This is a genomic window from Plantactinospora sp. BB1, assembly GCF_003030385.1.
GTDB lineage: Bacteria > Actinomycetota > Actinomycetes > Mycobacteriales > Micromonosporaceae > Plantactinospora.
In genome coordinates this window covers 3,439,521-3,496,797 of sequence record NZ_CP028159.1, presented here as the reverse complement: position 1 = coordinate 3,496,797, position 57,277 = coordinate 3,439,521, and the positions used below count along the sequence as shown (strand labels likewise).

51 protein-coding genes and 2 pseudogenes (2 of these 53 only partly in view) are annotated in these 57,277 nt (G+C 73.0%); 27 read left to right on the top strand and 26 right to left on the bottom strand.

The annotated features are described in order from the left end of the window. The 5 genes from C6W10_RS15285 to C6W10_RS15265 all read left to right on the top strand — a co-directional run. On the top strand, positions 1 to 1,002 hold the 3' portion of the coding sequence (locus C6W10_RS15285; RefSeq protein WP_107258658.1) for an acetyl-CoA C-acyltransferase. The gene continues 198 nt to the left of window position 1, outside the view; the window shows 1,002 of its 1,200 coding nt (coding positions 199–1,200); its start codon lies off the left edge, out of view; the stop codon is at positions 1,000 to 1,002. Positions 1,003 to 1,057: 55 nt separating this feature from the next. Continuing rightward, positions 1,058 to 3,157 (top strand): 3-hydroxyacyl-CoA dehydrogenase NAD-binding domain-containing protein, encoded by a 2,100-nt coding sequence (locus C6W10_RS15280; protein WP_107258657.1) that lies wholly within the window; start codon positions 1,058 to 1,060, stop codon positions 3,155 to 3,157. Between the two features lie 328 nt (positions 3,158 to 3,485). After that, a complete protein-coding gene (locus C6W10_RS15275) occupies positions 3,486 to 5,009 on the top strand; it encodes a radical SAM protein (protein WP_107258656.1) in 1,524 nt (507 codons plus the stop codon). Next, positions 4,999 to 5,754, top strand: a complete 756-nt coding sequence (locus tag C6W10_RS15270; protein WP_107258655.1) for a bifunctional 2-polyprenyl-6-hydroxyphenol methylase/3-demethylubiquinol 3-O-methyltransferase UbiG — start codon at positions 4,999 to 5,001, stop codon at positions 5,752 to 5,754. Before C6W10_RS15275 ends, C6W10_RS15270 begins: the two co-directional genes overlap by 11 nt. A gap of 51 nt (positions 5,755 to 5,805) precedes the next feature. Continuing rightward, complete coding sequence (locus tag C6W10_RS15265) at positions 5,806 to 6,498, top strand: hypothetical protein (protein ID WP_107258654.1); 693 nt, start codon at positions 5,806 to 5,808, stop codon at positions 6,496 to 6,498. 68 nt (positions 6,499 to 6,566) lie between these two features. Here the strand turns inward: C6W10_RS15265 and C6W10_RS37290 are convergent, their stop codons facing one another. Beyond that, positions 6,567 to 6,950 carry a VOC family protein gene (locus tag C6W10_RS37290; protein WP_159104593.1) on the bottom strand — a complete coding sequence of 128 codons (384 nt, stop codon included), beginning with the start codon at positions 6,948 to 6,950 and terminating at the stop codon, positions 6,567 to 6,569. A gap of 312 nt (positions 6,951 to 7,262) precedes the next feature. Here C6W10_RS37290 and C6W10_RS38535 point away from each other — a divergent pair, with 312 nt between their 5' ends. After that, positions 7,263 to 8,336, top strand: coding sequence for a DUF2637 domain-containing protein (locus C6W10_RS38535; RefSeq protein ID WP_369938456.1), 1,074 nt, complete (start codon positions 7,263 to 7,265; stop codon positions 8,334 to 8,336). 221 nt (positions 8,337 to 8,557) lie between these two features. Here C6W10_RS38535 and C6W10_RS15250 read toward each other — a convergent pair. From C6W10_RS15250 to C6W10_RS15240, 3 genes and pseudogenes are all read right to left on the bottom strand, one after another. Next, positions 8,558 to 9,766, bottom strand: a pseudogene (locus tag C6W10_RS15250) (sensor histidine kinase); the annotation flags it as partial. Positions 9,767 to 9,774: 8 nt separating this feature from the next. Next, a complete protein-coding gene (locus tag C6W10_RS15245) occupies positions 9,775 to 10,461 on the bottom strand; it encodes a response regulator transcription factor (RefSeq protein WP_107263962.1) in 687 nt (228 codons plus the stop codon). 78 nt (positions 10,462 to 10,539) lie between these two features. Then, positions 10,540 to 11,886 (bottom strand): PQQ-binding-like beta-propeller repeat protein, encoded by a 1,347-nt coding sequence (locus tag C6W10_RS15240; protein ID WP_107258652.1) that lies wholly within the window; start codon positions 11,884 to 11,886, stop codon positions 10,540 to 10,542. Positions 11,887 to 12,053: 167 nt separating this feature from the next. Between C6W10_RS15240 and C6W10_RS15235 the strand changes: the two genes are divergently transcribed. Then, positions 12,054 to 14,036, top strand: coding sequence for a hypothetical protein (locus C6W10_RS15235; protein WP_234361907.1), 1,983 nt, complete (start codon positions 12,054 to 12,056; stop codon positions 14,034 to 14,036). A gap of 163 nt (positions 14,037 to 14,199) precedes the next feature. Here the strand turns inward: C6W10_RS15235 and C6W10_RS15230 are convergent, their stop codons facing one another. Then, entirely contained in the window at positions 14,200 to 16,110 is a 1,911-nt protein-coding gene (locus C6W10_RS15230) for a hypothetical protein (RefSeq protein ID WP_107258650.1), read from the bottom strand. Next, positions 16,107 to 18,101, bottom strand: coding sequence for a hypothetical protein (locus C6W10_RS15225; protein ID WP_234361758.1), 1,995 nt, complete (start codon positions 18,099 to 18,101; stop codon positions 16,107 to 16,109). Before C6W10_RS15225 ends, C6W10_RS15230 begins: the two co-directional genes overlap by 4 nt. Before the next feature lie 190 nt (positions 18,102 to 18,291). Here C6W10_RS15225 and C6W10_RS15220 point away from each other — a divergent pair, with 190 nt between their 5' ends. After that, the gene (locus tag C6W10_RS15220) at positions 18,292 to 19,482 is read left to right on the top strand and encodes a hypothetical protein (RefSeq protein ID WP_107258649.1); all 1,191 of its coding nucleotides are present in this window, start codon (positions 18,292 to 18,294) and stop codon (positions 19,480 to 19,482) included. Between the two features lie 104 nt (positions 19,483 to 19,586). On the opposite strand, the gene dxs is transcribed toward C6W10_RS15220, so the two are convergent. Beyond that, entirely contained in the window at positions 19,587 to 21,587 is a 2,001-nt protein-coding gene (gene dxs / locus C6W10_RS15215; RefSeq protein WP_107258648.1) for a 1-deoxy-D-xylulose-5-phosphate synthase, read from the bottom strand. A gap of 421 nt (positions 21,588 to 22,008) precedes the next feature. Here dxs and C6W10_RS37285 point away from each other — a divergent pair, with 421 nt between their 5' ends. Both C6W10_RS37285 and C6W10_RS15210 read left to right on the top strand, forming a co-directional pair. Further along, positions 22,009 to 22,260: a hypothetical protein gene (locus tag C6W10_RS37285; RefSeq protein ID WP_159079333.1), complete on the top strand. Its 252-nt coding sequence runs from the start codon at positions 22,009 to 22,011 to the stop codon at positions 22,258 to 22,260. 178 nt (positions 22,261 to 22,438) lie between these two features. Next, on the top strand, positions 22,439 to 23,221 hold the full coding sequence (locus C6W10_RS15210) for an RNA ligase family protein (protein ID WP_107258647.1): 783 nt from the start codon (positions 22,439 to 22,441) through the stop codon (positions 23,219 to 23,221). Between the two features lie 54 nt (positions 23,222 to 23,275). Here C6W10_RS15210 and C6W10_RS15205 read toward each other — a convergent pair whose 3' ends face one another. Continuing rightward, complete coding sequence (locus C6W10_RS15205; RefSeq protein ID WP_107258646.1) at positions 23,276 to 24,679, bottom strand: class I SAM-dependent RNA methyltransferase; 1,404 nt, start codon at positions 24,677 to 24,679, stop codon at positions 23,276 to 23,278. Further along, positions 24,676 to 26,799, bottom strand: a complete 2,124-nt coding sequence (locus C6W10_RS15200; RefSeq protein WP_107258645.1) for an APC family permease — start codon at positions 26,797 to 26,799, stop codon at positions 24,676 to 24,678. The genes C6W10_RS15205 and C6W10_RS15200 overlap by 4 nt, the downstream gene beginning before the upstream one ends. 378 nt (positions 26,800 to 27,177) lie before the next feature. Between C6W10_RS15200 and C6W10_RS15195 the strand changes: the two genes are divergently transcribed. Next, complete coding sequence (locus tag C6W10_RS15195) at positions 27,178 to 27,843, top strand: TrkA family potassium uptake protein (RefSeq protein ID WP_107258644.1); 666 nt, start codon at positions 27,178 to 27,180, stop codon at positions 27,841 to 27,843. A 1-nt stretch (position 27,844) separates the two neighbouring features. Next, the gene (locus tag C6W10_RS15190) at positions 27,845 to 28,534 is read left to right on the top strand and encodes a TrkA family potassium uptake protein (protein WP_107258643.1); all 690 of its coding nucleotides are present in this window, start codon (positions 27,845 to 27,847) and stop codon (positions 28,532 to 28,534) included. Between the two features lie 37 nt (positions 28,535 to 28,571). Here C6W10_RS15190 and C6W10_RS15185 read toward each other — a convergent pair whose 3' ends face one another. The 4 genes from C6W10_RS15185 to dut all read right to left on the bottom strand — a co-directional run bounded on the left by C6W10_RS15185 (position 28,572) and on the right by dut (position 31,394). Continuing rightward, positions 28,572 to 29,270 (bottom strand): DUF3159 domain-containing protein, encoded by a 699-nt coding sequence (locus C6W10_RS15185; RefSeq protein ID WP_107258642.1) that lies wholly within the window; start codon positions 29,268 to 29,270, stop codon positions 28,572 to 28,574. A 43-nt stretch (positions 29,271 to 29,313) separates the two neighbouring features. Then, the gene (locus tag C6W10_RS15180; protein ID WP_107258641.1) at positions 29,314 to 29,694 is read right to left on the bottom strand and encodes an OB-fold nucleic acid binding domain-containing protein; all 381 of its coding nucleotides are present in this window, start codon (positions 29,692 to 29,694) and stop codon (positions 29,314 to 29,316) included. Positions 29,695 to 29,985: 291 nt separating this feature from the next. Further along, a complete protein-coding gene (locus C6W10_RS15175) occupies positions 29,986 to 30,732 on the bottom strand; it encodes a DUF3710 domain-containing protein (protein WP_107258640.1) in 747 nt (248 codons plus the stop codon). Positions 30,733 to 30,842: 110 nt separating this feature from the next. After that, complete coding sequence (dut, locus tag C6W10_RS15170; protein ID WP_107258639.1) at positions 30,843 to 31,394, bottom strand: dUTP diphosphatase; 552 nt, start codon at positions 31,392 to 31,394, stop codon at positions 30,843 to 30,845. A gap of 42 nt (positions 31,395 to 31,436) precedes the next feature. Between dut and C6W10_RS15165 the strand changes: the two genes are divergently transcribed. After that, a complete protein-coding gene (locus C6W10_RS15165) occupies positions 31,437 to 31,928 on the top strand; it encodes a DUF3093 domain-containing protein (RefSeq protein ID WP_107258638.1) in 492 nt (163 codons plus the stop codon). Between the two features lie 51 nt (positions 31,929 to 31,979). Here C6W10_RS15165 and C6W10_RS15160 read toward each other — a convergent pair whose 3' ends face one another. Together C6W10_RS15160 and C6W10_RS15155 are read right to left on the bottom strand one after the other, a co-directional pair. After that, the gene (locus tag C6W10_RS15160; protein ID WP_107263961.1) at positions 31,980 to 32,744 is read right to left on the bottom strand and encodes a hypothetical protein; all 765 of its coding nucleotides are present in this window, start codon (positions 32,742 to 32,744) and stop codon (positions 31,980 to 31,982) included. Positions 32,745 to 33,161: 417 nt separating this feature from the next. Continuing rightward, complete coding sequence (locus C6W10_RS15155; protein WP_101370510.1) at positions 33,162 to 33,458, bottom strand: DUF4193 domain-containing protein; 297 nt, start codon at positions 33,456 to 33,458, stop codon at positions 33,162 to 33,164. Between the two features lie 412 nt (positions 33,459 to 33,870). Between C6W10_RS15155 and C6W10_RS15150 the strand changes: the two genes are divergently transcribed. Beyond that, complete coding sequence (locus C6W10_RS15150; RefSeq protein ID WP_107258637.1) at positions 33,871 to 34,416, top strand: LytR C-terminal domain-containing protein; 546 nt, start codon at positions 33,871 to 33,873, stop codon at positions 34,414 to 34,416. A gap of 26 nt (positions 34,417 to 34,442) precedes the next feature. Here the strand turns inward: C6W10_RS15150 and C6W10_RS15145 are convergent, their stop codons facing one another. Further along, positions 34,443 to 35,267 carry an inositol monophosphatase family protein gene (locus C6W10_RS15145; RefSeq protein ID WP_107258636.1) on the bottom strand — a complete coding sequence of 275 codons (825 nt, stop codon included), beginning with the start codon at positions 35,265 to 35,267 and terminating at the stop codon, positions 34,443 to 34,445. A 288-nt stretch (positions 35,268 to 35,555) separates the two neighbouring features. Here C6W10_RS15145 and C6W10_RS15140 point away from each other — a divergent pair, with 288 nt between their 5' ends. Next, on the top strand, positions 35,556 to 37,199 hold the full coding sequence (locus C6W10_RS15140) for an RNA polymerase sigma factor (RefSeq protein ID WP_107258635.1): 1,644 nt from the start codon (positions 35,556 to 35,558) through the stop codon (positions 37,197 to 37,199). Between the two features lie 245 nt (positions 37,200 to 37,444). After that, positions 37,445 to 37,678, top strand: a complete 234-nt coding sequence (locus C6W10_RS15135) for a hypothetical protein (protein WP_101371992.1) — start codon at positions 37,445 to 37,447, stop codon at positions 37,676 to 37,678. 160 nt (positions 37,679 to 37,838) lie between these two features. Here C6W10_RS15135 and C6W10_RS15130 read toward each other — a convergent pair whose 3' ends face one another. The 3 genes from C6W10_RS15130 to C6W10_RS15120 all read right to left on the bottom strand — a co-directional run bounded on the left by C6W10_RS15130 (position 37,839) and on the right by C6W10_RS15120 (position 40,726). Beyond that, on the bottom strand, positions 37,839 to 39,560 hold the full coding sequence (locus tag C6W10_RS15130; RefSeq protein ID WP_234361757.1) for a DEAD/DEAH box helicase: 1,722 nt from the start codon (positions 39,558 to 39,560) through the stop codon (positions 37,839 to 37,841). 194 nt (positions 39,561 to 39,754) lie between these two features. Then, positions 39,755 to 40,468: a trimeric intracellular cation channel family protein gene (locus C6W10_RS15125; RefSeq protein ID WP_107258633.1), complete on the bottom strand. Its 714-nt coding sequence runs from the start codon at positions 40,466 to 40,468 to the stop codon at positions 39,755 to 39,757. A gap of 39 nt (positions 40,469 to 40,507) precedes the next feature. Then, entirely contained in the window at positions 40,508 to 40,726 is a 219-nt protein-coding gene (locus C6W10_RS15120; protein ID WP_101370506.1) for a DUF3039 domain-containing protein, read from the bottom strand. Positions 40,727 to 40,833: 107 nt separating this feature from the next. Between C6W10_RS15120 and C6W10_RS15115 the strand changes: the two genes are divergently transcribed. Beyond that, positions 40,834 to 41,751 carry a pseudouridine-5'-phosphate glycosidase gene (locus C6W10_RS15115; protein WP_107258632.1) on the top strand — a complete coding sequence of 306 codons (918 nt, stop codon included), beginning with the start codon at positions 40,834 to 40,836 and terminating at the stop codon, positions 41,749 to 41,751. Continuing rightward, positions 41,751 to 42,701 (top strand): carbohydrate kinase family protein, encoded by a 951-nt coding sequence (locus C6W10_RS15110; RefSeq protein WP_107258631.1) that lies wholly within the window; start codon positions 41,751 to 41,753, stop codon positions 42,699 to 42,701. The genes C6W10_RS15115 and C6W10_RS15110 overlap by 1 nt, the downstream gene beginning before the upstream one ends. Positions 42,702 to 42,756: 55 nt before the next feature. On the opposite strand, the gene C6W10_RS15105 is transcribed toward C6W10_RS15110, so the two are convergent. Further along, positions 42,757 to 43,113, bottom strand: coding sequence for a DUF3099 domain-containing protein (locus C6W10_RS15105; RefSeq protein ID WP_107263960.1), 357 nt, complete (start codon positions 43,111 to 43,113; stop codon positions 42,757 to 42,759). Positions 43,114 to 43,267: 154 nt separating this feature from the next. Here C6W10_RS15105 and C6W10_RS15100 point away from each other — a divergent pair, with 154 nt between their 5' ends. Beyond that, positions 43,268 to 43,555, top strand: a complete 288-nt coding sequence (locus C6W10_RS15100) for a hypothetical protein (RefSeq protein ID WP_107258630.1) — start codon at positions 43,268 to 43,270, stop codon at positions 43,553 to 43,555. Between the two features lie 115 nt (positions 43,556 to 43,670). Beyond that, positions 43,671 to 43,982, top strand: coding sequence for a hypothetical protein (locus C6W10_RS15095; protein WP_107263959.1), 312 nt, complete (start codon positions 43,671 to 43,673; stop codon positions 43,980 to 43,982). A 43-nt stretch (positions 43,983 to 44,025) separates the two neighbouring features. Here the strand turns inward: C6W10_RS15095 and C6W10_RS15090 are convergent, their stop codons facing one another. Continuing rightward, a complete protein-coding gene (locus C6W10_RS15090) occupies positions 44,026 to 45,243 on the bottom strand; it encodes a low temperature requirement protein A (protein ID WP_107258629.1) in 1,218 nt (405 codons plus the stop codon). 279 nt (positions 45,244 to 45,522) lie between these two features. Then, positions 45,523 to 46,101 carry an HhH-GPD-type base excision DNA repair protein gene (locus C6W10_RS15085; protein ID WP_107258628.1) on the bottom strand — a complete coding sequence of 193 codons (579 nt, stop codon included), beginning with the start codon at positions 46,099 to 46,101 and terminating at the stop codon, positions 45,523 to 45,525. Between the two features lie 228 nt (positions 46,102 to 46,329). On the opposite strand from C6W10_RS15085, the gene C6W10_RS15080 reads away from it, so the two are divergent. Continuing rightward, a complete protein-coding gene (locus C6W10_RS15080; protein ID WP_107258627.1) occupies positions 46,330 to 46,758 on the top strand; it encodes a hypothetical protein in 429 nt (142 codons plus the stop codon). Positions 46,759 to 46,835: 77 nt separating this feature from the next. On the opposite strand, the gene C6W10_RS15075 is transcribed toward C6W10_RS15080, so the two are convergent. The 4 genes from C6W10_RS15075 to C6W10_RS15060 all read right to left on the bottom strand — a co-directional run bounded on the left by C6W10_RS15075 (position 46,836) and on the right by C6W10_RS15060 (position 51,025). Continuing rightward, entirely contained in the window at positions 46,836 to 47,201 is a 366-nt protein-coding gene (locus C6W10_RS15075) for a nuclear transport factor 2 family protein (protein ID WP_107258626.1), read from the bottom strand. Positions 47,202 to 47,362: 161 nt separating this feature from the next. After that, positions 47,363 to 47,752 carry a peptidase inhibitor family I36 protein gene (locus tag C6W10_RS15070; RefSeq protein WP_159104592.1) on the bottom strand — a complete coding sequence of 130 codons (390 nt, stop codon included), beginning with the start codon at positions 47,750 to 47,752 and terminating at the stop codon, positions 47,363 to 47,365. Between the two features lie 498 nt (positions 47,753 to 48,250). Next, positions 48,251 to 49,981, bottom strand: coding sequence for a hypothetical protein (locus C6W10_RS39460; RefSeq protein ID WP_107258624.1), 1,731 nt, complete (start codon positions 49,979 to 49,981; stop codon positions 48,251 to 48,253). A gap of 795 nt (positions 49,982 to 50,776) precedes the next feature. After that, positions 50,777 to 51,025, bottom strand: coding sequence for a hypothetical protein (locus C6W10_RS15060; RefSeq protein ID WP_107258623.1), 249 nt, complete (start codon positions 51,023 to 51,025; stop codon positions 50,777 to 50,779). A 915-nt stretch (positions 51,026 to 51,940) separates the two neighbouring features. Here C6W10_RS15060 and C6W10_RS15050 point away from each other — a divergent pair. The 6 genes and pseudogenes from C6W10_RS15050 to dtd all read left to right on the top strand — a co-directional run. After that, on the top strand, positions 51,941 to 52,528 hold the full coding sequence (locus tag C6W10_RS15050) for a hypothetical protein (protein ID WP_107258621.1): 588 nt from the start codon (positions 51,941 to 51,943) through the stop codon (positions 52,526 to 52,528). 128 nt (positions 52,529 to 52,656) lie between these two features. Further along, the gene (locus C6W10_RS15045) at positions 52,657 to 53,097 is read left to right on the top strand and encodes a cupin domain-containing protein (protein WP_107258620.1); all 441 of its coding nucleotides are present in this window, start codon (positions 52,657 to 52,659) and stop codon (positions 53,095 to 53,097) included. A 315-nt stretch (positions 53,098 to 53,412) separates the two neighbouring features. Beyond that, positions 53,413 to 54,072 (top strand): annotated as a pseudogene (locus C6W10_RS15040) (lytic polysaccharide monooxygenase); the annotation flags it as partial. Positions 54,073 to 54,324: 252 nt separating this feature from the next. Beyond that, positions 54,325 to 55,599 (top strand): CPBP family intramembrane glutamic endopeptidase, encoded by a 1,275-nt coding sequence (locus C6W10_RS15035; protein ID WP_107258619.1) that lies wholly within the window; start codon positions 54,325 to 54,327, stop codon positions 55,597 to 55,599. Between the two features lie 100 nt (positions 55,600 to 55,699). Next, positions 55,700 to 57,184, top strand: a complete 1,485-nt coding sequence (locus tag C6W10_RS15030) for a methyltransferase (protein WP_199853934.1) — start codon at positions 55,700 to 55,702, stop codon at positions 57,182 to 57,184. A 5-nt stretch (positions 57,185 to 57,189) separates the two neighbouring features. After that, positions 57,190 to 57,277, top strand: partial view of a D-aminoacyl-tRNA deacylase gene (gene dtd / locus C6W10_RS15025; RefSeq protein ID WP_107258618.1) — the 5' end (the start) only. The gene runs 335 nt beyond the window's last position; the window shows 88 of its 423 coding nt (coding positions 1–88); the start codon lies at positions 57,190 to 57,192; its stop codon lies beyond the right edge, outside the window.

Below are 57,277 nucleotides of genomic sequence, written 5' to 3'. Positions count from 1 at the left end.
CAGGGCCTCACCATCGGCCGTACCGCCGCGCTGCTCGCCGGGCTGCCCAAGACGGTGCCCGGCTACGCCATCGACCGGATGTGCGCCGGGGCGATGACCGCGGTCACCACCGTGGCCGGCGGGATCGCGATGGGCGCCTACGACGTGGCCATCGCCGGTGGCGTCGAGCACATGGGCCGGCACCCGATGGGCGAGGGCGTGGACCCCAACCCGCGGATCCTGGCCGAGAAGCTGGTCGACCCCTCCGCGCTGGTGATGGGCTCCACCGCCGAGAACCTGCACGACCGGCTCCCACACATCAGCAAGGAGCGCGCCGACGCGTACGCGCTCGCCTCCCAGGTCAAGACCGCCAAGGCGTACGCCAACGGCAAGCTCCAGCCCGACCTGGTGCCGGTGGCGACCCGCGACCCGGAGAGCGGCTGGGGACTCGCCACCGCCGACGAGGCGCCCCGGGAGACCTCGCTGGAGAAGCTCGGCACCCTGAAGACGCCGTTCCGCCCGCACGGCAAGGTCACCGCCGGCAACGCGGCCGGACTCAACGACGGGGCCACCGCGAGCCTGCTCGCCGCCGAGGACGTCGCCCGGGAACTCGGGCTGCCGGTGTCGATGCGCCTGGTGTCGTACGGCTTCGTCGGGGTCGAGCCGGAGGTGATGGGCTACGGCCCGATCCCGTCGACCGAGAAGGCGCTCCGGATCGCCGGGCTCTCCATCGACGACATCGGCCTCTTCGAGCTGAACGAGGCGTTCGCGGTGCAGGTGCTCGCCTTCCTCGACCACTTCGGCATCGCCGACGACGACCCCCGGGTCAACCCGTGGGGCGGGGCGATCGCCATCGGGCACCCGCTCGCCTCCTCCGGGGTACGGCTGATGACCCAGCTCGCCCGGCAGTTCGCCGAGCACCCCGAGGTCCGGTACGGCATCACCGCGATGTGCATCGGCATCGGCATGGGCGGCACGGTCATCTGGGAGAACCCGAACTGGGAAGGCGGCGACGACAAGTGAGCGCGAGGAGTGAGCCGGGTTTGCGAGCCCCGCAGTCCGATCGGAAGGTGGCGCAGTGACGGTTCCGCGTAACCCGAACGAGGTGGTCACCCGTTCGCTGCTCCGGCTGGTGAACCTGCCGGGGCTGGACCGGCCCGCCGCGCTGATCACCCTGGACAACGGGTTCGACCACACCAAGCCGAACACCTTCGGCCCGGCCGGACTGTCCAGTCTGGACAACGCGATCACCGAGGCGCTCGCCGCCGAGCCGGCGTTCGTGGCGGTGACCGGCAAGCCGTACATCTTCTGCGTCGGCGCCGACGTCACCGGCATGCCGCTGCTCGCGGACCGCGACCAGGCCCGCGAGATCGGCCGGCTCGGCCACCGGGTCTTCGGCCGGCTGCGCACCAGCGCCGTGCCGACCTTCGCCTTCGTCAACGGCGCCGCGATGGGCGGCGGGCTGGAACTGGCGCTGCACTGCCACTACCGGACGCTCTCCGGCGGCGCCGCCGCGCTGGCCCTGCCCGAGGTCTCCCTCGGCCTGGTCCCCGGCTGGGGCGGCACCCAACTGCTGCCCAACCTGATCGGCATCGCCGGTGCCGCCCAGGTGGTCATCCAGAACCCGCTGATGCAGAACCGGATGCTCAAGCCGAAGCAGGCCGCCGAGCTGGGCATCGCGGACGTCCTCTTCGAGCCGGCCGACTTCCTGGAGCGCTCGCTGGAGTGGGCCGCGCAGGTGGTGCGCGGCGAGGTCCAGGTGACCCGGCCGGAGGTCGACCGGGAGATGTGGGACGGCGTGCTCTACTTCGCCCGGCAGACGCTCGACGAGCGGCTGCACGGCGCGGTCCCGGCCGCGAACCGGGCGCTGGAGCTGCTGGAGCTGGCCCGCGAGGCGCCGGACGCGCCCGCCGAGGGCGACCCGGACGGGCTGCCCAGGGGGATGGCCGCCGAGGTGGAGGCGCTGGCCGAGCTGGTCTTCAGCGAGGAACTGCGCAGCGGGCTCTACTCCTTCGACCTGGTGCAGCGCCGGGCCAAGCGACCGGTCGGGGCGCCGGACAAGGGCCTGGCCCGGCCGGTGACCAAGGTCGGCATCGTCGGCGCCGGCCTGATGGCGTCGCAGCTCGCGCTCCTCTTCGCCCGCCGGCTCCAGGTCCCGGTGGTGCTCACCGACCTCGACCAGTCCAGGGTGGACAAGGGCGTCGGCTACGTGCACGCCGAGATCGACAAGCTGGTCGGCAAGGGCCGGCTTCCCGAGGGTACGGCCGCCAAGCTGCGCGGCCTGGTCAGCGGCTCGGTCGACAAGGGCGTCTTCGCCGACGCCGACTTCGTGATCGAGGCGGTCTTCGAGGACCTGGCGGTGAAGAAGCAGGTCTGGGCGGAGCTGGAGAAGATCGTCTCCCCGGAGGCGGTACTCGCCACCAACACCTCCTCGCTCTCGGTCAGCGCGATGGCCGCCGACCTGGAGCACCCGGAGCGGGTGGTCGGGTTCCACTTCTTCAACCCCGTCGCGGTCCTGCCGCTGCTGGAGATCGTCCGGGGCGAGCGGACCGACGACGCCACCCTGGCCACCGCGTTCGCGGTCGGCAAGGAACTGCGCAAGTCCTGCGTACTGGTCGCCGACGCCCCGGCGTTCGTGGTCAACCGGGTGCTGACCCGGTTCCTCGGCGAGATCTTCGCGGCCGTGGACGCCGGCACCCCGCCCGAGGTCGCGGATGCCGCACTCGACCCGCTCGGCCTGCCGATGCGCCCGCTGGCGCTGCTCCAGCTCGTCGGGCCGGCGGTGGCGTACCACGTCGGCGGAACGCTGCACGCCGCCTTCCCGGACCGGTTCGGGGTCAGCGAGAACCTGCGGCGGATCGCCGAGTCCGGTAAGCCGCTGGTGGTCGACGGCGACGTCAACCCCGAGGTGGCCGGGCTGCTGGAGGTCGGTTCCGCACCGTTGACCGCCGAGCAGGTACGCCAGCGGGCACTCGACGCGCTGGCCGAGGAGATCCGGCTGATGCTGGACGAGGGTGTGGTCGCCGAGCCGCAGGACATCGACCTCTGCATGATCCTCGGCGCCGGCTGGCCGTTCCACCTCGGTGGCGTCACGCCGTACCTGGACCGGACCGGCACCTCCGAGCGGGTCACCGGCCGCCGGTTCCTGCCCCCGGGCGTCGCGAGCCTGCCCGGCTGAGCCGACCCGGCCACGATCGCAGGTGATCAGGGACCTGTCCCGGCGAGTCGCACGGCGCGCTGTGCGACCTGGTCCCAGATCACCGCGATCTGCCCGGACACCGCTGGTGTCCGGCGGTGGCCTGCCCGACCGGGCGGGGGCGCCGGCCGGGCAGGGCTCAAGATTCGCTTACCGGACTGAACTGCCACTGGACGTGGACTGGATTCGTCCCGTCGGGAGGACCCCGGAGGACTCCGGAGGCCCACGGAAGCCCCGACGGAGGCATCCTTCACGGGGTCTCCACGTCGGGAACACAGTCGCCCCGCACCGGTTGCCTAGCGTCGCAGGCATGCGCGTCAAGCTGATCCTGCCGGCCCTGACCGAGGCGACCAGCCCGTTCTTCCGACCGATCAAGTACTCGCTGTTCCCGCCGCTGGGCCTGGCCACCCTCGCCGGCTATCTGCCCGAGGACACCCAGGTGAGCCTGCACGACGAGCACGTCGAGCGGCTGGACCTGACCGACGATCCCGTCCCGGACCTGGTGGTGATCCAGGTCTACATCACCTCGGCCCGCCGCTCGTACGAGATCGCCGACCACTACCGGGCCCTCGGCGCGTACGTCGTCCTCGGCGGCCTGCACGTCACCGCGCTGCCGGACGAGGCGGCGGCCCACGCCGACACGATCTTCCTCGGTCCGGGCGAGGACACCTGGCCGCAGTTCCTCGCCGACCTGCGCCGGCGCGAGCCCAAGCCCCGGTACGTCTCCACCACCCGGACCCTCGCCGGCCTGCCCCCGGTACGCCGGGACCTGATCGCCCGGCACCGCTACCTGGTACCGAACTCGATCGTGGTCTCCCGGGGCTGCCCGCACCACTGCGACTTCTGCTACAAGGACGCCTTCTTCGAGGGCGGGAAGTCGTTCTACACCCAGGCGGTCGACGACGCGCTGGCCGAGATCGAGCGGCTCCCCGGCCGGCACCTCTACTTCCTCGACGACCATCTGTTCGGCAACCGCCGGTTCGCCCGGGCCCTCTTCGACGGGATGGCCGGGATGGGCCGGCTCTGGCAGGCCGCCGGCACCGTCGACGCGGTACTCGCACCGGACCTGCTCGAACGCGCCGTCGACGCCGGGCTGCGCAGCCTCTTCGTCGGCTTCGAGACGGTCAACGACGGCAACCTGGCGGCAACCCGCAAGCGGCAGAACGTCGGCCGGGACTACTCGGCGGTGGTACGGCGGCTGCACGAGCACGGCGTGATGGTCAACGGCAGCTTCGTCTTCGGGCTGGACGACGACGGGCCGGACGTCTTCGACCGTACGGTGGGCTGGGCGGTCGAGCAGGGGGTGGAGACGGCAACCTTCCACATCCTCACCCCGTACCCCGGCACCGCGCTCTACGACCGGATGGTCGCGCAGGACCGGATCCTGCACCGGGACTGGGACCGGTACGACACCCGGCAGGTGGTCTACCGGCCGAAGGGGCTCACCCCGAGCCAGCTCACCGACGGCTACCACCGGGCCTACCGGGACTTCTACCGCTGGCCGGCGATCTGGCGCGGAGCCTCCACGAAGGACAGTCTGCGCGGCCGGCTGCGGCACGTGGCGTACGCGGGCGGCTGGAAGAAGTTCGAGCCGGCCTGGCACACGCTGATCCGGGCCGGTCAGGTGCTGCACGCGCTGCCGCTGCTGGAGGCGGTGCTCGGCGGCTTCGGCGAGCGGGCGGCGGGCCGGGGCACCGGCCGAGGCACCGGCCGGGCGGACACTGACGCCGTCAGTCCGGGCGTGGGTCCGGGCGTCGGTCCGGCCGGCCTGGGCGGGGCGAATCCGGTTGCGCCGCCGCTGGTACCCGTCGAGATTCAAGGGCATGGATCGTGAGACGACGAGCCGGAACCGGGTCGCCTGGGAGACCGCCTCCGGCAAGCACGTCCGGGAATACCAGGACCTGCTCCGGCAGGCCCGCGACGGCTCGTCGCTCTTCCCGGCCGAGGTCGCGCTGCTCGGGCCGCTGCTGCGGTCGGCGCCGAGCGTCGTACACCTACAGAGCGGGCACGGCCTCGACGACGTCGCCCTGGTCCGGGCCGGGGCGCGCGCCGTCTGCGGCGTCGACTTCAGTTCGGTCGCGGCCACCGCCGCCGCCCGCCGGGCCGCCGAACTGGCGCTCCCCTGCCGGTACGTCGTCGGCCGGCTGCCCGGCGCCCCGCTGCGGGACGGCTGCGCCGACCTGGTCTACACCGGCAAGGGCGCACTGATCTGGATGCCCGACCTGACCGCCTGGGCCCGGGACGTCGCCCGGCTGCTCCGCCCCGGCGGCCACCTCTTCGTCTACGAGGGGCATCCGGCGGTACCGCTCTGGAGTTGGGACCCCGACGAGCCCCGGATCCGACCCGACCGCAGCTACTTCGGCCGGTCGCACGTCAACGACACCTTCCCGGCGAACGGCGCCGTGGAATGGCAGTCGACGCTGGGCGAGGTGGTCAACGCGGTACTCGGGGCCGGCCTCGAACTGCGCCACCTCGCCGAGTTCGCCGAACCGTTCTGGCGGCCGGACGGGGTCTCGGCGGCCGCCTGGCAGGGTCGGCTGCCGAACACGTACGCCCTGCTGGCCCGGCTGCCCGGCTAGTGCCCTGACCGGAAACGTCGACGGTGTCGGTCAGGGCACTACGCTCCCCTGATGCGTCCGGAAGCCGTACTCGAACAGACCAACTGGCGGGCACTGGCACACAGCCACGGGCCAGCCTGGCCGGAGACGCCGCGACTCCTGGCGGGGTTACTGACCGGTGACCGTGACGACGCGCGGCGGGCTCTCTCCCACCTGTGGGAGGAGTTGTTCCACCAGGGCACCATCTACGAGGCGACACCCGCGGCGGCCCGGTTCGTCGCCGTGGCGCTGGCCGACCCGCGGGTCCGGGCCCAGCCCGGCCCCAGCCGCGAATATGGCGACGGACCGCTGCGGGCCGCACTGCTGCTCTGGCTGTCCCAGCTCGGATACGCGATGGGTGTCCAGTGGCGGGAATGGTTCGGCGATGACGCCGCCGGCGGCGAGAACATCGGCGGCCCGCTCCGCCCGATGCGGCAGCGACTCTTCGCCGTGGTCACCGCCTGCCTCGACGATCCCGACGAGAACGTGCGCGACGCCGCCCTCATCGCCGCCGTGAACCTGGCCTCCGCGCCCGAACTCACCCCGCACCGCGCCGCCCTGTCCGCCCGCGTCGGAGCCGCTGTCGCCGCCGACCCGCACTGGCGGCACACCGAAACCGCAATGCTCAACCTGCGTTACTGGGGTGGGCACGACCTTCGTCGGACGGAGCCCGCGCTACCGGCCTACGAGCCGCCGCAGGGCGCCTACGATGACGCCCCTTTCTAGTGCTCTGAGCAGGAACGCTGCCGGCGCGGAGCGGCCCGGGCGACCGCTCCGCGCCGGTGCGCCGTGGCTCAGCCGGCGCGCTCGGCGGCGCTCCGCTCGACGCAGAACTCGTTGCCCTCCGGGTCGGCGAGCACCGCCCAACCGGTGCCGTCCGGCCGGCGGTGGTCGGCGACCAGGGTGGCACCGAGCCCGAAGAGCCGGTCGACCTCCTCGTCCCGGGTCCGGTCGGCCGGTTGCAGGCAGATGTGCAGTCGGTTCTTGCCCGACCTGCCCTCCGGTACCCGCTGGAAGAAGACCTGCGGGCTGACACCGTCCGGCGACAGCAGGGTGATCTCGTCGTCGCCCGGCTGGTCCTCCGGTCGCAGGGACCGGTCCAGCACCTGGGCCCAGAAGCTGGCGAGCCGGTACGTGTCGGCGCAGTCGAAGCTGACGTTGTGGATGATGGAACGCACGGATCCTCCATGCGGGAGTGTGCGCCTCGCGGAGGAACGCGGGTCGGTCAGCGGTGGCCGAAGCGAGGCGCGGGACAGGACAGCGCAACCATCTACCGCACCTCCTCCCATGATCCGGGCTGACGGCGGCAAGCCTCGCACGAAAGTTCAAGATCGGCAACCGGGATTTCCACCGTGGGTCGGGCCGGACCCCGCCGACCGGCCGGGCGGGACGGCGCGACGACAACGCCAAGCACACGGACGGCCACCGGGCGGTGAGCGACACGCCGGAAATTCGGCCGGTACACCGGCCAGACCGGTTCGGCCGTAAGGATGAGCGGTCAGGCCGGCTGGTCCGCTGGGCCGAGAGGAAGCACGACGACAGGCAAGGAGCGATCGGTGCCCCTCCCACAGCTTCGCCGGGTCCGCTGGGCCGTGCGCGCCACCCTCGCGCTCGGGGTCGCCGCCTCGGTGGTCGCCAACATCCTGCACGCCAGGGACAACCCGATCAGCCAGGCCATCGCCGCCTGGCCGCCGCTGGCGCTGCTGCTCACCGTCGAGTTGATCTCACGGGTACCGGTGCACCGCCGCTCCCTCGCGTTCGCCCGGATGGCGGCCACCGCCACCATCGCCGGGATCGCCGCCTGGGTGTCGTACTGGCACATGGTCGGGGTGGCCGCCCGGTACGGCGAGACCGGCGCGTCGCCGTACCTGCTGCCGCTCTCCGTCGACGGTCTGATCGTGGTGGCCAGCATCTGCCTGGTCGAGTTGGGCGGCCGGATCGCCACCGCCCAGGCCGCGACGACCGCCGGAGCCGCCCAGGCCGCCCAGGCCGCCCCGGCACCCGGGGACGGGCCGCTCGGCGCGGTCGAACCGGTCGGCGCCATCCAACGGGTCGACGCGGTCGAACCGGTCGGCGCCGTCGGGCGGGTCGGCACGGTCGAAGCGGCCGGCGCGGTCGAACGCGTCGGCGCGGTCGGCGCGGCCGAGCGGGTCGGCCGGGTGAACGGCGAGATGCTCGCCGTGTCGACCGGTGGGGCTGGGGCGAGGACGGGCAACGGGACGGGAACGGGCACGGCAAACGGGGCGAGCACGGCTCCGCCCGGCCGGGCCGAGGCGGGCGTGACCGGCGGTGCGGGCGCGGGGATGTCGGCCGGCCCCGCCACCAGGCCCCGTAAGGCGGCGACCGGAACGGCCCGGAAGGGAGCCCCGACCGGTCGCGCGGCCAGGTCGGGCGCTGCGGCCCGGCCGCGCCGGCCGATCACCGAGACCGCCGCGCTGGCGGCGGCGATCCAGGCCGAACGCCCCGAGGCCAGTGACGCCGACGTGGCACAGGAACTCGGCATCACCACCGCCCGGCTGCGGGCAATCCGCCGCGAGGTACGCGAACTCGACCTCGTCGCGTAAGCCGGAAGCCGGGAGCCGGGAACCGCCGACGGAGCGGCCGGTCAGCCGGGTGCCGGGTCGGTCTCCGCCAGGTCGCTCGGGGTGCCGGGGGTCGGCTGCGGCGACGTACCCGGAACCGGCGCGTTGGCCGGGACCGCCCGGCTGGACGCCGAGCCCAGCGGAACGGTGCTGGCGGTGCTGGCGACGCTGGCGGTGCTGGTGGCGACGCTCGCGGGTACCGGCCGGGCCGGCACGGGCCCCGGGCCGCCGCCGACCACCGCCGAAGCGGCCACCACCGGAGTGGTCTCGGCGGCCGGCAGCGTCACCGTCACCTCCAGCCCGCCACCGTCCTGGGCGATCGCTCTGATCGTGCCCCCGTGCGCGTCGCAGACCGCCCGGACGATCGACAGCCCCAGCCCGGAGCCCCGGGCGCCGGTCCGCTCCCGACCGCCCCGCCGAAACGCCTCGAAGAGCCCCGGCACGTCCGCCTGCTCCACCTCGAAACCGGTGTTGCCGACCACCAGCCAGGCCTGCTCGGGATCCGAACCGGTCCGCACCCACATCCGTCCGTGCAGGTGGTTGTAACGCACCGCGTTCTCGATCAGGTTGCCGGCCAGCCGCTCCAGCAGGCCGGGATCGCCGACCACCGGTGCCGGCGACAACGCCGTCTCGACCTGGAGCTTGAGCCGGGTGGTCTCGTTCCGGACCGCCGAGAGCGCCGCACTGGCCCCGGTGGCCAGGTCGGTCGGCGCCTTGCGGGCCAGCCGGCGACCGGACTGCGCCTCGCTGCGGGCCAGCACCAGCAGCGCGTCGACCAGGTTGTTGGCCCGCTCGGACGCGTCCCGGACCACCGTGGCCATCCGCCGGTACTCGGCGACGTCCGCCTCGTCGTCGGCCATCGTGACGTCGATCTCGGTACGCATCACCGCCAGCGGCGTACGCAGCTCGTGCGAGGCGTTGGCGACGAAGCGTTTCTGCGCCTCGAAGGCGTCCGCGATCCGGTCCAGCATCGCGTCGAAGGTGCCGGCCAGCTCGGCCACCTCGTCGTCCGCACCCGAGTAGCGGATCCGCTGGTCGAGGGTGGCCTCGCCGAGCCGTCGGGCGGTCGAGGTGACCTGGTGCAGCGGGCGCAGCGCCCGGCCGGCCACCGCGTACGCCCCGAGCACCCCGACGACACTGATCACCAGCAGCGCCAGCAGCCCCTTGACCAGCAGTTCCCGGGTCGCCGCCTGCGCCATCTCCCGCTGCCACTCGATCGCGCCGACCGTCCGGCCGTCGGAGAGTTCGAGCGTCGGATTCGACCGCAGCCGGATGTCCGGGGTCAGCGCGTCCCCCACCAGCAGCCAGGCGAGCACCACCAGGATCGCCCCGGCGCCGATCAGCAGGACGCCGTTGAGCAGGGTCAGCCGCAGGCGCAGGGTGGGCCGCACCCGGGGCCGGCGACGGGTCAGATAGACGGTCACGCGCTCACCTGCCCTGGCACGTACGGGTCGGGTATCCGGTAGCCGGCGCCGACCACCGTCTCGATCAGCGGGGGGTCGCCGAGTTTCTTCCGCAACGTCATCACGGTCACCCGGACGGTGGTGGTGAACGGGTCGGTGTTGGCGTCCCAGACCCGTTCCAGGAGTTCCTCGCTGGAGACCACCGCCCCGCGAGCCTTGAGCAGCTCCTCCAGCACGCCGAACTCCTTACGGGTCAGGTCGACCGCCGCGCCGCCCCGGGTCGCCACCCGCCGGGCCGGATCGACCACCAGGTCGGCCACGGTCAGCACCGGTGGGGTGACCGGGGTCGCCCGGCGGCCGAGGGCCTGCACCCGGGCGACCAGCTCGTCGAAGGCGAACGGCTTCGGCAGGTAGTCGTCGGCGCCGAGCTGGAGCCCCTCGACCCGGTCGGCGACCGTACCGCTGGCGGTCAGCATCAGCACCCGGGTCAGCGCCTCCGAGGTGACCAGGTCGGCACAGATCTGGTCGCCGTGCACGCCCGGCAGGTCCCGATCGAGCACCACCACGTCGTACCGGGTGACGAAGGCCATCTCGTGCCCGGTCGAGCCGTCGTACGCGACGTCGACCGCCATGCCCCGCCGGCGCAGCCCCCGGACGATCGCGTCGGCCAGGTTGCGCTCGTCCTCCACCACCAGTACCCGCACCACGACCTCCCCGGCTGCCTGTAGGGGACAACCTATCCGTGCCCGACAAGTGACAGCCGGCAGGCGCGACCCGGCCGGTCATCCGGGCAGGCGCCACACCCCGATCGAGGCGTCCGGCCGGCGGCAGTGCAGCACCGTGGCGGACAGCCCGCAGTCACCCGACACCCCGGGGAGCACCGCCAGCAGCCGGCTCCGCCAGGTCGCCGGATCGAACTCCACCACCCAGGCCCGCTGGTCCGCGCCGTACCGGAGGCCGACGAACCGCGATCCGCGCGGCGCGAGGAAGGCCCAGGAGCCGAGGTCGGCGAGTACCCGCCCGGTGGCCGGATCGAGGATCGAGAGCGACTCGGTCCCGCCGCCGTCACCGGACCGCGCGCCGAAGAGCGTGTCACCGACGCTCCAGATGCCGGTCCAGCGCTCGTCCGACCAGCGGATCGCGCCGGTCCGCCCGTCCCGGAGGCTGACCCCGTGCTGGGGGCGCAGACTGCACAGGTCGACTCCGCAGCGGACCGGCCCGTACTCGACGACGGGCTGGAACGGGACCGACCAGCGCCGGTCCAGCCGGGGCAGACCGTACGCGGTCACCGTGCTCTCGTCGTACACGAAGAAGAGCCCGGCGGCGACGTCGCCCCGCCAGTTGCTCCGCGACCCGGCACCCGGCGGTGGCAGCCGGACGGCCCGCAGCACGACACCGCTGCCGAGGTCGCGGACCTCGACCCGACCGGACGGCAGGGTGAGGACCAGGGTCGAGGCGCGGACCGGTGCCGTCCAGTCGCCGGCCGACAGGTCGAACGACGGCACGGCGCCGGCCGGCACCGGCAGTGACCACCGCACCGCCCCGGAGGCCGGATCGACCGCCTCCAGCGTGCCGGGCCCGCTCTCCCCGTCCGGCCGCCACTCCTCGCCGGACGCCCGGAGCACCAGGTCGCCGCCGGTGCTGACCGCCATCAGGCTCGCCTCGCGGGTCCAGGCCACGGCACCGGCCGGCACGTCCAGCACCGTCAACCGGGCCTTCCGGCCCGTCGGTCCCGAATAGGTCAGCAGCAGCAGGTGGTCGCCGAGCGACTGGAGGCTGTCGACGTCGTCGGTCGGCAACGCCACCCGCCAGCCCGGCTCCGCCTCCGGCAGCCGGTACGCGGCCAGCTCCGCACCGCCCTCACCGGGCCGCCCGGGTTCGGCGACGAACATCCACTCCCGGTCGGCGAGGACGGTGGCGCCGAGCCGGGCCGGTACGGTCTCCGCCGGCCAGCCGCGCGGGACCGGGCCGCCGGCCGCCACCGTGCCGAGCAGCCCGGCCAGCACCGCCGCGAGCAACCCCGACCGGGGCGTGCGGCGCCGGCCCGTCCGCCGCCGCACGGTCCGGTCCGGCCCGGACAGCTCCGTGCCGGCCCCGGCGGTCAACTCACCAAGCTCGATGGTGGGCATTCCCCTCCCTCCCCGACTCCCCCGGCCCGGCCCGGCCCGGCGGGACGCCGTCCGGATGGTCCGGTATGGGCCGGCACGCTGGTCCGGCACACTCCGGTCACACCGGAGCGGGTAGCGGCAATTCGGACGCGAACCCACCTGTACGATGGCGCCTCGTGGCAATTCCGGTGGTGGACAACTCTTCGGACGCCGAAGCCGGCTCGACCGAGGTCGGTCGATCTCGACAGTGGCGGGTCTTCCGAGCGCCCGCACGGGTCGACGTACTGGCCATCGGAGCGTACGTCCTGCTCGGCGTCTTCGTGTGCGCCAACTACTGGGTCGACGTCAACCACCGGGTCTCCTCACACCTGCCGACCGACCACAGTTGGTTCGAGTGGCTCTTCGCGCACGGCGCGTACTCGGTGCAGCACCTGGAGAACCCGCTCTTCTCCGCCCGGCAGAACGCCCCGGACGGGGTGAACATGATGGCCAACACCTCGCTGTTGGGCGTCACCCTGCCGCTGGCCCCGCTCACCTGGCTCTTCGGCCCGCAGGTCACGTACGCGCTCTATCTCGGCGGTGCGCTCGCGGCGACGGCCGCCACCTCGTACTGGATGCTCTCCCGGTATCTGGTCTCCTCGCGGGGCGCGGCCTTCGTCGGCGGGGCCTTCCTCGGCTTCGCGCCGGGCATCATCCACCACGCCAACGGCCAGCCGAACTTCGTCTCCAACTTCCTGCTCCCGCTGATCGTGGTCCGGGTGTTCCGGCTCGGCGAGCCGGGGCGGTGGCTGCGCAACGGGCTGGTGCTGGGGCTGCTGGTGGCGTACCAGATCTTCATCAACGAGGAGATGCTGCTGCTCACCGCGCTGGCCTGCGCGGTGGCGGTACCGCTCTACGCCGCCTTCCGCTGGTCGGTGCTGCGGCACCGGGTCTGGAACCTGCTGCGCGGCCTCGGCGTCGGCGGCGCGCTGGCGCTGCTGCTGGCCGGCTACCCGATCTGGTACCAGTTCAACGGCCCGCAGTCCTACCGGGGGCTACAGGGCGGCGTCTTCCACAACTGGGGCGAGGACCTGCGGGCCTTCGTCACCTACTCCCGGGACACCATCGCCGGCTCGCCGGAGGTGGAGAAGACCATCGGGGTGACCGAGCAGAACACCTGGCTGGGCTGGCCGCTCGTCGGGCTGGTCGTGCTGGTCGCGGTACTGCTCTGGCGGACCTCCGTGGTCGCCCGGATCGCCGCGCTGCTCGGTGCCGGTTTCGCGCTCGCCTCGCTGGGCCGGCAGATCCGCTACGACGGCCGGCTCACCGAGCACGAGGGTCCGTGGCACCTGCTGCCGGAGGACCTGCCGCTGATCGAGATGATGATGCCGACCCGGCTGAGTCTGGTCACGGTCGCCGCCGTCGGGATCCTGGTCGCGCTCGCCTGGAACGACGTCGCCCGGAGCGGGCGCCGGCCGGCCGCCGCGAACGGCGCCGCCCCGAACGGTGCCGCGTCGTCTGCCGGGGCCGCGTCGTCCGGCGGTGCCGCGTCGTCCGGCGGTGCGGGCGGCGACGGCGTCACGTCGTCGGTCGGCGCCTCGGCCAACGGCGGCCCGGCGTCCGGCGGCGCTTCGCTCGACCTCGCCGGGGCGGTCGAGCCGGCCCGGCCACGGCTGCGGATCTTCGCGTACGCCGCGATCGTGCTCGCGCTGCTGCCGATCGTCCCGCGCCCGCTGCCGGCCATGCACATCGACCCGCCGCCGCACTTCATCAGCTCCGGGGCCTGGCGACCCTACGTGCCGGCCGGCCGGACCCTGGTGCCGGTACCCATCCCGAGCAACGTGCACGGCCTCTCCACGCTGCGCTGGAGCGCGCTGACCGGGCATGAGTTCCCGATCCCGGCCGGCTATTTCATCGGCCCGGACGCGCAGGGCTTCGGGGTCTTCGGCGCACCGTCCCGGCCGACCAGCCTGCTGATCTACGGGACGATGGACCGGGGCGCGGCACCCCTGGTCACCGAGGAGAACCGTCGCCAGGCGATCGAGGACCTGCGGTTCTGGAAGGCCTCGGTGGTGGTGCTCGGCGACCACCCGGCCGCACCCGCCCTGCACGTCCTGCTGGCCGGGCTGCTCGGCCCCGCGCAGCGGGTCGACGACGTCTGGCTCTGGGACGTCCGGTCGCTGGTCGACTGACCCGCTGAGGTCGGCTGACCCGCTCAGGTCGACTGACCCGCTGAGGTCGACTGACCCGCTGAGCGCGGCTGACCCGCTGAGCGCGGCTGACCCGCTGAGCGCGGCTGATCCGCTGAGCGGGGTCGGGACCTCCGGGGCGGGACCTCCGGGGCGGGCGACGGGATCAGTCGACGAGGGCGCGGACGTCCCAGACCCAGGCGCCGGAGATGTCCCGGCCCGGCCCGAGCAGCTGGTCGAGAGTTTCCCTGACCGGCACGCCCCGGTGCAGGCCGCCCTGCACCACGATCGCGGCCCGCCAGTGCCGCAGGTCCTCGATCGCCTGCCGCCGTTCGGCCTCGCCGATCGGCGGCACCTCACCGGTGGCGGCGACCCGGTCCAGCAGCACCGCCGTCGGGCGGTCCGGCGCACCCCAGCGCGCCTGCGGATCGTCCGGCCCGGCGGGTCCGATGAAGTAGCCGCCCGGCGCGGTGAAGGCCAGCCCGGTCCGGGCCGACCAGTACATCCCGGCGGTCGCCTCGGAGCCCCTGGTCGGCGGCACGGCCACGAGGGTACGCCCCGGCGGCACGTACGACCGCCACTCGCCGCTGGCGACGAACTCCGGTACCGGCCAGACCGGCCTGGTCTCCAGCGGCGTCGGCACCAGCGGCAGCAGTACGGCGACCACCGCCCCGGTCCAGAGCAGCCGGACCGGCACCCGCCCGCCGCCCGTTGTCACGCCGCCCGTTGTCCCGTCCTCCGTCGTGCCGCCGCCCGGCGTACGCCGGAAGACCTCGTCGAAGGCCAGCGCCAGCAGGATCGCCAGGGCGGGTACGCAGATCAGCGGAAACCGGGCCGGCACCGCCAGGTCGATCAGCGGCAGCCCGGAGACCAGCCGGTACGGGCCGGGCAGCTCCAGCACCTCCCCGCCCAGCCGTACGTCCTCGCCGAGCGAGAGCGCGGCGAAGACGAGTGTGCAGAGCACCAGCGCCCGCACCAGCGGCCGCCGCCACTGCCAGATCGCCACCACCGCGCAGAGCACGATCAGCCCCAGCCCGAAGAAGGAGTTCTCCTCGGTCAGGTTCGGCGAGAGCATCCCCGGCACCGAGTCGTGACCGGTGATCGACTGTCGGGACGCGGCGGTGAACGACGCCAGGTCCAGCGGGTACGCCTTCGGGTCGAACGGCAGCCCGCGGTAGTGCCCCGGCCCGAAGAACTGGAACCACAGCGGGTACGCCAGCAGCACCACCCCGACCCCGGTACCGACGCCGAGCCGGCCGAGGAACGCCGGGGCCAGCCGCCGGGCGGTACGCGGGGCCGAGAGCGCGTAGCCGACGGTGAAGAGCCCGCAGGCGAGCACCAGGAAGGCCAGCACCTCCTCGCCGAGGAAGACCTGATAGCTGACCAGCACGCCGAGCAGTACGCCGCGCCGGAGCACCCGGTCGGTGCGCGGGTCGAAGACGACCGCGAGGATGGCCGGCACCAGGAACTGGGCGATCATGTGCAGGTGCCCGGTGGCCTGGGAGATCATCCCGGGCGCGAACCCGCAGAAGAGGCCGGCGACGGCCGCGCCGAGCCGGGAGTCGACGATCCGGCGGGACAGGAAGAGATACCAGGCGGTGGCCGTACCGGCCAGCGCGAGCACGACCGCGAGCAGATAGCTGGCCTGCGAGCCGGCCAGCAGTGTCACCGGGGTCAGCGGCACGCCGAGGCCGAGCACCGAGGTGTTCGCCATCAGGTTGATCCCGTCCGGCGCGTTCAACGCGGTGCTGTAGAACGGGTTCTCCAGGTGGGTCACCGCCCGGGCGGCCCGGGCCAGCATCCACTCGAAGAGCATCATGTCGTTGCTGGCGTAGGTCATCCGGTCCCGGTGCAGCCAGAGCCCGGAGGTGACGTGGCCGGCGGCCGCCAGGTAGAGCAGCACGACCGCCGCGTCGACGAGCGGAGCCCGCCGCCGCGCCGACCAGGCCCGCAGCGCGCCGAGCCGGTCGGTGGCGACGCGCCGCAGCGCCGCCCGGCGGCCGGCGGCGGTCGACGACACGGCCGCCGGGACCGCGACGTCCGGCGCGGTCTCGGCGGGTCGACCCGGCCCGCTCACCCAGCCGTGCGGTCGGTCAGGGCGCGCACGTCCCACACCCACACGTCGGCGGTACGCCGGGCCGGGCCGGCGAGCTGTTCGACGGTGCTGCGCAGCGCCTCGACGTTGTCCTGCCGGACCGGGAGTACCAGGATCGCGGCCCGCCAGTGTCGCAGCTCGTCCAGGGCGCGCCGGCGCTGCCGGTCGGTCAGCGTCGCCGGCTGGCCGCTGGTGGCGACCCGGTCGAGGACCGCGCTGAGCCCGCTGGGCCGGCCGCCGAACCGGCCGGGGTCGCCGGTGTTGCCGTTGCGGGGCGCCAGGAAGTAGCCGCCCGGGATCTTGAAGTCGAGGTTGACGGCGGCGGCCCAGCGCATCCCGTTGGTGTGCCCCATCGCCGGGATCGGCACCGGCACCAGCGTCTGGTCGGCACCGACGTACGGCCGCCACTGGCCGGAGGTGATGAAGTGCGGCACCGGCGGCCGGCTCACCTCGCGCAGCGGCAGCGGCAGGATCGGCACCAGCGCGATCGCCAGCGCGGCCACCACCACGGTACGCAGCGCCTTGCGGTCGGCGATCTCCAGCTTCCAGGCCCGGTCGGTGGCGAGCGCGAGCAGCAGTCCGATCACCACGGTGGTGATCAGGCCGAACCGGGTCGGCACCACCGCGTCGAGCAGCGGGGCCCGGACCAGGACGTCCCACGGCCCCCAGAAGGCGCCCCGGTTCCACCAGGAGATCCGCTCGCCGAGCGAGAGGATCGCGAAGAGCAGGCCGGTCACCGCGAGCGCCCGGATCACCACCTCGCGGCGGAGCCAGACCACGATCGCCACGGTCAGCAGCGCCAGGCTCCAGCCGAAGAAGGCGTTCTCCTCCGAGTAGTTCGGGGCGAGGTCGAGGTTGGCCCGCTGGTTGCCGCCGAGCGTGGTGGAGCCGGGTACGAAGAACGCGGCCAGGTCGTTGCCGTAGTCCCGTACCGCGTCGCTGAGCCCGTGGTACGCCTGCCGGCCCGCGAACTGCACGATCAGCGGGTACGCCAGCAGCGCCCCGGCGAGCACCGTGCAGACCGCGAGCCCGGCGCCGAGCGGCCGCCACGCCGCCCTCCACCGGGACGGCTCCTGCACGAGTACGGCGAGCAGGAAGACCCCGCAGGCCATCGCGGTGAAGAGCAGGATCTCCTCGTTGATGAACGCCTGGTAGGTGACCAGCAGGGCGAGGATCACGCCGTCCCGGACCGGCCGGGTGGAGCGGGTCAGCACCAGTACCCGCCAGACGATGAACGGCAGCAGGAACTGCGAGATGATGTTGGGGTGCCAGTTGGCGTGCGAGAGCAGCGCCGGGGAGAAGCCGCAGAACCAGCCGCCGACGATCGCCGCGATCGGCGCGCTGACCAGGTGCCGGGAGATCACGTAGTACCAGGCGGAGGCGGTGCCGGCCAGGCCGATCGTCACCAGCACCACGAAGGAGACCGCCGGCCCGAACAGCAGCGTCACCGGCACCATCGGGATGCCCAGGCCCAGGATCGCCGTGTTGGCCATCAGGTTGACGCCGTCGGGATAGTTCAGCCGGTCGGTGAAGAACGGGAACTCGCCGTGCAGCACCACCCGGACGGAGTGGGCCAGGAAGTACTGCACCTGGGCGGGGTCGCTGCTGTAGAGCGAGGCGACCCGGCCGGCCGGGTCGAGCCAGATCTGGCTGGTCACCCAGAAGCCGGCGACCAGGAAGGCGGCGTAGACGGCGAGGTCGCGTCGCCAGGTGGGCCAGCGGGCCGGCCGGGTGGCCGGGTGGCCGGTGTTCCGGTCCGGGGTACCCGAGCCCTCGCCCGCGCCGCCGGAACGCGGCGCCGGCTCCCGGTCGGCGGCGGGTGCCGTCGACGCGGTCTCCGAGCCGGTCTCGGGACCGGTGCCCGAATCCGCCGGCTCCGCCGCGCCCCCGTCGGTTCCGGTCGCCGTTCGGCTTCCCGACTCGGGGCCCTCCGGGTCCGGGGTGCTGTGCAGGCGTGGCTGGGCAAGCGTCACAGTCGGCGGAGTCTACAGGAGTACCCCATTGGTCCCAGTTGCCTGGGCGGCGGGTTTCCGCAGGGCGAGTCGCGTCACCGCACCGGCCGTCCCCGATCGGTCGGGCTTTTCCGGGTCACGCCCGAGCCGCGTCCGAGATCTCGTAGGATGTGGCTTCTGTTGACGACTGAGGCGGATCGGGAGCACAGCGGTGGGTTCACTCCCTCGTAGCGGGATCGTCGGCGCGGCCCTCACCCTGGCCCTCCTCACCGGCGGCTGCGGCACGGTTCCCAAGGAGCCCCCGGTCGCGCTCCGGGTCGGCTACGACACACTGGACGGCACGCTCCAGGTCTGGCCCTCACGGGGCACCCTGGCCGGTGATCCACAAGCGACCTCGGCGGTGGCCCGGGCCGTCGACGAGTGGCGCTCCCCGGTCGAGGACCGGGTGCACCTGCCCTCCTCCGGCATCCTCTGGCTCGGCGAGGTCGACGGCAACCGGCTCGCCCTGGTCGCCGCCGACGTGCCCGGCGAGGCGGGCTCCTGGCTGTTGCAGCTGACCGGCGACGGAGCCGACTTCCGCGTCGACCGGGCGGTGGAGTACACCGATCCCGGCTACCTGGTCTACTCCGACGTACTGCCGGTGCAGTTGCCCACCGGCCGGCGCTACCTCGTCTCCGCCCGGGTGGACCGGCTCCTCGGGCCGGACCGCCGGCCGCTGGCCGTCACCGACGGCCTGACCGGCCCGGTCGCGCTGCCGGCCTGCGCCGCCCGCACCGTCACCGCCCGACTGCGCCCCAGCGAGTCACTGCCGAGCGGCAAGGCCGCCGACCGGCTCATCGACCTCGGCACCGGCATCGAGGGGCCGCGCTATCCGCTGGTCAGCGACGACACCGGCTCCGGCGCGAAAGTGCTGGACGGCCTCGACACCTGCGCCCTGGCCAGCAAGACCGGGCCGTTCGGCAGCATCCCGCACCGGGTGCACGGCGAGGTCCACCCCGGTTCGGTGCCGGTCTCCTGGCCGATCGACCGGCTGTCGACGAAGGAGTTGGCCGAGGTCGAGCTGGTCGGTGCCGGGGAGAAGCCGGCCAGGCTCGAACAGCTGAGCTGGCGTACCGACGAGGGGATGATGACGGCGGCCCTGCTCCGGCCCGCCGAGGGCCCGCCGGTGGTCTCGGCCGCCGACCGACTCGAACCGCTCCAGGCGTACGTCCTGCCGCTCTCCAGCCCCGTCGTGGTGCTGGCCTGGCAGCCGAACCCGGAGACCAGCCTCGCGGTGCCGCCGAACACCACCCGCCTGGTCGACCGCCCCGGCCTCGTCGTGGTGCCGAAGCCGACCACCCGGGAAACCTTCAGCCTGACCACCCCGGACAAGACCACCGACCGCTCGGCCGGCGGCAACTGAGCCGCGCTCGCGATCGGGCTGTTCTGGTGATGTAGTGCGGGCTGTTCCGGTGATGTGGTGGCCTCGTCGTCGGACGAAGCCACCACATCAGCGAAGCAGCGGGATCAGGCGACGCCCCGGCCGTTGCGGCCCTTCGTGGCCCGGTCGCCGTTGGGGGCGGTGACGCGGACCGGGGCGATGGGTTCGTCGTCGAGCTGGGAGACCCAGCCGGTGACGTCCCGGGCCACGTCCTGCGCGGTCAGTCCCAGGTCGGCGAGGATCTGCGCCCGGGTGCCGTGCGGCTGCCAGACCGACGGCACGCCGAGGTCGCGTACCGGCACCCGCAGGTCGGCGTCGCGCATCGCCTTGGCCAGCGCGTCACCGACCCCGCCGGCACGTACGCCGTCCTCGACCGTGACCACCAGCCGGTGGCTGCCGGCCAGCGTGACCAGCTCCGGCGGGATCGGCCGCACCCAGCGCGGGTCGACCACCGTCACGCCGTACCCCTGCTCGGCGACCCGGGCGGCCACCTCGACGCCGAGCTGCCCGAAGGCGCCGACCGCGACCAGCAGCACGTCGGTGCGGGCGGACTCGGCGAGTACGTCCACGCCGCCGGAGACCGAGTCGGCGGCGGTGATCCGGCGTACCGCCGGCAGGTCGGCGACGACGGAGCCGGTCGGGAAGCGCAGGATCGTCGGCCCGTCCTCGACCGCGACCGCCTCGCGCAGCTCGGCCCGCAGGGTGGCGGCGTCCCGGGGCGCGGCGATCCGCAGCCCGGGCACCACCCCGAAGACGGACATGTCCCAGATGCCGTAGTGGCTCGGCCCGTCCGGGCCGGTGATCCCGGCCCGGTCCAGCACGAACGTCACCGGCAGCCGGTGCATGGCGACGTCGAGCAGCACCTGGTCGAAGGCGCGGTTGAGGAAGGTCGCGTAGACGGCCACCACCGGGTGCAGGCCGCCCATGGCGAGGCCGGCGGCCGAGGTGGCGGCGTGCTGCTCGGCGATGCCGACGTCGTAGACCCGGTTCGGGTACTTGTGGGCCATCGGCGCGATGCCGGTCGGCTCGGCCATCGCGGCGGTGATCCCGACCACGTCCGGCCGCTCGTCGGCGATCGCGACCAGCTCGTCGGCGAAGACGTGCGTCCACTTCACCGAGGGCGCGGCCAGCAGCTTGCCGGTCTCCACGTCGAAGGTGCCAGGGCTGTGCAGGCAGTCGGCGTCGTCCTCCTCGGCCGGGCGGTAGCCCAGACCCTTGCGGGTCACCGCGTGCACTATCACCGGCCCGCCGAAGCCCTTGGCGCGGCGCAGCGCCGACTCCATCGCCGCCACGTCGTGCCCGTCGACCGGGCCGAGGTATTTGATGCCGAGGTCCTCGAACATCGCCTGCGGCGCGACCGCGTCCTTGATGCCCTTCTTGACCGCGTGCAGCACCTCGTACATCGGCCTGCCGACCAGCGGGGTGGAGCCGAGCGCCTCCTTGACGGCGTCCAGCACCTTCTCGTAGCCGGGGTTGAGCCGCAGCGTGGCCAGGTGGTCGGCCAGGCCGCCGATCGTCGGCGCGTACGACCGGCCGTTGTCGTTGACCACGATGACCAGCGGGTTGCGGGCGGTGGCGATGTTGTTCAGCGCCTCCCAGCACATGCCGCCGGTCAGCGCCCCGTCACCGACCACCGCCACCACGTTGCGCGACTCGCCGCGCAGCGCGTACGCCTTGGCCAGCCCGTCCGCATAGGAGAGCGCGGTCGAGGCGTGCGAGTTCTCGATCAGGTCGTGCTCGCTCTCCGCCTGGCTCGGATAGCCGGAGAGGCCACCGCGCTGGCGGAGCTGGTCGAAGCCCTCCTGCCGCCCGGTGAGCATCTTGTGCACGTACGCCTGGTGCCCGGTGTCGAAGAGGAAGCGGTCCCGCGGCGAGTCGAAGACCCGGTGCATGGCCAGGGTCAGCTCGACCACCCCGAGGTTCGGGCCGAGGTGCCCGCCGGTCCGGGAGACCTTCGCGACCAGGAAGTCCCGGATCTCGGCGGCGAGCAACGCCAGTTGCTCGGCGGACATCCGCTTGACGTCCCGCGGCCCACGGACCGTGCCCAACAGCCGTCCGGCGGACGTCTCCGACTCCTCCACGGTCATGCCGTCACCTCGCCGCGCTCGGCAGGGGTATCGGGCCGCACGGCACTGGGCTGGCTGATTCGCTCCCTACACAGGCTCATAGCCGCAGAGTCTATCGGGGCCGGGCCGGCCCGCAGCCGGGCCGCCGAAGCAGTGCCCCGGATCGCGCTGCCAGAGCCGGTCGCCGGGGGTTCGGCGCCGGACCGGCGGGCAGGGTAGCCGATCGGGAGCGCCCCGGCTGCCGAACCGCCTCGCCGGCCGGTTGCGGGCGGTCGGCGATCAGCAGAGTCCCGTTTACCGGACGGTGCGGCGGTCGCGGACAGTCGACGACCAGGCACCGCGAGTGGTGGGTCGGGGTTCCGCCGAACGAACGAAAAATCGGGCAGATGCCGTCAAGGGCCGTAGCATGGCCGGTAATCCCACCCTCCCCTAAGGTCTCGACATGTCGCCTGCTGGCTCCCGCCCCGACCGGTCCCCCGGTCGCGCCCGAACCACCCCGACATCCGGCCGGTACGCCGCCGGTCAGCTCCTCGCGGTCGGCATCGTGCTGCTGGTCGCCCTGCCGCTGCTGCCGCTGATTCTGCTGATCGTCGCCTGGATCCGGCTCCGGGACCGGGCTGCCGCCCGGGCCGCCCGCCGGGATACGGAGGCGGTCCCCACCGCGCCCCGGTCCGCCCTGCACGCCACCCCCTGACCCGCCTCGCCCCCCGCCCGCTCCCTCCCGCGATTCCGACGTCGCCACGCCGGTCGGTTCGCCGGTCGCCACGCCGGTCGGTTCGCCGGAAACCGCCTTGCCCGTCCGATCGGTGATCCCGCAGAGTTGCCGGCACCACCGGTGGGGTGGACGGCAGCACAGCTCGCGGGGAGGCGACATGTCCGACTTCAACGTACGCACGGCGAACCTGACCGCGATCAACTCGCTGACCAAGTACCCGTCCATCCCGACCTACCACTGCCTGGACCCGCGCAACGGCGGCCTGCTCGACGAGACCGTCGCCTTCTCCGGCCCGGTCCACCTGACCGAGAAGGTCGACGGGACGAACGGGCGGATCGTCTCGCTGCCGGACGGCAGCTACCTGATCGGCAGCCGCGAGGAGCTGCTGTACGCCCGTGGTGACCTGATCGGCAACCCGGCGCTCGGCATCGTCGAGGCGCTCCGCCCGATCGCCGACCGGCTGCCACCGGTCGACCGGGACGCCGTCGTGGTGCACTACCTGGAGGTCTACGGCGGCAAGGTGACCGCCGCCTCGAAGCACTACACCGAGTCCCGCGCGGTGGGTGCCCGGCTCTTCGACGTGGTCGTGCTGGACGACTACGCGGAGCTGCTGGAGTGGCCGGTCGAGCGGATCTCGTCCTGGCGGGAGTCGGCGGGGCAGCCGTTCCTCGCCGAGTCGGAGCTGCTGGCCCGGGCCGAGGCCGCCGGGCTGCCGACGGTGCCCCGGCTCGACACGGTCGACGCCGCCGAGCTGCCGACGGAGCTGGAGAAGACCCACCGGTTCCTCGCCGAGCGCCTGCCGGCCACGACGGTGGCCCTGGACGGTACGCCGGGCCGGGCCGAGGGCATCGTGCTGCGGTCGGAGGACCGGTCGGCGATCGCCAAGGCGCGCTTCCAGGACTACGAGCGGACCCTGAAGCGGCGCCGTACCGGCCGCTGAGGCGGCGGCGGAGGTCGGGCCCGGCCGGGTGTCGGCCTCCGCCGCCGGCCGGGCTCAGCTCTCGGCGGGCAGCAGTAGCGCGACCAGCTCCACGTGCTGGGTCATCGGGAAGAGGTCGTAGCCGCGCAGCGCGGCGAGCCGCCAGCCCGCCTCCCGGAACGTCCGGGCGTCCCGGGCGAAGGCGGCCGGGTCGCAGGCCACGTAGGCCACCGCCCGGGTGGTGGCGGCGGCGACCGCCCGGACGACCTCGGCACCGGCACCGGCGCGCGGCGGGTCCAGCACCACCAGGTCGACCGGCCCGACGATCCGGCGCCGCCGCAGCGCCGGTCCGACCGACGCCCGGACCACCTCGATCTGCGGGAGGTCGGCGAGGTTGTCCCGGGCGGCCCCGACCGCCGGCTCGGCCGACTCGACCAGGGTGATCCGGCCGGTCGGACCGACCCGGTCGGCCAGCGCCGCCGCGAAAAGCCCGGCTCCGCCGTAGAGGTCCCAGGCGGACTCGCCGTCCCGGGGCGCCAGCAGGTCGAGTACGGCCGCCGCCAGCGTTTCCGCCGCCGCCGGATGTACCTGCCAGAACGCCTCCGGCGGCAGCCGCCACGTCCGGCCGACCGCCACCTCCCGGACCCGCTCCCCCGCCCCGTCCGGCGCGGCCGCGTCGGTCGGGCCGCCGTCGGCATCCGTCGGGCCGCCGGCACCGTGCGTCGGGTCGACGGCGCCATTCCTCCGGCCGGCGCCGCCATCGGTCGGTCCGCCGGAGGGCGGGACGGCGGCCTCGCCGAGGTCGCCGCCGCCGAGCACCCCGGTGGTGCGCCGCCCGTGCACGGTCACGTCGCCGCCCGAGGAGGCGACCACCTCCACCAGGTCGGCGTCGGGCCAGAGTCGACCGCTGGGCGTCAGCACCGGCAGCTCCTGGATCGCCGGGCGGGCGATCCGGCACCAGTCGATCGGGACGACCTCGTGCGACCGGTGCTTGAGCAGTCCGGCCCGACCGGCGGCGTCGACGGCGTACCGGACCCGGGAGCGCCAGCCGAGCGGGCCGCCGGACAGCTCCTCGACCCGGACGTCCAGCTCGGCGACCTGCTCCGGGGTCAGGCCGGCCAGCCGACGCAGCTGCTCGCGTACCACCTCGGTCTTCCAGCGTCGCTGCGCCGCCGGTGCGACGTGCTGGAGGTCGCAGCCGCCGCACCGGTCCGGCCCCGCCCACGGGCACGGCGGGACGACCCGGTCCGGCGAGGCGTCGAGTACGGTCACCGCGTCCGCCCGGAGGAAGTCCCGGCGTACCTCGGTGATCTGGGCGATCACCCGCTCCCCCGGCAGCGCGTGCCGGACGAAGACCACCTGCCCGTCCAGTCGGGCCACGCAGTGCCCGCCGTGCGCCACCGGCCCGACGGTCAGCTCGACCCGCTCGGCCTCGCCCGGGCCCGTCGAGGCGACCCGGGACCGCTCACCGGCGCTCATCGGGGACCCGCGCTGTCCCGCCCAGGGGCGGGCGGTGGCTCGTCGAGGTCGGTACCGGCCAGCGGGGGCGGCGGTGGTGCCGTGGCGGCGGTGTTCGACGGCGGGGGCGGCCCGAGCAGGCCGCCGACCGGGGCGCCGCCGCGCGGTCCGCGGGCCGGTCCACGGCTGAGGGTGGCGTCGAACCGGTCCAGGTTCTTCCGGGCGGTGGAGGCGAGCTGCCAGGGCACGCTGGTCACCATCACCCCGGGCTCGAAGAGCAGCCGGCCCTTGATCCGCAGCGCGCTCTGGTTGTGCAGGAGGTTCTCCCACCAGTGCCCGACGACGTACTCGGGGATGAAGACCGTGACCACGTCGCGGGGTGACTCCCGGCGGGCCGACGCGACGAAGTCGAGGATCGGCCGGGTGATCTCCCGGTACGGCGAGTCGATCACGGTCAGCGGCACCGTCACCCCGTGCCGTTCCCACTCCGCCTGCACCGCCCGGGTGTCCGCCTCGTCGACGTTGACGGTCAGCGCGGTCAGGGTGTCCGGCCGGGTCGCCTGGGCGTAGGCGATCGCCCGCAGGGTCGGCTGGTGGACCTTGCTGACCAGCACGATGGCGTGGTTGCGGGCCGGCAGCACCGGGCGTCCCTCGGGTGGGGTCAGCTCGGTGGCGATCCGGTCGTAGTGCCGGCGGATGCCGAGCATCATGGCGTAGATCACCGCCATCGCGGCGATGGCGATCCAGGCACCGAGCAGGAACTTGGTGAGCAGCACGACCACCAGTACCGCCCCGGTCAGCCCCATCCCGAAGGCGTTGATGGCCCGGGACCGGACCATCCTGCGCCGCACCACCGGATCCCGCTCGGTACGCAGCATCCGGTTCCAGTGCCGGATCATGCCCGCCTGGGAGAGCGTGAACGAGACGAAGACGCCGACGATGTAGAGCTGGATCAGCCGGGTCACCTCGGCCTGGAAGGCGACGATCAGCAGGATCGCGGTCAGCGCGAGGAAGACGATGCCGTTGGAGAAGGCCAGCCGGTCGCCCCGGGTGTGCAACTGCCGGGGCAGGTAGCGGTCCTGGGCCAGGATCGAGCCGAGCACCGGGAAGCCGTTGAACGCGGTGTTGGCGGCCAGGAAGAGGATCAGCGCGGTCGCGCCGGCCACCACGAAGAGCAGCACCCCGTTGCCGAAGATCGCCTGGCCGAGTTGGACGGTCACGGTCTTCTGCACGTAGTCGAGCGGGCCGTGTTCGAGCTGCCGGGCCGGGTTCTCCATGAACTGGAGGCCGGTCAGCCGGGACAGCCAGATGATGCCCATGATCATGACGATCGCCACCGAGCCGAGCATCAGCAGCGTGGTGGCGGCGTTCTTGCTCTTCGGCGGCTTGAAGGCCGGTACGCCGTTGGAGATCGCCTCCACCCCGGTCAGCGCGGCACAGCCGGAGGAGAAAGCCCGGAGCAGCAGGAAGGCCATCGCGAAGGCGGTCAGGTTGGCGTGTTCGGCACTGACCACCAGATCGGCGCTGGGCGCCCGCAGGTCGTGGCCGAGGACGAAGATCCGGACCAGTCCGGTGAGGATCATCCCGATGATGACGATCATGAAGCCGTAGGTCGGGATCGCGAACGCGGTGCCGGACTCGCGCAGCCCGCGCAGGTTGATCGCGCTCAGTACGACCACCGCGGTCACCGCCACCCCGACCCGGTGCTCGGAGACGAACGGCAGCACCGACCCGAGGTTGGCCACCCCGGAGGAGACCGACACGGCGACGGTCAACACGTAGTCGACCAGCAGCGCGCTGGCCACCCCGACGCCGAACTTCGGGCCGAGGTTGACGGTGGCCACCTCGTAGTCGCCACCGCCGGAGGGGTACGCGTGCACGTTCTGCCGGTAGCTCGCCACCACGGTGAGCATCACCACCACGACGGCCAGGGCGACCCACGGCGAGAAGAGGTACGCCGAGGTGCCGGCGATCGAGAGCGTCAGCAGGATCTCGTCCGGTGCGTACGCCACGCTGGAGAGCGCGTCGGAGGCGAAGACCGGCAGCGCGATGCGCTTCGGCAGCAGGGTGTGCTGCAACTTGTCGGACCGAAAGGGTCGGCCCAGCAGCAGGCGCTTGACTAGCGAGGTGGGACTGGCCACAACCGCTAAGGGTACGGCTGCCGGATTCGCCCGGTCGGCCGGTGCGGCCGATCTTCCCGGTGATCCGGCTAACCGGCGCCGGGCGGTGCGACCGACCGCACCAGCGGAGCGGAAGTCCGGGGCCGGTTCGTGGCGGAGGGTGCCGCGGCCGTCACCGGTGCTGCGGCCGTTACCGGGGTCGCGGCCGTCACCGGTGCTGCGTCCGTCACCGGGGTCGCGGCCGTCACCGGTGCTGCGGCCGCCGGCCGGGCCGGGACGCGGCCGGAGATCCGCGACGCGGGAGGTCGGGCGCCACGGGCGGGGAGCCGGATGGCTACGCTCATGGTGACATCACCCCACCGGACGGGTCGGTCCCGCGGTGATCCGGGAGGACTTGCCTTGCACGTCGTGATCATGGGCTGTGGCCGGGTCGGTTCGACCCTCGCGCACAACCTGGAGTCGCGCGGCCACTCGGTGGCCGTCATCGACCAGGACGCGGACGCGTTCCGCCGGCTCGGCCCGGACTTCGGCGGGATCACCGTCACCGGCGCCGGGTTCGACGCGGAGGTGCTCCGCCAGGCCGGCATCGAGCGGGCCGACGGCTTCGCCGCCGTCTCCAGCGGCGACAACTCCAACATCATCTCAGCCCGGCTGGCCCGCGAGACGTACGGCGTCTCCCGGGTGGTCGCCCGGATCTACGACTCGAAGCGGGCCCAGGTCTACGAGCGGCTCGGCATCCCGACCGTGGCCACCGTCCGGTGGACCGCCGACCGGATCGTCCGGCACCTGGTGCCGGAGGGACACGTGGAGATCTTCCGCGACCCGACCAGCACCGTCTCGATCATCGAGGTACCGGTGCACGACGACTGGATCGGCCGTCCGGTACGCGGGCTGGAGGAGGCCACCGGCGCCCGGGTCGGCTATCTGACCCGGTTCGGCATCGCCGCCCTGCCGACCGCGTCCAGCGTGCTCCAGGAGGGCGACCAGGTCTCCATGCTGGTCACCGACGACATCGCCGACCAGGTGACCACGGTGGCGGGCTCGCCGCCGGAAGGAGGGCGCTGAGATGCGGATCGCCATCGCCGGCGCCGGCAACGTGGGCCGCTCGATCGCGCAGGAGCTGATCGAGAACGGGCACCAGGTGATGCTGATCGAGCGGAAGCCGAAGATGCTCCGCCCGGAGCGGGTACCGGCCGCCGAGTGGATCCTCGCCGACGCCTGCGAGCTGGCCAGCCTTGAGGAGGCCGACCTGGCCAGCTGCGACGTGGTGGTGGCCGCCACCGGCGACGACAAGGTCAACCTGGTGGTCTCGCTGCTGGCCAAGACGGAGTTCGCCGTCCCCCGGGTGGTCGCCCGGATCAACCGGGCCGAGAACGAGTGGCTCTTCACCGACCAGTGGGGGGTCGACGTGGCGGTCAGCAAGCCACGGGTGATGGCGGCCCTGGTCGAGGAGGCGGTGACCGTCGGCGACCTGGTCCGGCTGATGACGTTCCGGCAGGGCGAGGCGAACCTGGTCGAGATCACCCTGCCGCCGACCGCACCGTACGTCGGCCACCCGATCCACTCGGTGCCGCTGCCCCGGGACTCGGCGCTCACCGCCATCCTGCGCGGCAAGCGGGTGCTGGTGCCGAGCCCCGACGACCCGTTGGAGGCCGGCGACGAGCTGATCTTCGTCTGTACGGCCGAGGTCGAGGACGAGGTCCGCAAGGTGATCCTCGGTCCGGACAGCGTCGAGCGGACCCGCAGCAGCAGTTGAGCGGTCCGGGACCGGTCGGGGTGCTGCCCGGCGGCGGTCAGCCGCCGAGCGGTGCCGGTACGGCCGGCGTCCGGTTCACCCGGCGGACCGTCCAGATGGTGATCACCAGCAGCAGCGCGTACGGCGGATAGCCGAGCAGCAGCCGGGCGATGCCGAGCGCGGTGTCCATGTCGGCCAGGTAGAGCCCGGCCTGCACGCCCACCTTGGCCAGCCAGACGACGCCCCAGAGCACGGTGAGCCGGGTGAAGGTGCGGACCAGCCGGGGATCCTGCCGCCACTCCGACCGGCCACCGGCCGCGATGATGGACCAGATCCAGCCGACCAGCGGCTGGCGGATCACCGCCGAGCCGAGCAGCACCAGCCCGTAGACGATGCCGTAGAGGATGCCGGGCAGGTAGAAGTCCCGCTCGTCACCGGTACGCCAGGCGATCATGGCGCCGATGCCGATCCCGACCAGGCCGTTGACGGCGTGTCGGACCGGTCGCCGCTGGAAGAGTCGGACGACCGCGATCAGCACCGCGACCGCCACCGAGGCGATCACCGCCGGACGCAGCTCGGTGATGATGTTGACCGCGACGAAGACGACCACCGGGACGCTGGACTCGACCATCCCCCGCCAGCCGCCGAGCTGCTCCGCCATCTGCTCGGTCAGGCTGGGGAGCTGTTCCTCGTCCTCGGTCCGGCTGGCCGTCGGGTCGCTGCCCGGGCTGTCGGTGCGGGGCTGTCCAGCGGTCATCTGTGTGTCTTCCGGTCGCGGCCGGGGGCGCCGGTCTCCGTGCTCACCGTGGCGACTCCAGCTCGTAGTACGGGTTGTAGATGACTTTACGGTCATCCCGTACCGCCATGCGACCGCGCGCGGTCAATTGCCGGCCCGGCTCGATCCCGGAGATGTGCCGGCGTCCCAGCCAGACCAGGGTCACGATGTCGCTGCCGTCGTAGAGGTCCGCCTCCAGGGTCGGCAGGTTCGTCCGGGGGGTGTAGACCACGGTACGGAGCCGGCCCGAGACCGACACCACCTGCCCCCGGCTGCACTGCCCGGCCGGGGTGCTGCCGCACTCGGCGCTCTCCCGGAGCAGCTCCTCCGCCTCGATCTCGGCCTCGCTCGCGGTCAGCCGTTGCAGGAAGCCCCGCCACGAGAGTCGGCCCTGGTCGGTCGCCATGACCCGGTGTCACCCTCCTCCACGCGCCGCCCCGGCGCGTGCTCGACACGGCTGGCGTGCAGCCGTCCCGCAAGCGTACGCCGATCCGGCACCCGTGCACGGGTCGCCCGCTGCCGGTTTGCCGACCCACCGCCACCGGCGCCGAACCGACCCGGCGGCGGCCCCCGACGGCGGCCCGGGCGGCGGCCCGGAGCGAGCCGGATCGGGGTAGCCCGCCCGGCCATCCCCGCTCAGTCCCCCGGCCGGACCGGCCTGGGAGGAGGCGCTCGCCGCCGTCGCGGCGGGCAGCGGTCAGGAACCGTCGCGGCGACGGGGCCGGGGTTCGGAGCGCGGCGGGTGCTGCTGGCCCGAGACGACGCCGTTGACCGGCCCACCGGGCTGGTGGCCGTCCGGCTGCGCTTCGGCACCGGCGGCGTCCGCCTCGCGCGGCAACCGCAGCGGCAGCGGCTCGCGGACCGGCTTGGCCTCCTGACCCCGGTCGACCACCAGCCCGTTCAGGCACTCCGTGAGCGGTCCGGCGGCGGCCGGGTCGCTGGCGGCACGCCCCTGGAAGACGCCCTGGATCATCCAGCGCGGCCCGTCGACGCCGACGAAGCGCAGGTCGGCGATGCCACCGTCCGGGGTACGGACCCGGGCCCGCAACTCGGTGCCGTGCTCGCCCTCCACCTCCTCGGCCACCACCCCGTCGGCCGCCAGCGAGGTGCGGATCTCCTCCCGCCACTCCGGCCAGATCTCCTCGGTACGCGGTGCCGCGAAGACCCCCAGCTGGAGGGCGCTCTCCCCGTGCACCAGGACGACCTGCTGGATCACCCCGTCGGGGTTGGCCTGGACGCGTACCTCCACGTCCTGCACGGCCGGGATGCGCAGGCTGCCCAGGTCGAGCCGCTGCACGTCCGGCGGCTCGTCGCCGATGTCGTACGGTCCGTGCCCGGGCCCCTCGGGCTCGGTCGCGGCGGCGAGGTCCTGGGTGTCGGCCGACTGCCGACCGGAGCGCTCGTCGCGGGAGTGGCGCCCGCCGCGTCCTCGGGAGAAGATCATGTTGCTTACCTGCTACCTTCCGTTTCCGGCTGCCGGATGGGCGGATCTCACTCGCATTGTCGGGCACGGCGTACGGCGACGGCCGACCCGGGCACCTCTTTCCGGCCGACTCACCGGCCGCCCGCCCCCTCGACCCGCTCCTCCCGGAGGTCGGCGGCGACCAGCCCGGCGTGCCCGCCGGTCGAGCCGTGCCCGCCCGCACCCCGCACGGAGTCGGGCAACTCGTCGACGGGCAGGAACTCGGCCCGTTCCACCCGCTGCACCACGAGCTGCGCGATCCGGTCGCCCCGGGAGATCTTCGCCGGGGTGACCCGGTCGTGGTTGATCAGGTTGACCAGGATCTCGCCCCGGTAACCGGCGTCGACCGTACCGGGCGCGTTGAGCACGGTCACACCGAGCCTGGCCGCCAGCCCGGACCGCGGGTGCACGAGCCCGACGTACCCGACCGGCAGGGCCAGCGCGACCCCGGTGCGGACCAGCCGCCACCGGCCGGGCGGGATCTCGACCTCCTCGGCGGCGACCAGGTCGGCTCCGGCGTCGCCGGGATGGGCGTACGCCGGCAGCGGCAGGTCCGGGTCGATGCGCCGGACGGGTACGGGCAGCACGTGCGTCACGCTTTCACTCTCCTGGCAGGTTCGCGGATCCACCGGTGTTGCCCCCATCCTGCCGGGTCGACCGGCCGCATCGGGCCGTACCCTTCCAGCGTGGCCCCGACAAGTTCCGACCCCGCGGTCGTCCCGGCCCGTGCCGGGTACGCCGAGCGGCTGACCCTGCCCTGGTGGCTCTGGCTGGCCGGGATCGCCGTCGCCGGGCTGCTGGCCGCCGAGATCTGGCTCGGCTCCACCGGCATGCGCGCCTGGCTGCCCTTCGTGGTCCTGTTGCCGTTGGCCGCCGTGGGGCTCGGCTGGCTCGGCCGGATCCGGATCGCCGTACGCGACGGCGAACTCCTGGTCGACGACGCCCGGCTGCCGGTGCGGTTCGTCGCCGACGCCATCCCGCTGGACGCCGAGGGCCGGCGCGAGGTGCTCGGGGTCGGTGCCGACCCGCTGGCGTTCGTGGTGCAGCGCCCGTGGGTGTCGGGGGCGGTGCAGGTGGTCCTCGACGATCCGGCCGACCCGACGCCCTACTGGGTGGTCAGCTCCCGCCATCCGGTACGCCTGGCCGAGGCGATCCTCGCGGCCCGCGACCCGGACTGAGCACCGAACCGGCGCCGGGAACCGGCCTCCCGGACCGTCCGAGCCGGTCGGTCAGCCGCCGAGCGCCCTCGGCCCCTGGCGGAGATCCTCCCGGACCCGGTCGCCGAGTGCCCGGGTGGCCCGGCCGTTGAGGAAACCGGCCACCGCCGCGCCGGTCAGGAACGGCCCGAGGGTGGTCAGGTTGCGGCCGAACCGCCGCAGCAGCCGGTCCCGCAGCTCCTTGCGGGCCGCGGTGCCGAGTACCGCGCCGACACCGACCCCGGGCAGCAGCGGATTGACCCCGCGCTGGGCCGCCCAGGAGCGGATCAGCGTGACCGCGCGCTGGCTGGTGCCGCCCGGCAGCCGCACGCCGTACGCCTCGTGCAGTTCGCCGATCAGCTTCAGTTCGATGGCGACCACGGCGACGGTTTCGGCGGCCAGCAGTACCGGTGCCGAGAGCAGGGTCGGGGTGGCCACCCACTCCACGGCCGCGACCCCGCCACCGGCGGCGCCCACCCCGGCGGTGGAGCGTACGGCGTTGCGGATCAGCCGATCCGCCAGCGCGTCGGAGTCGAGGCCGTCGAAGTGCCGGAGCAGGGTCTCCCGGTCGCGTACCGGGATGTGCGGCGCGATCTCGGTCACCGTGTCGGTGAGCCAGCGGACCGCCGCCTTCGGCTTGAACAGGTTGCCGGGTCGGCTGGCCCGGACCTGGCTGACCAACCGGCCGAGCAGTCGTCGCCGACGGGACCGGTTCAGTTCGTCGGCGGTGAGCGCGGCGACGGTGGAACTCAGCTCGTCGTCCCGGGACGCCGGCCCCCGCTGGCCGTCACCGGGCACGAGTTCCCCAGCCGTGGTCGCGCCGCCCGCCGGTCCCCGGTCGACGGGCGTGGTCGAGGTCGTGTCGTCGCCCGGCACGGCGACCGGCCCGACCCGGTCGGCCGACCCGGGCGAGGCGTCGGTCGTCCCCGGCGAGGACGTGTCGGTGCGCCGTTCCGGCGAGGACGCGTCGGTCCGTTCCGGCGAGGACGCGTCGGATGCCCGGTCAGAGCGGCTCATCATGACCTCCAGCGCGTGTCGTCGGTTGGGCTTGCCACCACGCGCATCGAGTCAAGCAGTTACCCACCAACCCCGCATGTCGAATCACGCGCGGCGACCCCCAGCGGTGGAGGTCGCCGCTTCCCCCGTCCCGGAAGACTCACCCCGTGCCCGCCGGACGGGCTCCCCTGCCCGGGAAGACCGCTCCGGCCTCGGAAGTCAGGCGCACTCGCGGCAGATCAGATCACCGTTGCGCTCCACCGCGAGCTGGCTGCGGTGGTGCACGAGGAAGCAGCGCGCGCAGCGGAACTCGTCCGACTGCATCGGCAGCACCTTCACGGTGAGCTCCTCGTCGGCCAGGTCGGCACCGGGCAGCTCGAAGCTCTCGGCGACCTCGGCCTCGTCGACGTCCACGGCGGCCGACTGTGAGTCGACCCGCCGAGCCTTGAGCTCTTCCAGGCTGTCCTCGCCGAGGTCGACCTCGTCGCGACGCGGGGCGTCGTAGTCGGTGGCCATCGGTCTCACTCTCCCATATCGATATAGTCGCTTCCGGTTGTAACGCCGGAGGACGCTGTTTCGGTTCCCGCTGGCCGGCCTTACTTCCGGTCGCCCGACCCGGCGCACGTTCCGGGTCGCGGCCGCCGGGCGGAACTCCCCCGGCGAGCGGGGTACCTTACCCCCCTTCGGGCGAGGCATGTATACCGTCCCTGCGGCATGCATGTACGTCCGAGCGCGCGGAGTTGTTCCCAATGTGACTCAGGCGACACGAAGATAGGGGTAGTGGTCGGCCGATCGTCGTCGCCGCGCCGACAAATCTGGCGGATTCAGCACCCGGTCGGACAACGGCTGGCCTCACCGGCATACTCGATAGCCACGGCGGCCCGTGCGGTCGGCTGTTCCACACACCACCTTCGCAGGAGCCAAGCAGATGAGTTTCGCGCGCGTCCGAGCCCTCCTCGTCGTCGGCGTGCTCGCGGTGACCGCCATAGTGTTCGTCGTCGTCACCCTCGTCCGCGACACCCAGGCCGGCCGAGAGGTCGCCAGTGACTGCCAGGAAGGTGACAAGCTCGCCGACACCCGGTTGCGGCTGCCGAAGGACATCAAGATCAACGTCTACAACGCGACCGACACCATCGGCCTGGCCAACACGGTGAAGACCGACTTCCAGAACCGGCAGTTCCAGGTCCTCAAGGCCGGCGACGAGCCGAACAGGAAGGGCATCGACGACGAGGTCGCGGTGCTGCGGTACGGGCCGAAGGGCGTCGGCTCCTACCACGTGCTCAAGGCGTACTTCCTCAACGAGGCGGAGCCGGAGTTCCAGCTCGACCGCGACAACGACGTGGTCGACGTGGTGATCGGCGGCGAGTTCAAGCAGTTGGCGACCATCACCGAGGTCAACCAGGCGCTGACCCAGCGGGACAGCGAGAGCACCCAGCTGCCGCCGCGGACCTGCGCCGACCCCAACCTGAGCTGACCGGCGGGCTCTCCGGCCGCCGACCCTCAGGGGCCGCCGGCCGCGTCGAGCCGGGCCAGGTGGTCGTGCAGCGGGCCGAAGAGCGCGGGCGGGGCGGCGATCAGCAGGTCCGGCCCCGGGTCGGCACCGGCCAGCCCGTCGACCCGGAGCCCGGCCTCGGTGGCGACCAGCCCGCCGGCCGCGTGGTCCCAGAGGTTCAGCCCCTTCTCGTAGTAGCCGTCGACCAGGCCCTCGGCGGCCAGGCACAGGTCGATCGAGGCGACCCCGAACCGGCGGATGTCCCGGACGTACGGGATGAGCCGGTGCAGCACCCCGGCCTGGTGCGCCCGGCGCGCCGGGTCGTAGCCGAACCCGGTGGCCACCAGCGCCTGTCCGAGATCGGTCTCCACCGAGCCGCTCAGCCGTCGGCCGGCGCGGTAGGCGCCCCGACCCCGGATCGCCGTCCACTCGTCCCCGGTGGCCGCGTTCCGGACCACTCCGGCGACCACCTCGCCGTCGACCTCGACGGCGAGCGAGACGGCGTAGTGCGGCAGCCCGTAGAGGTAGTTCACGGTGCCGTCGATCGGGTCGAGGATCCACCGTACGCCGCTGCCGGCGGCCGGGCCGGCACCCTCGGCGTCGCCGTACTCCTCGCCCAGTACGGCGTCGCCGGGCCGGGCCGCCCGCAGGGTCGCCACCGCCTGCCGCTCCACCGCCCGGTCCGCGGCGGTGACCACGTCGGTCACCGTGCTCTTGGTGGCAACCGCGGCGACTCCCTCGGCGCGCATCCGGTACGCGGTCTCCGCCGCCTCCCGGGCCACCTCGACCGCGATATCGAGCAGCTCCTCCGGAGCCGGTGTCGTACCGTCCATGGCGTCCCCTTCCCGCACGCCTGTGACGTCCTGCCTCCGGCGCGAGTATCATCCTTACAAAGTCAACACGCGTATCGAGTCGGTGGCCCCGGACCACGTCTCCGGCGTGCGGCGCGGGATGATCGCCGCAGACGGCGCTACAATTCACGCCTGCCCACGCGCCACGGACCGCCGAGCCCGGCCGGCCCGGGACACGGGGGTCCCTCAACCACATCGGCCCGACACAACGCATAGCGCTGCGCCGGCCGATCCCGGCCGTGCTCGCTCATCGCCTCCGGAAGGTCATTCGTGACAGAACCCCGCCACATCGGCGCCGACGTACGCTCGCTCACCGACACGCTGATCGCCCACGCGCAGAACGCCGGCGGCCAGCTCACGTCGGCGGAGTTGGCGCGTACGGTCGAGTCTGCTGAGGTGACTCCGGCCCAGGCCAAGAAGATCCTGCGTGCGCTCTCGGACGCGGGTGTCACCGTCGTGGTCGACGGCTCGGCGAGTACCCGTCGCCGGGTCGCCGCCGCCCGGTCCGCCACCCCCGCGTCGCGGGCGACCACCGCCAAGGCGACCAAGAAGTCGGCGCCGCCGGCCCCGAAGCAGGCGCCCGCCGCCGACGAGGCCGGCGCGGCCCGCAAGCCGGCGGCCCGCAAGCCGACGCTCGCGGCCGACGGCGCGTCGCCGGCCGGTGCCGCCAAGCCGGCCGCCAAGCCCGCTGAGACGGCCGCCAAGGCTCCGGCGAAGGCCGGCCGTGCGGCGGCGAAGGCCGCCGGCACCGGCCCGGCCAAGGCCGCCAAGGGCGCCGCCCCGACCAAGAGCGGCGAGCCGGACGGTCCCGCCGACGACATCGATCCGGAGGTGCTCGCCGCCGAGATCGAGGACGTGGTGGTCGAGGAGCCGGCCGAGCTGGCCAAGGCCGCCGAGGCGGACGCCGCCGACGCCGCGACCGACAACGACTTCGAGTGGGACGACGAGGAGTCCGAGGCGCTGAAGCAGGCGCGCCGGGACGCCGAGCTGACCGCCTCGGCGGACTCGGTACGGGCCTACCTCAAGCAGATCGGCAAGGTCCCGCTGCTCAACGCCGAGCAGGAGGTCGAGCTCGCCAAGCGGATCGAGGCAGGGCTCTACGCCGCCGAGCGGCTGCGCGCCGCCGAGGAGGGCGAGGAGAAGCTCGTCCGGGAGATGCAGCGCGACCTGATGTGGATCTCCCGGGACGGGGAGCGGGCCAAGAACCACCTGCTGGAGGCGAACCTGCGGCTGGTGGTCTCGCTGGCCAAGCGCTACACGGGGCGGGGCATGGCGTTCCTGGACCTGATCCAGGAGGGCAACCTCGGCCTGATCCGCGCCGTCGAGAAGTTCGACTACACCAAGGGCTACAAGTTCTCCACCTACGCCACCTGGTGGATCCGGCAGGCCATCACCCGGGCCATGGCCGACCAGGCCCGCACCATCCGCATCCCGGTGCACATGGTCGAAGTGATCAACAAGCTGGGCCGGATCCAGCGCGAGCTGCTCCAGGACCTGGGCCGCGAGCCCACCCCGGAGGAGCTGGCGAAGGAGATGGACATCACACCGGAGAAGGTGCTGGAGATCCAGCAGTACGCCCGGGAGCCGATCTCGCTCGACCAGACCATCGGCGACGAGGGGGACAGCCAGCTCGGCGACTTCATCGAGGACTCCGAGGCGGTGGTCGCGGTCGACGCGGTCTCCTTCTCGCTGTTGCAGGACCAGCTCCAGCAGGTGCTCCAGACGCTCTCCGAGCGGGAGGCCGGCGTGGTGCGGCTGCGTTTCGGGCTGACCGACGGACAGCCGCGTACCCTGGACGAGATCGGTCAGGTGTACGGCGTGACCCGCGAGCGGATCAGGCAGATCGAGTCCAAGACGATGTCGAAGCTGCGGCACCCGTCCCGTTCGCAGGTACTGCGCGATTATCTTGACTGACCCCAAAAGTCAACCAGTCGTGTCCATCTGATCACCACGCGTACATCGGGCGCGCGGTGATCGGATGGTTCCCCACTTGTGATCGTTGACGTGGCACCCTGGTGGCACGGCACACTGTCTCTACCACGTGTGACATCGGTCCCCCGGGGGCACACTGGGAAGGCCACACCCCACAAGGGTGTTGCACGATAGGTGAGCAATGAACGACGAGAGTGTTCATCGGTGACGACCGCAGGAGGAAGGCGATGACCCCGACCCTCACGCCGCCGCCCGAGACGGTGGCTCCCCCAGCCGCCGATGAACGGTGCGACCGCTGTAACGCCGCCGGCAAGCTTCGGATCACCCTCGCGGGTGGGAGCGAGCTGGTGTTCTGTGGGCATCACGCGAACAAGTACGCCGAGGATCTCGTGAAGATCACGGTCCGGTACGCGGTTGACCCGGAGTTCAGCTGGCGTGGCGCCGATTTGATGGCGAACTAACCTAACCAGGACATAGCTGACCGGAGGTGCCCCGAGTGGGCGCCTCCGGTCGTCTATTCCCCGACAGTGCCGATTGCCGACACTCTCGGCGATCGACCGCGATGACGCCCGGAGCGGCCGTCCCGTGTCGTCTCCGGCCGCACCGCACCGTGCGGCGCGGTCACAGCGTCTGGACGGTGGCGATCCGCTCCTCGAGCTGCTCGATGGTGGCCTGCGCGCTGGGCGGACCGCCGCAGCGGCGACGCAGCTCGGCATGGATCTTGCCGTGTGGCAGCCCGGTCCGATGGTGGTGCGCCGCGACCAGCGCGTTGAGCTGACGGCGCAGGTTGACCCGCCGTTCCGCCGCGCTGAGCGGCCGGCTCTCCGGCCGGGGCGCCGGCACCGGTTCGGCAATCTTCCGGCGGCGCTGCGCGGCCAACTGCTCGGCCTGGCGCTTGCTCAGCAGCACCGCCACCTGGTCGGCGGTGAGCAGGCCGGGCAGGCCGAGATATTCCTCCTCCTCCGGCGTACCCGCCTGGGCGCCGGTGCCGAAGGAGGCCCCGTCGAAGATGACCTGGTCGAGTTCGGCGGTGGCGGAGAGCGCCTCGAACCGCTTCTCCAGTTCCCCGCTGGCCTGCTCGTTGCGCTGGGCCCGCTCCAGCAGGTCGTCGTCGAGCCCGTCACCGCGCTTCGGCGCACCCAGCACGTGGTCCCGCTCGACCTCCATCTCGCTGGCCAGCCCGAGCAGGTGCGGCACGCTGGGCAGGAAGACCGACGCGGTCTCGCCGGGCCGGCGGGCCCGGACGAATCGGCCGATCGCCTGGGCGAAGAAGAGCGGCGTGGAGGCGCTGGTGGCGTAGACGCCGACGGCCAGCCGGGGAATGTCGACCCCCTCGGAGACCATCCGCACCGCGACCATCCAGCGCTGCTCCGAGGCGGCGAAGGCGGCGATCCGGGCCGAGGCGCCCTGGTCGTCGGAGAGCACCACCACCGCCCGCTCGCCGGTGATCCGTTCGATCAGCCGGGCGTACGACCGGGCGGAGTTCTGGTCGGTGGCGATCACCAGGCCGGCGGCGTCGGAGACCCCGCCCGCCCGGAGCACCTGTAGCCGGGCGTCGGCGGCCCGGAGCACCTGCGGCATCCAGTCCCCGGCCGGGTCCAGCGCCGTACGCCACGCCTGGGCGATCAGGTCCTGGGTCATCGGCTCACCCAGCCGGGCGGCCAGCTCGTCACCGGCACTGGTCCGCCACCGGGTCTCCCCGGAGTACGCCAGGAAGATCACCGGGCGGACCACGCCGTCGGCGAGCGCGTCGGAGTAGCCGTACACGGAGTCGGCCCGGGAGCGTTGCAGGCCGTCGGCGCCCCGCTCGTAGCTGACGAAGGGGATCGGGTTCTCGTCCGACCGGAACGGCGTACCGGTCAGCATCAGCCGGCGTACGGCGGGCTCGAAGGCCGCCTTGACCCCGTCGCCCCAGGACCGGGAGTCGCCGGCGTGGTGGATCTCGTCGAGGATCACCAGCGTCCGGCGGGTCATCGTGCGGCGGCGGTGCACCTGCGGGGCGATGCCGACCTGGGCGTAGGTGACCACCGCACCGTGGAAGTCCGCCGAGGAGTGCAGGTCGGCGTTGCGGAACGCGGCGTCGAGCTGGATGCCGACCCGGGCCGCCGCGACCGCCCACTGGGTCTTCAGGTGCTCGGTCGGCGCGACCACGGTGACCGCCTCGACGGTGCCGTCGGCGAGCAGCTCGGCGGCGATCCGCAGCGCGAAGGTGGTCTTGCCGGCACCGGGCGTGGCGACGGCCAGGAAGTCCTCCGAGCGGCGCCGCAGGTATTCGACCAGCGCCTTACGCTGCCATGCCCGCAGCGCCGGGAACGACTCGAGAACCGGCAGTGGGGCTCCCACCCAGAACACTCCCCTCCGACGGCCAGGTATCCGACCACACGAAAACGCCCCCGCGACCGGATCGAGCGCGAAGGCCGTACCAGCATAACCAGCCGGACCCATCCGACCCAGGCGACACCGACGCCACACAAGCCACACCCGGGCACCGCCGGGTCAGGGCCTTCGACGTGCCGGGCCGCCCGGGCCCGCCCGGGTCAGCGGCCCCGGTCGGCGGGGCGTTCGCCGTCGGCCGGCCGCTCCGCCGGGCCGTCGTCGACCGCCCGGTACGCGGGGCTGGAGCCGTCGTCGGGTCGCCTGGCGGCCGGCACCGGAGCCGACCAGCGTCGGCGCAGGGCCACCAGCCGGAGGGCGAAGACGAAGAGGGCTGCCGCCATCAACGGCCCGGGGCCGGCCAGGCCGGCCCGGTCCAGGGCGACCACCGCGACCGCGCCGGCCAGCGCCGCCACCGCGTAGATCTCCCGGCGCAGCACCACCGGGATCTCCCCGGTGAGCAGGTCCCGACCGAGCCCGCCGCCGATCCCGGCCATCATGCCGATCATGCCGGCGCCGAGTGGTGGCACGCCGGCGTCGAGCGCGATGAGGGTACCGGTGACGGTGAAGAGGCCGAGCCCGGCCGCGTCGAGGACCAGGACGGTGGTACGCAGCCGCGCCAACTGTGGGTGCAGCCAGAAGACCGCCGCGGCGGTGACCATCGCGGTGACCGCGTACCGCCAGTCGGCGAAGGCCAGCGGTGGCCCGTCGCCGATCACGACGTCCCGGAAGAGGCCGCCGCCGAGCGCGGCGACGAAGCCGACGAAGACCACCCCGAAGAGGTCGAGGCGCTTCACGACCGCGGCTGACGCACCGGAGGCGGCGAAGATCGCCACCCCGGTGAGGTCGGCGAGGAGGAGGGCGGTTGCGGCGGTCACCGCAGGATGTTACGCGCCGGACGGCCGCCTCGGCCCGGCTCAGTCCCGCATGGAGTCGTAGATCTCCTTGCACTTCGGGCAGACCGGCGAGCCGGGCTTGGCGGCCTTGGTGACCGGGAACGTCTCACCGCAGAGCGCGATCACGAAGGTCCCCATGACCGCACTCTCGGCGATCTTTTCTTTCCGGACGTAGTGGAACATCTCCGGCCCGGTGTCCGCGTCCTTCAGCTCCGGACGCTCGAGAACCTCTGTGCTCACGGCAGTGATTCCTCCCTAAGTGACCCCGCCAACGCTCAAGTTTGGCAGGTCACTGCCGAGCGGTCCACCGGAACACCCGCCGGCCCCGGCCCGTACGGTGGTCAGCCGTGAACGATTTCCAGATCCGGTACGGCGCCGAGGTGGCCGAGGCACTGCACGCCGGGCGGCCCGTCGTCGCCCTTGAGAGCACCATCGTCTCGCACGGCCTGCCCCGGCCGGACAACCTGCGGGTGGCCCGCGAGATCGAGGCGACGGTACGCGCCGAGGGCGCCGTACCGGCCACCATCGGCATGGTCGAGGGCGAACTCGTGGTGGGCCTCGACGACGCCCGGTTGACCCGGCTCGCCTCCTCGGACGGGGTGGCCAAGCTCTCCGTACGCGACCTGGCGGTGGCCGCGGCGACCGGGGCGGACGGTGCAACCACGGTGGCCGCCACCAGCGCCGTCGCGGCGGCGGCCGGGATCCGGGTCTTCGCCACCGGCGGGCTCGGCGGGGTGCACCGGGAGGCGGCGCAGACCTTCGACGAGTCGGCCGACCTGACCACGCTCTCCCGGACCCCGATCGCGGTGGTCTGCGCCGGGGTGAAGTCGATCCTCGACGTCGGCGCGACGCTGGAGCGGCTGGAGACGCTCGGCGTGGCGGTGGCCGGTTACCGCAGCCGCCGGTTCCCCGGCTTCTTCGTCACCGACGGCGGCTTCGACCTGGACTGGTCGGTCGACTCACCGGAACAGGTCGCCGCGGTGCTGGCGGCCCGGGCCGCCCACGGGGTGCAGCCGGGTGCGCTGATCGTGGCCAATCCGCTCCCCACCGACGAGCAGCTCGATCCGGCCCTGCACGACCGGACCCTGGCCGACGGGTTGGCCCGGCTCGCCGCCGGCGGGGTGACCGGCAAGGCGGTGACCCCGTTCCTGCTGGCCCACTTCCACTCCGCCACCGAGGGCGCGAGCCTGGCGGTGAACGTCCGGATCATCCTGCGCAACGCGGCCCTCGCGGCCCGGATCGCCGTGGCCGCCGCCGACCGGTGATGGCCAGCACGGGACCCGGGACGGGGCGCAGGATCCTCGTCGTCGGCGACATCGTCACCGACGTGCTGGCGGTGCTGGCCGGGCCGGTGGCGCCGGGCTCGGACACCTCGGCCGAGATCCGGGTCACCGGTGGCGGCCAGGCCGCCAACACCGCCGCCTGGCTGGCCTGGCAGGGCTGCCCGGTCACCCTGGTCGGCGAGGTCGGCGCCGACCAGGCCGGCACCGCGCGGCTCGCCGAACTGGCCGCGCTGGGCGTGCGGTGCGTGGTGCGGCGGCATCCGGACGTGCCGACCGGCACCGTCATCGTGCTGGCCGGGAACGGGGAGCGGACCATGGTGACCCAGCGCGGCGCGAACCTCCGGCTGAGTCCGGGGCACGTGGACGCCGCGCTGGGCGCGAGCGTGGACGCGGGGCATCTGCACCTGTCGGCGTACACCCTGTTGGACGCCGGGTCGCGGGAGGCCGGGCGGCGCGCGCTGGCCGCCGCGCGCGGGCGCGGCCTCACCACCAGCGTCGACGCGGCCTCCGCCGAACCGCTGCGCCGGGTCGGTGCGGCGGCGTTCCTGTCCTGGGTACGCGACGCGGACCTGCTGCTGGCCAACGCGGACGAGGCGGCGGTACTCGCCGGCCCGGGCTCACCGGCCGATCGGGCACGTGCCCTGACCGAGGTGGCCCGGCACGTGGTGCTGAAGGATGGCGCCGCCGGTGCGGTCTGGGCCGAACGCGGCGGCGCGGTGGTCTCCGCGCCGGCCCGCCGGGTTCCGGTGCGGGACGTGACCGGGGCCGGGGACGCCTTCGCGGCCGGCCTGCTGGCGGCCTGGGTCGGCGGGGCGGGCGCGGCCGAGGCACTGGACCGCGCGGCCGAACTCGGCGCGGCGGCGGTCGGCATCCTCGGCGCCCGGCCGGGGCCCCGGCCGACGACCGACGGCTCCGCCGAGGTCACCGGCTGACCACCGCTGCCCCTCCTGACCGCTCGCGTGCCGGGCGGGAGGCGGCCGGTACGGATCAGGGCTCGGCGTCGATCACCCGGTGCGGCCGCTCCTCGGCGGGCAGTGCCCGGGGCGGGGTCTCGTCGAGGTGGCTTCGACGCAGCTTGGCGCCGAGCCGGTGCTGCTCCTTCGGCGGGCGGTCGTTGGCGAGGAGTACCGCCAGCCACGGGATCAGCACCATGCCGACGGCGCAGAGCGGCAGCCAGAGCCAGAGCAGCGGGGCCTTGGCGCCGACCAGGATCGCGCCGACGACGACGCAGATCGCCCGGATGGACATCATCACGATGTACCGGCGCTGGCGGGTACGGAGCTGGTCGTCCTGACTGCGCGAGGCGTCGGTGATCAGGATCGGCTGGTACGCCTGACGCTTCACCACGGCCTCCGGAAGGGATGCGGTCGGTCCACCCCGGAACTCTCCCGTCCCGGGATGCCACCCCCATCCTCGCACCTTCTCCTGGGAAGCGGCGCCGGGCCGAGCCTCTGCCGACACCTCCTCGGCGTGTTACGTACGTGGTACGCTCCCTCGGGTGGGCAGCCGGTTCAGCTTCAGCGACGAGGCACTGGGCAACCTGCGGGTCCACGACGTCACCCCCGGCGAGGTGTGGGAGGCGCTGCACAGCGCCCGACGAGTGATCCGCCACCTCGGCGACGACGTGATGGTCGTCTACGCCGTCGCACGGCGCGGGCGTCGACTGGCCATCCTGCTGGCCGAGGCCGACCAGAACGACAACGACTGGGACATCCTCTCCGCGCGCGACCTGACCGACATCGAGTCCAAGCGCTACGAGGAGGCGATCCAGGGGCGCCGAGGGTGAGTCCGCCGGCCTCACCGGGCGGGCCGGAGATGGCCCACCGGGAGGCCGGATCGCCCACCGGGAGACCGGGATCGAGCAGAAAATCGAGCACGGAGACGAGGAGGAGGCGGTGACGATGCACCGAGACGATGCCATCAAGCGGTTCGACGCCGGAGACGACCAGATCGCGGACCTGATCAACGAGGCGCAGCCGGTCGAGCTGCCCACCCCGGACACCGACGTGCCGATGGTCAGCCGCTCCGTACGCCTGCCGCTGGACACCTACGAACGGGTCCGCTCGGCCGCCGAGGCGCGGGGCATCGGGGTGACCACGCTGATGCGGCAGTGGATCGAGGCCGGGCTGGCCGACCTGGACGACTCGGCGACGGTGTCGCTGGCCGACGTACGCCGGGCCCTGGCCGCGCTCGCCCACCCGACCGCGGCCTGAGCCCGACCGCCGGCGGTCGTCGCCGCTCTGGGACGACCGCCGGTCAGATCGGCGGGGCCGGCTGCTCGGGCGCCTGGCCCCGGGACCGGCGCAGGTCGGAGAGGGCCACCCCGAGCAGCACCCCGGCGGCGGTACCGGCGACCGCCAGCAGCGGCAACCGGACCATCGCCGGTACCACCGCTCCGAGCAGGACCAGGCCGGCCACCCGGGGCCGGGAGACCCGCCCGAACACCTGGAACTCGAAGCCGGCCCGCCCGGCCAGGAACAGGGCGGGACCGCCGAGGATGGTGATCAGCCAGCTGGGTACGACGTGCCCGAACGGGTGCGTGATGGTCAGCTCGTAGCCGACCCCGGTGAGCACGATCCCGGCAATCATGATCAGGTGCGTGTACGCGATCGAGAGGCCGAGCCGGGTCGGATTCCGGGCCCGGATGATCGCGATCGGGAGCACGTGCCCGGCCCGATAGAAGTAGATCCGCCAGAGCAGCACGGTGGTCAGCAGCGCCAGCCCCAGCGCGCTGGTCCGGTCGGGCGTGAAGGCACCACCACCGCCGCTGAAGGTGACCCCGGTGACGAGGATCAACTCGCCGAGCGCGATCAACAGGAACTGCTGGTAGCGCTCGGCCAGGTGCTCCCCGGCGAACGGCTGCTCGCCGTACTGCGAGCGGCCGAGCCGGGGAGTCGGCCAGCCCAGCGCGAACCCGAGATAGTCCACGGTGATCGCGACGGTCCAGAGCACCCCCCGGAGGACACTCTCGTCGACGAGTCCCCCGACCAGCCACGGCACGGCGGTCAACGCGGACCAGAAGAGCACCCGTCGGGGCGCCGCCGGATCGGCGGTGGCGGTGCGGCCACGCGTGGCGAACAGGAAGAACCCGAGCCGGCCGAACTGGACCGCGAGATAGGCGACGGCGAAGATGAGAGCCCGCTCGCCGAACCCCCTCGGCAACGCGACCGCGACCACCATGCTGCAGACCACCGTGATCACCACGACGCCCTGTACGGGGAACGCCTCGGGCTCCAGGGCGCTGGTGACCCAGGCCGTCGACGCCCAGATCAGCCAGAGCGCCAGAAAGAGCACCAGGGTCTGGCCCGCCTCGGAGAGCAGGATGCGCTGACCGGTGGTGAAGTCCTCGACCAGTCGCTGGGAGACCCGGGTGAGCGCGAAGACGAAGACCAGATCCAGGAACAGTTCCAGGAACGTGGCCCGCTGCGAACTGGACTCGGCGCGCAGCAGCGGGTCCACGGGTGTGTCAGCCATCCGGCATCAGCCGGGTGGGTCGGGTCGCCCGCCCGAGGCGTACCCGGGTCCGAGCCGTCGCAACCACCACCTCGCCCCCCGAGCGTCGACGATCTCAACACTCAACGAGCCAGCATGGCGCGGGGGCGCTGCGGCCGTCCGAATCGGCCCCGCCGGTCGCCGAACCGGCCCCGTCACCCCCGGCTCCGGCCACCGTCCGTATCCGCCCTGGCGGCCGGCGGTCCCCGGTACGTTAGCCCGCCCGGCGGCCGGTGGTCCGTGGCCGGGGCGGGTGCCGGGTCAGTCTGCCGCCGCGGCCTTGGCGGCGGCCTTCATCTGCTGCTTGTGCTGGCGTACCTTGGCCAGCGACGTCTCGTCCACCACGTCGGCGACCGAGTAGTAGGCACCGTCGACACCGTAGTCGCCGGCCGCCTCGCGCCAGCCGGGCGGCTGCACACCGAAGCGCTTGCCGAGCAGGGCCAGGAAGATCTGCCCCTTCTGCCTGCCGAACCCGGGCAGCCCGGTGATCCGCTTCAACAGCTCGCGGCCGTCCTCGGCCTCCGACCAGAGCCGGCTCGGGTCGCCGTCGTACCGCTCGACGAGGGTCCGGCACACCTCCTGCACCCGGCCCGCCATCGCCTTGGGGAACCGGTGCAGGGCGGGACGCTCGGCGAAGATCGCGGTCAGCGCGTCCGGGTCGAAGCTGGCCAGCTCGGCCGCGTCCGGCGGGTGGCCGAGCCGCCTGACCAACTCGTACGGGCCGGCGAAGGCCTTCTCCATGCTGACCTGCTGGTCCAGCACCATGCCGATCAGCAGGGCGAGCGGGTCACGCCGGAGCAGTTCGTTGGCTTCGGCGTCGATGGGCAGCGAGAGCGTCATGCGGCTATCTTGCCTGCTCACCTCGACACCGGGGGAACGCCCCGGGCGGGTCCGGCCCGCAGACAGGTACCGCCGCCCTGGGCGGCCCGGACATCCGCACGGCGCTGGGTCGTTCCGCCGAAATCGACGGTAATCTAACCAGACGGGCCGATCGATCTCGGAGACTCTCCTGCACCTGCCGGATCGGCCCGTCGATCCGGATCTTCCCGGGTGCCTCGGAGGGGTCTCATGGCGCTGATCCTGGTGACGACGTTGGCTGCGCTCGCCGCCGTACTGGCGGTCGGGGTGTTGGTCCTGCTCGGCAGAGGAGGCGACGGAGCGCCGCTGCTCCGCTGGTCAGGGCTGCTGATCACCGCACTGGTGGCGGTCGTCCTCGCCCCGTTCACCGTCGAGGACTCCGGCGCGGCGGCGATCGTCCTGCTCGGCGTACCGGTGCTCGCGGCCGCCCTTCCGCCACTGGCCCAGCGGTTCGTCCCGCGCGGCGCCGGGTACCTCGATCTCCTCGCGGCGGTCGTGATCGGCGGCTGGGGACTGCTGCTGGCCCTCGGCGGCCTCGGTGTCGCGTTCCTCCCCTCGGCGCTGCTGTTCCTGGCCGGCGCGGCCCGGAGCCTGGCCCTCGGCCACCGCTCGCCTCCGGGTCCCGCGCCGAGCCGCTGAGCACGCACCGCCGAGCTGCGCCGCCCGGGCCGGACGCGACGCCTCGGTCACCACCTCTGTACGGCGGGCATCCGACCTCAGCCGGGTACCTTGTCCAGGAAGCCGTAGACCGCCCGGATCCGCCCCTGGCCGGTCACTCCGGCGACGTCGAAGCCGACCGCGACCGGTTCACCGCCGGACGCCGGTACGAGTTGCCAGCCGAACCGGACGATGTCGTGATGCCCGTCCACGACCCCGGTCGGCTCGAAGCGCAGCCCGGGAAACATCTCCCGGGCGGCACCGATCACCGCCCCGATCCCGTCGTGTCCGCCGACGTCGGCGAGCGGGTCGGTGTAGGTGGCGTCCTCGGCGAAGAGGTCGGCGATGCCGGCCGAGCGGGCGGCGGGATCCGGCTCGTTCCACAGGTCGAGGTACCGGCCGACGAGTCCCTTGAAGTCGGTCACGCTGGAGTCCTTCCGAACGACGGTGCGGGTGGGGCCGGCGGCAGCAAGTTGATCAGTGCCGCCGGAGCCACCAAAACTGCCACCGGGCCCGGATGCTGTCGATTACCTCGGAGGTCAGGTGACGTGCCGCACCACGCTCGGCAACTGGGGAGCAGCCGGCGTCAGCAGTACCGGTAGACGTGGGTGGCCCAGTTCCGGTACGGCGCGACGTCGCCGAGGGCCCGCGCGGCGGCGCCGACCGAGAAGAGGCGACTGCCGCTGTAGAGGAACGCCACCGACCCACTGGTCAGGTTGTAGTGCGCGGACTCGACGCGGTACTGCCAGCCCCAGGTGGCCAGGTCCTGCCGACCGCAGTCGGACAACCGGCCCCGGGGGTAGCCGTAGCTGGTGCGGTCGTAGAAGCAGAACCAGCCCTGCGGGCAGTCGGCGACCGCGGCCCGGGTGTGTCCGGGGCGGGTCAGGGTGACGACGAACCGTCCCCCGTCGTAACTGATTTCGTTGTCGTTGAGGACCACCCCACCGGGATGTGTGGCGAGATGATCCGAGATCACTTTCGGGACATCGTCCGGCCGGGGCACGGAACTGGCGGCCGGCGTCGCGGGAAATGCGACGACGGCGACACCGACGAGGCTGAGCAGGATGGCGGAGCAGCGTCTGACAACTGGCGTCATGGATGACCTCACGGGGGTGAATGCGCATGACAGGAGCAACGCCGGCGAGACGGTCACCCGGAGGATGTCGACGATGGACGATCACGTATCTGGACCGACACTCTCCGCAGTCACCGCTGCTCCCAGAGTAGGAACGAGGCGCGCGTGATCGCCACTCGTAGCCAGCAAGTGACGTGAGTGAATAGCTGTCGGAAATTGGAAGGTGGCGAGACGGCTCTAGACTGTCCGCCGACGGGCGATCTCCGCCGGCCCGTCACGGCTGTTCGCGGCTATATCGCCGTCGATCGGGTACGCGAATGTCCCGTGAATCAGCGGCCCGGCAGTCATCCGTGACGCGAATTTGACAGCGTTTCGCGAATTCGGTGCCTTACGGACGACTCAGCCGAGACGATCGGTACGCGACCGTTCGAGATAGAGCGTGTAGCCGCTCGTGGCACCGTCGGCCGGGTCGGCCCCGCCGGGACCGGGCAGCCGGCTCGTCTCCTGGCTCAGCAACTCCCCGGTGGCCGTACTGAAGATCAGGGTGACCCGTTCGCCGAACGGGGTGCTCCCGGCGACGTCGGCGCTGACCGCGATGCCGCCGCGACGGAGGCGATCCTGCACCACGCCCCGATAGGTCAGTCCCGCCGTCCCGGCGAGCACCGTAAGGACGGCGGCCCGCTGCTGCCGGTCGAGGGGGTGGAACATGTTGACGCTGGCCACGGCGCGCAGTCGGCCCACCGGACCGAGGTGGGGCGGCTGCTCCCGGTCGAGTTGCCCGACCAGGATCGCCGGGTCCGCCGAGGGAAACCTGACGACGATCGTCAGTCCGCCGGGTGGAAACGGATGCGAGGTGGGCACCTGGTCATTCCGGTCGGTCCGGGTCACCACCCGTAGCCCGGAGAGGTCCTCGGCCCACCACAGCTGTTCCTCCTCGACGGTGACGCCTCCGTCCCGCCCGGCCGGCGTCGTCTCCCGGGACAAGAGTCGCGCCCGGGTGTACGCGTACCGCCCGGTCGCCGGGGTGTCCGTGCCCTGCCGGACCAGGTCGGCAAGGTGATAGAGCCAGGTGCTCGCGGCGGCGGGCGCGTCCGGAAGCACGGGTCCGGCCGACCCGACCGGCGGGCTCGACGGTGCGGTGGACGTCGCCACGGGCTCCCGGTCGCCCCGGTCCGCCACCAGCACTCCGGCGGTACCCGCCAGGGCCATCCCGGTGGCCCCTGCCACCGCCGCGGTCAACACGCTGCGCCGGGTCCAGGTGACGCCCAACCACCGGGCCGGAACCGGCAGCACCGGCCCCGGGGACGGCGGAACCTCACCCAGCGGAACCGGGGACGGCGCGACCGGCGGCACCGGCCCCGGGGACGGCGGGACCTGGGCCGGCGGGGCCTGGGACGGCTCGGCCGGCGGGGTCTCCGGCGACCGGGGCACGGGCTCGGGCGACCTGGGCCCGGGGACGACCGGTGGCGTCGCGCCCGGGGCGGGGCGTGCCGGAGGCAGGCTCGCCCGCCGCGCGGAGCCGATCTCGTCGAGCACCTCCTCCTGGCGGCGCAGTGCCTGGATCCGGTGCAGGTGCTTGCGCCAGTACCGGACGTCGCCGTCGAGCCCTCCGCAGGCGAAGACCACGTGGTCGAGTACCAGCTCGGTGGGTGGGCGGCTCCGGTCGACGAACTCCGCGACGATCTCCGACTCGGGTACCGCCCGGACCGTCCACTTGCTCCGGCCCTGCTTGTCCTGGCCAAGTACGCTCCCGGCGGCCTCGGCCAGCCGCCGGGCCAGCTCGGCGGTGTCCAGCCGCCCGTGCACCACCAGTCCCTGCCGGGCAGCGAGCGCGACCAGGGCGTCGACCAGGGCGTCGTCGGTCTCACAGCTCGCCGGTCCCGACCGGAACGCCTCGACGGCCACGGCCGTCTCCGCCCAGAGCCGCAGCACGCTGTCGTAGGTGTCCCCGCCCGTAATGCCACAACCCCGGAGGAACGCCTCCAGGCACTCCCGGGTCGGCAGCACCAGACCGTTCTTCGCCCGGGAGAGGTTGGCGGCGCTGCTGCTGGGGCCGAGTCTCATCCGTTCCAGCGGCGGCTCGCCGGCGTCCGCGTGGACGTCCCGGAGCACCTGCGCGAGCCGGGCCACCGGCCCGAACCCCAGCAGCGGGTTGCCGGGCCGTCCGGTCCGCGTCCCGTCGGTACGGGGTCGGGGGACCCTGGCCCTCCCGGTCGCCGGCCGCCCCGCCTGCCCTACCTGCCCCGCCCGCCCTGCCTGCCCGGACGGTGGGGCGGGTCGGCCCGGCTGCCCGGGCGGTCCGGGCCGGCTGGACTCCCGGGCTGCGCCGGAGCGTCCGAGCTGCCCCGGCTCGACACGGGGATCGGTCGGCTGCTGGCGACGATGCCAGTCACTGTCTTGCACGTTACGCGGCCTTTCGAGGGGCGGGTAACGCCTCGCGGTCGCGACGCGTCACCCGCCGGGTCCAGCGGTTCCAGACCATCGTTGGAGATCATTTCCCGCCCGGACCGGTTGCAGCCGGTCCGATGATCTCGAACGACATTCCGGATCATCTCACCACCGCACGGCGGGGGGCTAGTCCAGAAAAAACAAAACTTCGGCCGCGATCCAGCAATGAATCGATCAATGGCTATGTGTCGCGGCAACATTCGCGCCATCAAGAACTCTGGGCGTCAACCCGAAAATGCTTCACCTGCTTTCCTCACCACCCAAGCGGGGACAGCGACCGAACCGAAGCGGAGAGCGAAGTGGACTGTCGCCCACCGGCTACCTACGGTAAAGTCCCACTAAGCGTGATCGGGCGATCACAGCACCCCGATTCGGCCTTCCATGGGTCCAGCGGAGTCGGGTGGGGGTCTTCCGTTGCAGCGGAAGACCCCCTTTCAACCGTCGACCCCCGAAGCCGGCCCGGCCCGGAGGCGCACCTCACTGACCTGGACCGGAACCCCCCGTACCGATCATGATCAGTGCCTTCAGCAGCCGGCCGAACCAGCCGTCGCGGCCCTTACCGTCCGCCGGTGCCGTGACCCGGCGGACCACCCCGACGGCGACTCCGCAGAGCACGACCAGGACGGCCAGTGCGGGCCAGAGCGGTACCCCGATGTGCAGCAACAGGACCATGCAGCCCATCAACATGGCGAGCACCGGGACGAGCAGTCCGCCGGCAATCGCCACGCCGGAAACGAGACGAACCCGTTCCGACACTCTCCCCCCGGACCCGGAATCCGGGTCCTCTTTCCTCGCAGGCATCTCGGCCTTCCTCACTTGCGCCGGACGGCGACACCGTGATCGTGCACACCGACCGGAGGTCCGATAGTCACGACGAGAACAGGATTGCCCGGACGGTCTGCAGCCCGCCCGCTGATCTCGTTGATTGAAGGGATCATGTGCAAGCGAACGGGATTCGTCAAGAAGCGAAATGAGTCCGTTCTTGTTCCGATTCGACGAAGGGAGATTTTCCGTTTCGGAAGGGAGAATCCAGAACCGGCGTCGGAGCGGGTAGGCGGCACGGAAAAAGGCCGTACGCTGCGGGTTCGTACGGCGGGAAAAGTTCCGCCGGGGACGGAAGAACTCCCCGCCGGTTTGGGTCGGTGACAGGCAGCCGGATTTGCCGTGGATGGCCACGGTCAGCCGCGGGCGGTCCGGGGCGCCCGCTCCGGGCATCGGCGGAAAAACGGCTCCACCTGTCCCGGCCGAAGCGCAGCACCGGAGCCGGCCGGTCCTTGCCGTCCCGTACCGCCACCACCCCGGGCGGGTACCGACGCCCGCCGCGCAATCCCCGCCGTTGCCGGCCGAGCGGGAGCGAGCGGGGCGACGGCCGGAGCCGGATGCCCCGCTGAGCATCGTCGATATTGCCGGGGCGGGGCGGGGCGTGCTGGAATGGCTCATATCGCCGCAGTGCGGGGGCAACCGCACTGGGAACGGCCAGCACGGGAGCACCGCAGTGTCGGCAGCGCGCGCCGCGACGCCAGATCCGCACTGCATTCGCCGGGCCAGCTTCCGCCAACGACGGACACCCACCCAGCACGGGTCGGCCCGTCCGACGAGATCTGCCAACGCACCAGACCGGCGACGAGATGAGAAACGATCATGAATACCCGGAACAGTTTCGCGGGGTGGTACCGCAACCGCTTCGTGTGGGTGGCGGTCATCCTGCTGGCGGTGTCGGCCGGCACGGTCGTACTGATCAACACGGCCGGCTCGGAGGCCAGGCCACCGGATCTGCAGGGGCAGATCATGACCCGGTTGCGGACCACACTGGAGTCGGCCGACCCGGCGCAGCACCAGCACGCGGGCCACAACGTGCAGCAGGCGACCGCCGAGAAGGACGGCAAGAAGCCGGCGATCATCTGCGGGGTCCGCGTCTACGGCTTCGAGCCGAGCGAGGTCACCGCGCTCGCCGACGTGCAGACCGTCTACGGCTTCCACCTCTGCGGGGTCGCCGAGCAGAACCGGCCCTGGGACTGGGCGGTCAAGCTGGCCGGCCCGGTGATCGTGGACATGTCCACCGAACCGCCCGCCATCCAGGTGGTCGAGGCGACCGCCGACGTCCGGTTCATCGACCGGCTCCGGGAGATGTTCCCGGACAAGTACGAGAAGCTGGCCGAGAAGGAGGCACTGGACGAGTCCGAGATGGCCGACCTGCGCCGCCGGTACGACGAGGCGGCCGGGCTCTGACCGCCCGGGGCGGCCGGCGGCGAGGTCGTACCCGATCCCGTCCGGCCGCCGGGGCGTACCCCGCTCGGTAGACTTCCGGTTCGTCGGGTTTCGGGGCGGACCCGGCGTACCCGAGTGGAGGTCGACCCGTGACGACACCGCACCGACCCCCGCTGGCCGAGCGGCTCGACCTGGCCCCGCACCCGGAGGGCGGCTGGTTCCGCGAAACCTGGCGTTCGACGCACGCCTTCACCCCCGAGGGGTACGCCGGGCCGCGTGCCGCCGCGACCGCGATCTACTTCCTGCTGCAACCCGGGGAGCGGTCCCGCTGGCACGTCGTCCGCTCCGACGAGCTGTGGCTCTGGCACCGGGGCGGCCCGCTGCGGCTGCGGCTCGGTGGCGCGGCCGAGGTGCCGGCGGAGGTGCCGACCGAGGTCCGACTCGGCCCGGACGTGACCGCCGGTGAGCAGCCACAGTTGCTGATCCCCGGCGGTGTCTGGCAGTCGGCCGAGCCGGCGGGCGACCAGCCGGTCCTGGTGAGCTGCGTGGTGGCGCCCGGCTTCGACTTCGCCGACTTCCAGCTGGCCTGAGCCGACCTCCACTCCCCCCGCCCCGCGCTGCCGACAGCGGTCGGGTCGGTGGACATGCGGGACCATTCCGTCGGGGACATATCGATAGACACCTATTGATTGAGCCGGCCATCCATGCTGCAATGGTTCATATCGCCGCAGTACGGGGGCAACCGTGCTGCGTGTGTGGGATCCGGGCCTGATGTGCCAGTAGCCGGTGACCGGGCGACGGACGCCACCACCACGCCCGCACGCCCCGCCGGACAACACCCGACCGCGCCGCCCGCCACACCCCTGGGCAGCGGGTCGAACAGAAGGGATCAACTCGTGAAGCTCATGCGCAGACTGACGGTCGTCGGTGTCTCCGCCGTACTGACCGCCGGCCTCCTGACGGTGATCTCGCCGACCCCGGCCAACGCACACGGCGCGCTGATGATTCCGGCGAGCCGGACGTACGCCTGCTACCGGGACGGCCTGACCCCGCAGGGCAACATCGTGAACAAGAACCCGGGCTGTGTCGCCGCGGCCAACATCAGCGGCGTCTCCCCGCTCTACAACTGGTTCAGCGTGCTCCGCTCGGACGGCGCCGGCCGGACCCGGGGCTTCATCCCGGACGGCCAGCTGTGCAGCGGCGGCAACTCCACCTTCCGGGGTTGGGACCTGGCTCGGAACGACTTCCCGAAGGCCCAGGTCAGCTCGGGCGCGAGCATCGAGTTCCGGTACAGCAACTGGGCCGCGCACCCCGGCCGGTTCGACCTGTACGTCACCCGCAACGGTTGGAGCCCCACCCGCGCGCTGGCCTGGAGCGACCTGGAGTCGACGCCGTTCTCCTCGGTCACCAACCCGCCGCAGCGGGGCAACGTGGGCAGCAACGACGGCCACTACTACTGGACCGGTCGACTGCCGTCCGGCAAGAGCGGCCACCACATCATCTACTCGGTGTGGACCCGCTCCGACAGCACCGAGACCTTCTACGGCTGCTCGGACGTGACGTTCTGACGCGCTGAGCCCGTCGGCCCGCGCACCGCGAGCACGTCGCCCGGCCCGCCCCCGCGCGGCGAACCGTGACGCTCTCGACGGGATGCCACCGCCCCATCCGGCGGCGCATCCCGTCGAGAACGGCTTTTCCGGCCCGTCGGTTGTTTTCGGCCGGTCCGGCCCGTCGTGCCGGGTCGACCATCCCGGGTCCGCACCGGGTCGGGCAGTCCCGCCGATGTCTCACTGGCACCGACCGGGCACCCTTGGCACATGACGACCGCACCCGCGCCGGGCACCGCCTACCACCGGCTGGCCCGTACCGACCGGCACCGCTGGTGGCGCCCGCTGCTCGGGACCCTGCTGATCCTCGGCGGCACCTTCGTGCTGCTCTGCCTGCTGGTCGGCATCGGCACCGCGATCGCCGCCGTCACCGGGCGTCCGACCGGCCCGGACGGCCTGCCGGCGCTGGGCGCGCTGGGTGATCTCGTACTCTTGCTGGCCGCCATCGCCGCCGCGCTGCCGTTCGTCCTGCTCGCGGCGCGCTGGGTGCAGGCCCGTCCGGCCGGTACGGTCTCCTCGGTACTCGGCCGGCTGCGTTGGCGCTGGCTTGGCTGGTGCGCGCTGGTCGCCGTACCGGCGGTGCTGCTCCTGCTCGGTGGCAGCTTCGGCCTGCTCGCCCTGACCGGCAGCGCCGACGGCGACGAGGCGGTCGGCACCGGCTGGCCGGGCTGGGCGGGCTTCCTCGGCGCACTGGTCCTGCTGCTCCTGCTGGTGCCGTTCCAGGCCGCGGCCGAGGAGTACGTCTTCCGGGGCTGGCTGTTACAGCTCGTCGGGGTGCTCCTCCGGACGCCGTGGCCGGCGATCGCCCTCCAGGCCGTGCTCTTCGCGTTCGCCCACGGCTGGGGCACCGGGTGGGGATTCGCCGACCTGATGGTCATGGGTGGCGTACTCGGCTGGTTGACCGTCCGTACCGGCGGCCTGGAGGCCGCGATCGCGCTGCACGTGGTGAACAACCTGGTCTCGTTCGTCGGCGCGGCGGCGCTGGGGCAGCTCGGCATCGACGAGACCGCCGCCGACGCTCCCTGGGAGATGTTCGTGGTCAGCCTGCTGGTGAACGCCGGCTACGCCGTCGCGGTGCTCCGGCTGGCCCGCCGCCGCCGGCTGCCGACCGTCTCGCCCGAGCGACCGGCCCCGCCGCCCGGCTACCCGGCCGCCGTCCCCGGACACCCGTTCCCCGCACCCGCCCACCCGGCCGCCATTCCCGGACACCCGTTCGCCGTACCCGCCCACCCGGGCGCCGGGTCGGGGCAGCCGCTCCCCGGACCGGGGCAACCGCTCCCCGGGGCCGGGCCGCCGCCCTTGCCCGCCACCGACCAGCACGGCCGGCAGAACGGGGCCGAACAGCACGGCCGGCAGAACGCGACCGACCAGCACGGTCGGCAGAACGGCGAGCGCGACAGCGGCGAACAGCACGGGCATCAGCCGCCGACCGCGCCGGCACAGGGGCCGCGAGCTGGTCAAACGCCGATCGGACCGACCGACTGACCGGCGCCGTGCCGACGCGTTACACCCGACGGGTGGTTCCGGGCCGCCAACTGCGGGGGTGCGGGTCGGCCCGGTCGGGGCGGCGGGCAGGATGGACGCCGTGGACGGGAACGAGATGCTGCTGTCCCCGGCTGGGGTCGACCAGCTCCGGACGGCACTGACCAGCGCGGGCTACACCTCGAGCGGCATCGCCGACCGGCTCGGCCCGGCCGCGACGAGCGGACTGGCCCGCAACGACTACCGGGCGGCACTGCGCGCCACCGAGGACCGCGACCCGCTCGCCACCCTGATCCGGCTCTTCGTCTGCGCCCAGACCGAGCCGGAGGCGGCCGTACGGGCGGCCCTCGCCCCGCTGCCGCTCGCCGAGGCGCTCGCCGGAGGGCTGCTCGAACGGGTCGGCGACGGGCTCCGCCAGGGCGTCGACCTGGAGCCGTACGGGGACACCTGGTGGGTCCTCTCCGACGTACCGGCCAGCGCCCGGCCCGGCCAGCCGCTCGCCGCCGACCACGTACTCGGGATCGGCGGCGCGACCACCACGCTGGTCGGGGCGACCATCCGGCGCCCGGTCGGCAGCGCCCTCGACCTCGGCACCGGAAGCGGCGTGCAGGCCCTGCACCTGGCCGAGCACGCCCGCTCGGTGACCGCCACCGACGTCTCCGAGCGGTCGCTGCGGTTCGCCGCGACCACCGCCGCGCTGAACGGACACCGCTGGGAGCTGCTCAGGGGCGACCTGGTCGGCCCGGTGGCCGGTCGCCGCTTCGACCTGGTGGTGAGCAACCCGCCGTTCGTGGTCGGCCCGGGCACCACCACGCACAGCTACCGCGACTCGGGCCGGGTCGGTGACGGGATCGCCGCCGAACTGGCCGCCGCCGCGCCGGGCCTGCTCACCGAGGGCGGCACCATGCAGTACCTGGCCAACTGGCTGCACGTGGCCGGCGAGGACTGGGGTGAGCGGGTGGCCGGCTGGTTCGCCGGTACCGGCCTGGACGCCTGGGTGATCCAGCGCGAGGTCGCCGACCCGATGAACTACGTCGACCTGTGGCTCTCCGACGCCGGCGAGGCGGCCGACCCGCACCGGGTGGCCGCCTGGCTCGACTGGTTCGACGCGCAGAAGGTCGAGGCGATCGGCTTCGGCGTGGTGAACCTGCGCCGGGGTGGCCACCCCGATCCGGTGGTACGGGTCGAGGACCTGCGGCAGGCGGTACAGCCGCCGATGGGCGAGCAGGTCGCGGCCTGGTTCGACCGGCAGGACTGGCTGCGCGGCCGGGACGACGAGGCGCTGCTGACCACCAGGTTCCGGGCGGTCGACGGTCTGAAGCTGCGCCAGGAGGCGTCGATGGGCGACGACGGCTGGGTGGTGGACCGGCAGGTGCTCGTCCAGTCGCACGGGCTGCGCTGGACCGAGGAGGTGGACCCGCTGGTGCTGGCCCTGGTCGGCGGGGCCAACGGCCAGGTGCCGCTGCGCGAGCAGCTCGCGGTGCTGGCGCTGGCGCACGACGTACCCGCGACGGACCTTGCCGAGGCGGCCGCGCCGATCATCGCGCACCTGGTGGAACGCGGCGTCCTGGCGCCCGTGGCAGACTGACCGTCGTGCGTGCGGTGGTGCAGACGGTCAGCCGGGCCAGTGTGACGGTGGACGGCGAGGTGGTCGGGGCGATCTCCGACGGGCTGCTGGTGC

Coding starts and splice junctions, on each gene's coding strand:
- C6W10_RS15090 (WP_107258629.1), bottom strand. CDS start 45,243: ATGGCTGACACACCCGTGGACCCGCTGCTGCGCGCCGAGTCCAGTTCG.
- C6W10_RS15185 (WP_107258642.1), bottom strand. CDS start 29,270: ATGACCGCTGGACAGCCCCGCACCGACAGCCCGGGCAGCGACCCGACG.
- C6W10_RS37285 (WP_159079333.1), top strand. CDS start 22,009: ATGTCGCCTGCTGGCTCCCGCCCCGACCGGTCCCCCGGTCGCGCCCGA.
- C6W10_RS15270 (WP_107258655.1), top strand. CDS start 4,999: ATGGATCGTGAGACGACGAGCCGGAACCGGGTCGCCTGGGAGACCGCC.
- C6W10_RS15145 (WP_107258636.1), bottom strand. CDS start 35,267: ATGGACGGTACGACACCGGCTCCGGAGGAGCTGCTCGATATCGCGGTC.
- C6W10_RS15095 (WP_107263959.1), top strand. CDS start 43,671: ATGCACCGAGACGATGCCATCAAGCGGTTCGACGCCGGAGACGACCAG.
- C6W10_RS38535 (WP_369938456.1), top strand. CDS start 7,263: ATGAGCGGTCAGGCCGGCTGGTCCGCTGGGCCGAGAGGAAGCACGACG.
- C6W10_RS15210 (WP_107258647.1), top strand. CDS start 22,439: ATGTCCGACTTCAACGTACGCACGGCGAACCTGACCGCGATCAACTCG.
- C6W10_RS15175 (WP_107258640.1), bottom strand. CDS start 30,732: ATGATCTTCTCCCGAGGACGCGGCGGGCGCCACTCCCGCGACGAGCGC.
- dut (WP_107258639.1), bottom strand. CDS start 31,394: ATGGGGGCAACACCGGTGGATCCGCGAACCTGCCAGGAGAGTGAAAGC.
- C6W10_RS15085 (WP_107258628.1), bottom strand. CDS start 46,101: ATGACGCTCTCGCTGCCCATCGACGCCGAAGCCAACGAACTGCTCCGG.
- dxs (WP_107258648.1), bottom strand. CDS start 21,587: ATGACCGTGGAGGAGTCGGAGACGTCCGCCGGACGGCTGTTGGGCACG.
- C6W10_RS15205 (WP_107258646.1), bottom strand. CDS start 24,679: ATGAGCGCCGGTGAGCGGTCCCGGGTCGCCTCGACGGGCCCGGGCGAG.
- C6W10_RS15135 (WP_101371992.1), top strand. CDS start 37,445: ATGACCCCGACCCTCACGCCGCCGCCCGAGACGGTGGCTCCCCCAGCC.
- C6W10_RS15275 (WP_107258656.1), top strand. CDS start 3,486: ATGCGCGTCAAGCTGATCCTGCCGGCCCTGACCGAGGCGACCAGCCCG.
- C6W10_RS15240 (WP_107258652.1), bottom strand. CDS start 11,886: ATGCCCACCATCGAGCTTGGTGAGTTGACCGCCGGGGCCGGCACGGAG.
- C6W10_RS15265 (WP_107258654.1), top strand. CDS start 5,806: ATGCGTCCGGAAGCCGTACTCGAACAGACCAACTGGCGGGCACTGGCA.
- C6W10_RS15155 (WP_101370510.1), bottom strand. CDS start 33,458: ATGGCCACCGACTACGACGCCCCGCGTCGCGACGAGGTCGACCTCGGC.
- C6W10_RS15080 (WP_107258627.1), top strand. CDS start 46,330: ATGGCGCTGATCCTGGTGACGACGTTGGCTGCGCTCGCCGCCGTACTG.
- C6W10_RS15190 (WP_107258643.1), top strand. CDS start 27,845: ATGCGGATCGCCATCGCCGGCGCCGGCAACGTGGGCCGCTCGATCGCG.
- C6W10_RS15180 (WP_107258641.1), bottom strand. CDS start 29,694: ATGGCGACCGACCAGGGCCGACTCTCGTGGCGGGGCTTCCTGCAACGG.
- C6W10_RS15150 (WP_107258637.1), top strand. CDS start 33,871: ATGAGTTTCGCGCGCGTCCGAGCCCTCCTCGTCGTCGGCGTGCTCGCG.
- C6W10_RS15035 (WP_107258619.1), top strand. CDS start 54,325: ATGACGACCGCACCCGCGCCGGGCACCGCCTACCACCGGCTGGCCCGT.
- C6W10_RS15110 (WP_107258631.1), top strand. CDS start 41,751: ATGGCCAGCACGGGACCCGGGACGGGGCGCAGGATCCTCGTCGTCGGC.
- C6W10_RS15050 (WP_107258621.1), top strand. CDS start 51,941: ATGAATACCCGGAACAGTTTCGCGGGGTGGTACCGCAACCGCTTCGTG.